This is a genomic window from Pseudomonas sp. LBUM1655, from assembly GCF_059716085.1.
Genome location: NZ_CP166801.1, coordinates 5811494 through 5867628 on the forward strand (window position 1 = coordinate 5811494; position 56135 = coordinate 5867628).

A 56135-nucleotide genomic window follows, 5' to 3' on the forward strand; every position below is an offset into this window, starting at 1 on the left:
TCGGTGGGCAACACCACACCGTCGGCCAGCCCGCGCACCTTGTCGAGGCGACGCTGCTTCTCGTCACGCCGCCGCGTCCAGCGCGAGTCGGGGGAAATTGTTGTTGTCATGCTCACTCCACGGGGTTCGCTGTCGTGGAGCTAAGTTAGGCGTGTGGGGTGGGGGCATCAATCAAGCGCGGTGGTGATTCATTACGCTCAGCGTAATGGTTCAGGCCCTCTTCGCGAGCAGGCTCGCTCCCACAGGGGATCTGTGTCGTACACCTGATCTGTGTTCACTGGTGATCCAATGTGGGAGCGAGCCTGCTCGCGAAGAGGCCAGTCAGACCACTAAAAACTCTGGATCAGTGGACCAGGCCCGCCTCCACCAACAACTGCTCAAGTGCCAACAAATCCGGCACTTTCGCCACTTGCTCCCCCACCTGCACCGCCGCCTGTTCCAGCGCACACAACGGCACATCGACATAGCTCAATTGGCTATCGAGCTTGTAAGACCGAGGAATCCCCTGCACCAGCAACGCAATGAATTTCAGCTGCGGCAAGCCACCCAGCGCATTGAGAATCACAATCCGCGCTCGCTCGCCAATCACCACTTTCTGCCCACACGCCGACTCGAAACTCAGCAACGGAATCTGCCGCTCGCGCCACATGACGCGCCCCAGATACCACGGCGGTGTATCCAGATCGAAGGCGCTGGCCTGATAGTCGATCAGCTCGGCCACCGCGACGTTGGGCAAGATCAGGTTACGATCCGCCAGCGGCAGCAGCAGCCCGGTGAGTTGGCTGGTACGCGCGTTGTGGCGGCGCTCATGCATGTTTCTTGCTCCAGTGGGCAATGCTTTCGAGCAGCACCGATTCCTGATACGGCTTGCCGAGGTAGTCGTTGACGCCGATGGCCATGGCGCGGTCGCGGTGTTTTTGCCCGGTGCGCGAGGTGATCATGATGATCGGCAGGTGTTGCAGGCGCTCGTCGTTGCGCACCTGGGTGGCGACTTCGAAGCCGTCCATGCGCGGCATTTCGATGTCGAGCAGCATCAGGTCGGGCATGTGTTCTTCGAGCAGGAGCATGGCGTCGACACCGTCCTTGGCGGTCAGCACGTTCATGCCGTGGCGTTCGAGTAAACGACTGGTGACCTTGCGCACGGTGACCGAGTCGTCGACCACCATCACCAGCAGCGGTTTCTGCGGTTCGCTGTCGATATCCGGTTGAATCGGATACTGCGCAACCGGTGCCTGCATGGCGCGGATCGGCGCCAGCAGATCAAGAATCAGCACCACCCGGCCATCGCCCAGAATCGTCGCGCCGGACACGCCCTGCACCGCCGCGAATTGCGCGCCGAGGCTTTTGACCACGATCTCGCGAGTCCCGGCCATGGTGTCGACCTGCACCGCGATGCGCCGGTCGTTGTACTGCACCAGCAGCACTGGCAACGGCAGGCTCTGGCCCAGCAGTTTCGGGCGTGGCGCGGTTTTCAGCAGCTCGCCCAAGTAGCACAGCTCATAGCGTTGGCCGCCGTATTGATAGCTCGGTGGATCGAGTCGGAAATGCCCATCCAGATCATTCGGCAACACGCGGACGATGCCGTCGATGGTGTTCAGCGGAATCGCGTATTGATCCTCACCACACTGCACCATCAACGCACGGTTGACCGACACGGTGAACGGCAGGCGAATGCGGAAATGCACGCCCTGCCCCGGCACCGAATCAATGCTCATGCTGCCGCCCAACTGGCGGACTTCTTCATGCACCACGTCCATGCCGACGCCACGCCCGGAGATCTGGGTGATTTTTTCGGCGGTGGAAAACCCCGGTTGGAGGATGAACTGCAACACATCGCGGTCGCTGATTTCGGCGTCCGGCGCCAGCAAGCCACGTTTGATTGCCTTGTTCCGCACCGCTTCCAGCGGCACACCGGCACCGTCGTCGCGGATGTCGAAAACGATGTCGCCGCCCTCGCGGGACAGCTCGAGGCTGATCTGCCCTTGCGCCGGTTTCCCCGCCGCCAGCCGCACCTCGGTGGACTCCAGACCATGGTCGACGGCGTTGCGCAGCATGTGCTCCAACGGTGCGGCCATGCGCTCAAGCACGTTGCGATCCATCTCGCCTTCGGCGTTGCCGACGACGAAAGCGACGTCTTTGTTCAGCTCTTCGGCAACCTGGCGGACGATGCGTTTGAGGCGCGGCAACATCCGTTCGAACGGCACCATGCGCGAGCGCATCAGGCCTTCCTGCAATTCGGTGTTGATCCGCCCTTGTTGTTGCAGCAGGTTCTCGGCGTCGTGGTTGCGGCGGTCGAGGGTTTCCTTGAGGTCGAGCAAGTCGGAGGCGGATTCGAACAGCGCCCGCGACAGTTGCTGCAACTGGGAATGGCGATCCATTTCCAGCGGATCGAATTCTTCGTAACCGAGGCGTTCGCCGTCGACTTGCTGACGGCTGAGGATGCGCCCCTGAGTTTCCGTATCGAGGCGGCGCAACTGATCACGCATGCGCTCGATGGTGGTTTCCATCTCGTTGAGCGCGACTTGCGCGTCGTTGACTTGCTGTTCAATGCGTCCACGGAAAATCGAGGTTTCACCGGCCAGATTGACCAGTTCGTCGAGCAGTTCGGCGGAGACCTTGACCATGTCCGCGCCGGCGTCGGCGGCCGGTGCTGCGGTCTCGGTTTTAACCGGCAGCGGCAGCAACGGCGGCGCTTCAGGCGTCACGGGATGACTGAAGTTCTGGATCGCATTGATCAACCGATCCGCTGGCGGACACGGTTGCCCGGCGCGCACGCCATCGAGCATTTGCGCCAGTCGGTCATGGCCGCGCTGCACCAGCGCGAACAATTCGCCAGACGCTTGCAACGAGCCGGCGGAGAGACTTTCGTAAAGGTATTCCAGCTCATGGGCGAGGTCGCCGATCGGGCCGATCTCGACCATCCGCGCGCCGCCCTTGAGGGTGTGCAGGTCGCGCAGCAGGGTTTCGACTTCCTGACGGTTGCCCGGCTCAGCCTGCCAGCGCAGCAGCGCGGCTCCGGAGTTCTCGATGATGTCGAAACCTTCTTCGAGGAAGATCTCCAGCAACTCGGGATCGTGCCCGGCACCTTCGTGATCGACGGCAGGTTGCGTCGTTTCGGCAGGGGTCGGCGAGCCTTGGCGTACCTGGCGAAGCGCTTCGATCAGATCCTCTGCCGGCTCCAGCGGCTGATGGTTTTGCAGTTGCTCAAGCAGCCGGGTGAAACGCTCATGGCTTTTGTGCAACAAGCGACCAAGGTCTTCGCTGTGGCTGTAGCGACGATCGACCAGACCTTCGTAAAGGCTTTCCAGCTCCTGGGCCAGATCGCCGACGGCATCGACTTCGGCCATGCGCGCACCACCCTTGAGGGTGTGCAAATCACGCTGCAACGAGGACAGCGGCGCGGCGTTGTCCGGGTCGCTCAGCCAGCGCTGCAAGGCTTGCTCGGCGCTGTCGAGAATGTCCACTGCCTCTTCGAGGAAGATCTCGACGATTTCGTCGTCCGGCTCCTGGGCAGCGCTGGTTTGCGAAAGCTCGGCGGTGGCCGCGCCCAGTTCGCGGATGCTCAAGGTGCGGCTGCCGTCGCTGCGAATCAGGCCCATGGACGAGGGGTCGAGGCTTTCGTCGAGCAGATCATGCAAGGCGCGAATGCGCTCCGGCTGCGGCGTGACTTCCTGGCCGGCGGCCAGTTCGTCGAGCATGTTGATCAGCGCTTCGTGGGCGTACTGCGCTTCCTGGAAAAACCGGTCGCTGACCGCCAGGCTGCTTTCTTCCACGGCGCCATAGAGATCGAGCAAGGCTTCGCACAGAACATCCACCGGCAGCAGATCCGCCAAGTGCGCGCCTTCACCGAGGGTGGTCAGCTCATCCAGCAACGCGCTGAGTTCCTGGCGTTCGCCGGGGTGTTGCTGCCAGCGCTGCAAAAGGTTTTCGGCGTCGAACAGGATGTCCATGCCTTGGGCAAGGAAGTTGTTGATCAGTTGCGGATCGTGCTTGATCCGCAGGCCAGTGTTCGGCGCATTGAGGATCGCTTCCAGACGCTCGCCGAGCAGCGCATCGGTGCGTTTGATCAGCGACTGCGCGCCGACAATCGGCGCCAGCGGATCATGCTTGAGCTGGCGCAAGCCGACACGGAACAGCCCTTCGGCTTCGAGCAGCAACTCGACTTCATCGAGATCGAGCGGCAACTGATGGGCCTTGAACTCTCGGGCCAATTGATCAAGCGATGCCGCCAGTTCGGCAATCGGCAACACACCGGCCATCGACGCGCTGCCCTTGAGGGTGTGCAAAGCGCGCTGCAACTCGTCGCTGGCCGGCAGCGGAACATGCTCGGCCGCTTGATCGAGGAAACGATTGAGGCTGGCGAGGTGGGTTTCGGCTTCGTTGCGGAAGATCTCCAGCAACAGCGGATCGAGCGCCGCAACGTCATCGACGTCTTCGGCAGCCAGCGGTTCGTCCCCCTTGGCCAAGGCATGGGCGCGCGCCGCCAATTGATCGACATCGCTGCGCTGACGCTGGCTGTTGGTGGCGAATTCGCTGACCAGTTCCGGCAGCAGCAACACCGTGTCGGTGAGTAATTGCGGCACCACGGCGCCGGGTTCGACGCTGTGTTCCAGCACGCGATTGAGCAGGTTTTCCACCGCCCAGGCCAGTTCACCGAGGATCAGCGCACGCACCATGCGTCCGCTGCCTTTCAAGGTGTGGAAGGCGCGGCGCAGCTCTGTCAGCGCGGCGCGATCCTGCGGATTGACTGTCCAGCGCGGCAGGTATTCGTGGAGAACCTCAAGTACCTCATCGGTCTCTTCGAGGAACACTTCGCGCAGTTCGTCGTCCACCGGTTCTTCATCGGCCGGTGGCGGCATCAGGCTGCCGGGTGTGACCACGGCGGGCGGATTGATCGCCGGCACCGGGCTGGCCAACACATCGGCCAGCGACTGCACGATGTCCGGGTCGTCCAGCGCCTGCAGGTCCTGCATCACCAGTGCTTCGCTTGGGCTGAGCACGTCATCGAGCACTGGCACACGCTGTTCGCCGGGCTGCTCATTGGACTCTTCGTTTGCAAAATAACCGAGACTGGCGAGGCTCTTCTGCGCGACATCCAGCAGTTGTTCGCTTGGCGCCAGCGGGTCATCGCTCAAGCGTTCAAGGTAATACTCGAGGCTGGTGATGACGTCGGCGAGGTTGTCCAGTTGCTGCCAGCCTGGTTCGTGCGGATCGAGCAGCAGATGTTCGCGGATGAAACCGTTGCAGGCCTCGACCAGATTCGCCGCACGACTCAGCGGAATCATCGCCAGCGCCCCGCGCACCTGAGTCAGCAGTTCCGGCAGCGGTTGCAGTTGCTGGCGATCCCAATCGGCGTCGATGTAGTCGACGATCATGTCCTTGGCCTGTTGCAAGCAGATGCGCGCTTCCTTGATCACGATCTGATGAATCTGCGTCAGGTCGGTGGTGGGCAGGCGCGAGTCTTCGGGGCTTTCCGGCTCGACGGTGCCGACCATCCCGGCGAGTGTCGCTTCGACGTAGAGCAAGGCGCCGGCAACGTCCATCAGGATCGCGTCGTTGGGTTCACGCTGGCCCTGGACAAGGCTGAGCACCACCGCCAGTTGATCGATGATGACCTTGCGCGGCTGGCCGAAACCGAGCACCGCGAGGGTGTCGGCGATCTGCCGCAACGGCGCCAGCAGGCTTTCCAGGTCCGACGTATGTTGGCGGTCGCTGCGCACGAACAGGTCGAGGCGTTCCTTGACCCGCACCAGTTCTTCGCACAACGCCGCCAGCACCGAGCGCATCGCATCGCGGTCGGGGCCGGCCAGGCGCGCGCGTTCTTCATCGACCATCGCGCTGTCGGGTAAGGCGTCGTCCAGGGAGTAGCGATCTTTCATGGTCAGCATCTGCCTGGTGGGATGTTCGGCTTTGGCAATATAGAACAACAGGCTTTTGAGAAGCTCTGGCGGGGGCGGCTGATTGAGGCCCGCCATGCCTTGCTCGAGCAAGCGTTTGAGCTCCTTGTCGGCGTCCTTGAACAGGCTGCGCAGTGCCGGGCTGTTGGCGATCACGCCTTCGCGCATACCTTCGACCAAGGCGGATGCGACCTGCCACAACGGACTTAACGGGGCGTCACCGCTCAGCGCTTCGAGACGGGTGAAGACTTTCGCCAGATAAGCCAAGTGCGTCTGGTCATCCTGCTCACGCAGCAAACCGACCAGCGCCATTTGCAGCATCTGGCGTAACTTGCGCAGCACATTCGGCAGCTCTGCCGGTTCCAGCAGCGCCAGCGCCTCTTCGCCAAGCGGCGGCAGCTCGGGCAGTTGCGGGCTGAACAGACTGGTTTCCGACAGCAGGCTTTCGCCGCGAGCGCTGCGCAAATCATTGAGCAGCGGCAGCACGACCAGAGGAAGATCACGGCGGGCGCTCTGTACGCGGTCGAGGTAGATCGGTAATTGCCCCAAGGCTTGCAACAGCAAGTGCAGGGCTTCGTCGCGATGGCTGACCCGACCCTGCTGCAAGGCTTCGACAAGATGTTCCATTTCTTCGGCGAGCAGCGCGGCGCCGTAGAACTCGACCATCTGCAAGCTGCCGTGAACCTGATGGATGTACGCCAGGCACTCGTCCAGCCCGCCGGATGCGTGCGGATCATCGAGCACGGTTTCAATCGCCTGATGCGCCAGTTTCAGCGTTTCGGCAATTTCGCCTTTGACCCACTCGAGGGCCACGTAGTCGTGGCGATCACCCATAACCGCTCCAATCACACTTTATCCGTCGCCGACGCGGATGCCGCCGGCAAGGTGAAACCTGACACCGAACGACGCAACTGACTGGCCATTTTCGTCAGGTTGCCGATGCTCTCGGCGGTGGCTGTGGAGCCCGACGACGTTTGCGTGGTGATCTGCTGGATCACGTTCATCGTCAGCGAGATCTGCCCGGCCGACGTCGTCTGCTGCTGCGCCGCGTTGGAGATGCTCTGAATCAGCGCCGCAAGGGTCTTCGACACGCCTTCGATTTCTTCCAGAGCCACCCCGGCATCCTGCGCCAGCCGCGCGCCGCGCACCACTTCAGTGGTGGTCTGTTCCATGGAGATGACCGCTTCGTTGGTGTCGGTCTGGATCGCCCGCACCAGCGTTTCGATCTGCCGAGTGGCGGCGGACGAGCGCTCGGCCAGCCGTTGTACTTCGTCGGCGACCACGGCAAAACCACGCCCGGCATCGCCGGCCATCGACGCCTGAATCGCGGCGTTGAGGGCGAGGATGTTGGTCTGGTCGGCAATGTCGTCGATCAGGCTGACGATATCGCCGATTTCCTGCGACGACTCGCCAAGACGCTTGATGCGTTTGGCGGTGTCCTGAATCTGTTCGCGAATGTTGTCCATGCCGTGGATGGTGTTGTGCACCACCTCGTTGCCTTTGTTGGCGATTTCCACGGAACGCTCCGCTACCGCCGAAGACTCGGCGGCGTTGGCCGAGACCTGATCGATGGACTGGGCCATATCGTTGATCGCGGTCGAGGCTTCGGAAATCTGCTGGGCCTGATGCTCCGAGGCCTGGGCCAGGTGCATGGCGGTGGCCTGGGTTTCCTGCACGGCCGCCGCGACCTGGCCGGCGGTGAGGTTGATGGTCGCCACCAGATCGCGCAATTGATCGACGGAATAGTTGATCGAGTCGGCGATGGTGCCAGTGAAGTCTTCAGTCACCGAGGCGGTCACGGTGAGGTCGCCGTCGGCCAGATCCTCGATTTCATCGAGCAGACGCATGATCGCGTTCTGATTGCGTTCGTTCTTCTCGGCGGTCTCGCGCAACTGGCGATTGGTTTCGCGGACCATGACCAGACCGATCAGGATGATCGACGCAAGCGCCAGCAAGCCGAGCACGTAGCCACCGATGGTGTCGGTGTTGCGCCCACCCGCGAGGTTTTCGAAACGGTTAGCCAGGTGCGAGGCTTCGTCGAGCAGGGTTTGCGAGAGGTTGAAGATGTTGCTGGCCGACTCGCGAACCTTGAACAGCTCCGGCGAGGTTTCGAGGATTTCATCGACAGAGCCGGAAACGAACTGGAACAGCTCGGAAATCTCACTCAGGCGCGCGCGGGCATCACGGTCTTCGACCTGACTGATCTTCAGCGCCGGGTTGCCCTGAAGCATGCCGTTGAGGACTTGGCCGAAGCGAGTGGCATCGCGGCCAAACGCATCGGCAGCCTGCTGCGAGTTTTCATCGCCGGCCAGCACGGTGTTCACCGCACCGAGAATGCGTTCGGCCAGCAACGATTGGCGCTGGGCCATCGCCACTTGTGCCGCCGGAGCACCGCGCTGGAGCAGGATCTCGACGACTTTTTCGTATTCGATCTGCAACTGCGGCACGGTTTCGGCCAGGGTCGCGGCGACCTGATGCAGCGACAGCACGGTCTGTTCGCTGGAGAGAATGGCGTCGGTGTTTTTCAGCAGGCGTTCCCAGTCGAGCTGCACGGCGCGCATTTCCGGGCGCACGGTCGACGGCGCCGGGGGCAGGCCGGTGGCCGGGTCGCCCTTCTTCAGGTAACTCCAGCGCCGGGCGAAATCGTTGCGCGCATCGCTGAGCAACTTGAACGCGGCAGCCTTGCCGGCGGCGGCTTCAGTGGCGTTCTTGGCAATGCGTTGCGACAGCACGCGCAGCTCACCGGCGTGACCGATGTACTGCTTGTCGTAGTTCGCCTGGGTGTTGAGGTAAGCGAAGTTGGCAAACAGCAGCATGATGAACACGATCAGTGCGATGAACAGCACGATGATCTGCGAGCGACTGCGCGATCCTTCCGCCGGCTTGCCTGTTTTTGCTTTTGTCATCGGTCCTCGCCTATGAAACCTGCAACGGCCCACTGTGGGAACGAGCTCTGTGGCGAGGGGATTTATCCCCGATGGTTGGCGAAGCCGACCCAAAACCTGCACCCGCGATGTCCCAGATTCAATTCAGGTTTTGGGGCCGCTGCGCGACCCATCGGGGATAAATCCCCTCACCACAAATCCCGCTCCCACAGGTTTGGGTGGTGTTTCGACTAAATTGCGACGCTCATGAACACCGGGGATTTGGCCAGCGCAAACAGGCTGAACACCCGCCAGTTCTGCTCACGCCGGAAGTACCCTTTGACGAACTCGGCCTTGGAGCCCTGGCGCTTGCTGATCGACAGCGGTTCAAAGCTGTCTTGCTCGAAATGCTGCAGGCCGAAGACCTCATCGACCATCAGCCCGGCAAACACGTCGCCATGCTCCACCACCAATACCCGCCGCTGCTTACGAAGCGGTGAAAGCTCATGCCCGAAGAAACCGCACAGGTCCATGATCGGCAGCAACCGCCCACGCAGGTTAGCCACCCCTTTGACCCAAGGTTTGACCCCAGGCAACTGAGTGCAGCGCGGCTCGTGCAGCACTTCGCTGACTTCGCCCATCGGCGCGACATACCAGTGTTCGCCGAGGCGAAAACCGATACCGCTCCAGCGATCCCGACGCGCCGGTTGCGATGGCAGGTCGGCCGCGAGCAAGCGGCAGCGCTGGTCAATCTGCCAGAGCAGTTCGAACGCGGTCAGCGATTCGCTCATGGCCGCGCGATCAACCGGCCAGCACGTTGTTCAGGGTCTTGATCAGAGTCTCTTCATCGACCGGTTTGGTCAGGTAGTCCTTGGCGCCTTGGCGGGTGCCCCAGACCTTGTCGGTTTCCTGATCCTTGGTGGTGATGATGATCACCGGGATATGCCCGGTGTCCGGGTCCTTGGTCAACTGACGGGTCGCCTGAAAGCCGTTGAGGCCGGGCATGACAATGTCCATCAGCACCGCGTCGGGTTTTTCCTGACGGGCCAGGGCAACGCCGTCGGCGCCATTTTCGGCTTTGAGCACTTCATGGCCATGCTTTTCCAGCATGCCGGTCAGTTTGTACATTTCAGTCGGCGAATCATCGACGATCAGGATACGTGCCATGGTTTTCCCCATTTTTCTTGTCGACATCCGGCCCGCTGGCCGAGCGTCACTGTACGTGTCTTACTGCGGCAAAGCGGCGGCAAAGCCCGGAACATGGGCCTGGATCGCGCTGAGCAGTTCTTCCTTGCTGAAAGGCTTGGTCAAAAATTGATCGGAACCGACAATCCGCCCCTTGGCCTTGTCGAACAGCCCGTCACGGGACGACAGCATGATCACCGGCGTGGCCTTGAACGCGCTGTTGTTCTTGATTAAAGCGCAGGTCTGATAACCATCCAGACGCGGCATCATGATGTCGACAAAGATGATGCCGGGATGGTTGTCGGCGATCTTCGCCAATGCGTCGAAACCGTCGATCGCCGTGATGACTTCGCACCCCACATTTTTCAACAAGGTTTCAGCGGTGCGGCGAATCGTTTTCGAGTCGTCGATCACCATGACCTTCAAGGCGCTGGACTGCTGTTCCATAAGGGGGCTCTACCGTCGCCTTTGCGAATCAAATTGTCCGTTTTGCGATGAGTAATGGCTGGAAACCCTTGATGTTCAAGGGCCAGCACTGCATGGCAGCCTTTTTAGCACAGTCTCCAGATGCAATCTATCGACGGGTTTTCCCTTGACCGCAAACCCGCCCGGCGCCACTCTGGCGGCACTTTTTTCATACCGATCCGGTAGCCAATTTTCGAGGAAAACCCAATGAGCGTTCGCGTCGGGATTGTCATGGACCCTATCGCCAGCATTTCCTATAAAAAGGATAGCTCGCTGGCCATGCTGCTGGCTGCGCAGAAGCGCGGCTGGGAACTGTTCTATATGGAACAGCGCGACCTGTATCAGGCCGAAGGTCAGGCACGGGCGCGGATGAAGCCGCTGCAAGTCTTCGCCAATCCGGAAAAATGGTTCGAACTGGACGCCGAGCAGGACAACCTGCTGAGCGATCTGGACGTGATCCTGATGCGCAAGGATCCGCCGTTCGACATGGAGTTCGTCTACTCCACCTACCTGCTCGAGCAGGCAGAAACCGCTGGCGTGCTAGTGGTCAACAAACCGCAGAGCCTGCGCGACTGCAATGAAAAGCTGTTCGCCACGCTGTTCCCGCAGTGCACGCCACCGACCATCGTCAGCCGCCGCGCCGATGTCCTGCGCGAATTCGCTGCCAAGCACGGCGACGTGATCCTCAAGCCGCTGGACGGCATGGGCGGCACCTCGATCTTCCGTCACCGTGCCGGCGATCCGAACCTGTCGGTGATTCTCGAAACCCTGACTGCCCTCGGCGGCCAGCAGATCATGGGCCAGGCCTACCTGCCGGCGATCAAGGACGGCGACAAACGCATCCTGATGATCGACGGCGAGCCGGTGGATTACTGCCTGGCGCGGATTCCGGCCCAGGGCGAAACCCGTGGCAACCTCGCGGCCGGTGGTCGTGGTGAAGCGCGTCCGCTGACTGAAAAGGATCGCTGGATTGCCGCTCAGGTCGGCCCGACGTTGCGCGAGAAGGGCCTGCTGTTCGTCGGTCTGGACGTGATCGGCGAAAGCCTCACCGAAATCAACGTCACCAGCCCGACCTGCATCCGCGAAATCGACAACGCTTTCGGCACCGACATCGGCGGCATGCTGATGGATGCCATCGACAAGAAGCTGCAAGCCGCCGGCAAAAAGCCGCAAGTTTGATGTGTGTCACATGCAGTCTGTCGCTTGAAGCGTGAAGCCCAAGGCGTGAAACCAACATTGCGTTATCATGCGCAGCCTCTGAAAAGCGCGATGTTGGTTTTCTTGTCATGACCCTCCCGTCCGATCTGCCCGCAGAACTCGCCCATCGTGGCGTGCGCCCGGCCGATCGCCTCGGATTTACCCTGTTTCTCGCAGCGCTGATTCACTTGGCGCTGCTGCTGGGCGTCGGCTTCACCATGGTCGAGCCCAAGCAGATCAGCAAAACCCTGGAAATCACCCTCGCCACCTTCAAGAGCGAAAAGAAGCCCGAGAAGGCTGATTTCCTCGCGCAGGAACACCAGGAAGGCAGCGGCACGCTGGACAAGAAGGCGATTCCGAAGACCACCGAGGTCGCGCCGTTCCAAGACAATCAGGTCAAAAAGGTCACGCCCCCGCCCGCCGCCAAGCCTGAAGTACAGGAAGCCGCGCCCAAGGCTGCGGTGACGACTGTCGCGCCTAAGCCGAAAAAAGCCCCGACCAAAAAAGAAGAAACCAAGACCGAGGTCAAACCGACCGTCGACGCGCCGGAGTTCGACAGCTCGCAGTTGTCCAGCGACATCGCCAGCCTCGAAGCGGAACTGGCCAAGGAACAACAGCTGTACGCCAAGCGCCCGCGAATTCACCGCTTGAGCGCGGCGTCGACCATGCGTGACAAAGGCGCTTGGTATAAGGACGACTGGCGCAAGAAGGTCGAGCGCATCGGCAACCTGAATTATCCGGAAGAAGCACGGCGCAAGCAGATCTATGGCAATTTGCGCCTGATGGTCTCGATCAACCGCGACGGCTCGCTGTATGAGGTGCTGGTGCTGGAATCGTCGGGGCAGCCGCTGCTGGATCAGGCGGCACAGCGCATTGTCCGACTGGCGGCACCATTTGCACCGTTTACCGGTGATCTGTCGGATATCGACCGACTGGAAATCATCCGCACCTGGAAATTCGCAAGGGGCGACAAGCTCTCCAGCAATTAAGAGAAAGATCAAAAGATCGCAGCCTTCGGCAGCTCCTACAATTGCCCCGCATTCCCATGCAGGAGCTGCCGAAGGCTGCGATCTTTTGGCGGCTTCAGCTTGTCAGTTCGCCCCTTGAACGCCACACTAGCGCACATGAAAAACGTCAGCCCCAGCTACCTCAAGCATCACTTCCTGATCGCCATGCCGCACATGGCCGACCCGAACTTTGCCCACACCTTGACCTACATCGTCGAGCACACGGCCAATGGCGCCATGGGGATTGTGGTCAACAGGCCGCAAGAGTTGAATCTGGCTGACATCCTCGAGCAACTGCGACCGGACATCGATCCGCCGGGCCTCTGCCAGCATGTACCGATCTTCATTGGCGGCCCGGTGCAAACCGATCGCGGTTTTGTCCTGCACCCGGCGGGCAAGACCTTCCAGGCCACCGCCCAGCTCGACGGCGACCTGGCACTGTCCACTTCGCAGGACGTGCTGTTCGCCATCGCTGACGGCGTGGGCCCGGCGAAAAGCCTGATCGCCCTCGGTTACGCCGGTTGGGAAGCCGGGCAACTGGAAGCCGAAATGGCCGACAACGCTTGGCTGACCTGCCCGTATGACACCGACATTCTGTTTAACACCAGCAGCGAACTGCGTCTGGACGCGGCAGCCAGGCACTTGGGGATCGACCTCAACCTGCTGACCAGCCAGGCAGGTCACGCCTGATGGCCCTGCGCTTGATTCTCGGCTTTGACTACGGCACCAAACAGATCGGCGTTGCCGTCGGCCAGGTGATCACCGGTCAGGCCCGCGAGCTGTGCACCTTGAAAGCACAAAACGGCGTGCCCGACTGGAATCAGGTCGAAGCCCTTATAAAGGAATGGAAACCCGACGCCGTCGTCGTTGGCCTGCCGCTGAACATGGACGGCACGCCCAGCGAGATGTGTCTGCGCGCCGAGAAGTTCGCCCGCCGCCTCAACGGCCGCTTCAATGTGCCCTTCTATACCCACGACGAACGCCTGACCACTTTCGAGGCCAAGGGCGAACGCCTGGTGCGTGGCGGCCAGAAGGGCAGTTACCGCGACAACCCGGTGGATGCCATCGCCGCCGCTCTGCTGTTGCAGGGCTGGCTCGATGAAAACACCGCACTGTTTGAATCCTGACTGCATTTAATTCTGAAAAGCGCTACGGCGCTTTTCTTTTGGCTAAACCCCCAGCCACGTCCGGCAGGACGCGGCTCGGGTCGAAGAAGGAGCAACCATGAGCCTGCCCAATCCCGCCGATCTGATCAGCCAGATGGCGACACGCCTCAAGGCGCACCTTGCACAGCGCGACATCAGCGAACCGCGTTACATCGGCATCCGCACTGGCGGCATCTGGGTCGCGCAAGCCTTGCTCAAGGAATTGGGCAGCGACGCGCCGCTGGGCACGCTGGATGTTTCCTTCTACCGCGACGACTTCAGCCAGAACGGCCTGCACCCGCAAGTGCGCCCGTCCGCCCTGCCCTTCGAGATCGAAGGCCAGCATCTGGTGCTGATCGACGACGTACTGATGAGCGGCCGCACCATCCGCGCCGCCATGAACGAACTGTTCGACTACGGCCGCCCGGCCAGCGTGACGCTGGTCTGCCTGCTTGACCTGGACGCCGGCGAGCTACCGATCCGCCCGAACGTGGTGGGCGCGACCCTGTCGCTGGCCACCCACGAGCGCGTGAAGCTGTCCGGCCCCGAGCCGCTGACGCTCGAACTGCAAGACTTTGCCCTTTAATCCGCCCTATTGAGAGTCCCCCTCGCGATGACGCCTCTAGATACCAAGCGCCCGCTGCAGCTCAATGATCAGGGCCAGCTGCGCCACTTCCTCTCGCTCGACGGCCTGCGCCGCGAGTTGCTGACGGAAATCCTCGACACTGCCGACTCGTTCCTCGAAGTCGGTGCCCGGGCCGTGAAAAAAGTCCCGTTGCTGCGCGGCAAGACCGTGTGCAACGTGTTCTTCGAAAACTCCACGCGCACCCGCACCACCTTCGAACTGGCGGCCCAGCGGCTGTCGGCGGACGTGATCACCCTGAACGTGTCGACCTCGTCGGCGAGTAAAGGTGAAACCCTGCTCGACACCCTGCGCAACCTCGAAGCCATGGCCGCCGACATGTTCGTCGTGCGTCACGGGGATTCCGGCGCCGCGCACTTCATCGCCGAGCATGTCTGCCCACAAGTGGCGATCATCAACGGCGGCGACGGCCGTCACGCTCACCCGACGCAGGGCATGCTCGACATGCTGACAATCCGTCGGCACAAGGGCGGTTTCGAAAACCTCTCGGTGGCCATCGTCGGCGACATCCTGCACTCGCGGGTCGCGCGTTCGAACATGCTTGCCCTGAAAACCCTCGGCTGCCCGGACATCCGCGTGATCGCGCCGAAAACCCTGCTGCCGATCGGCATCGAGCAATACGGCGTGAAGGTTTACACCGACATGACCGAAGGCCTGAAAGACGTCGACGTGGTGATCATGCTGCGCCTGCAGCGTGAACGCATGACCGGCGGCCTGCTGCCAAGCGAAGGCGAGTTCTACCGCCTGTTCGGCCTGACCACCGCGCGCCTGGCCGGGGCCAAGCCCGATTGCATCGTCATGCACCCGGGGCCGATCAACCGTGGCGTGGAGATCGAGTCGGCAGTGGCCGACGGCCCGCACTCGGTGATCCTCAATCAGGTCACTTACGGCATCGCGATTCGTATGGCTGTGTTGTCCATGGCCATGAGCGGGCAAACAGCCCAGCGCCAATTCGAGCAGGAGAACGCCCAGTGAAGCTCAGCATTCTCGGCGCCCGCGTCATCGATCCAAGCAGCGGCCTGGATCAAATCACCGACATTCACGTTGAAGCCTGCAAGATCGTCGCCCTCGGCGCGGCACCGGTCGGTTTCACCGCTGTAGAAACTATCGACGCCACAGGTCTGGTGGCCGCTCCGGGGCTGGTCGATCTAAACGTCGCCCTGCGCGAGCCGGGCTATAGCCGCAAAGGTTCGATCGCCAGCGAAACCCGCGCGGCAGCGGCCGGCGGCGTGACCAGCCTGTGCTGCCCACCAAAAACCAAACCGGTGCTCGACACCTCCGCCGTGGCCGAACTGATCCTCGACCGCGCCCGCGAGGCCGGCAACACCAAGGTGTTCCCGATTGGCGCGCTGAGCAAAGGTCTGGACGGTGAGCAACTGGCAGAACTGGTTGCGTTGCGCGACGCCGGTTGTGTGGCGTTCGGCAACGGTCTGGAGAGTTTCCGCAACACCCGCACCCTGTGCCGGGCGCTGGATTACGCGGCGACGTTCGACCTGACGGTGATCTTCAACTCGCAGGATCACGATCTCGCAGAAGGCGGCCTGGCCCATGAAGGCGCGGTCGCCAGTTTCCTCGGCCTGCCGGGCATTCCGGAAACCGCTGAAACCGTGGCGCTGGCCCGTGATCTGCTGCTGGTGGAGCAAACCGGCGTGCGCGCGCACTTCAGCCAGTTGACCAGCGCTCGCGGCGTGGCCCTGATCGCTCAGGCGCAGGCCCGTGGCCTGAAGGTGACGGCGGATGTCGCGCTGTACCAACTGATCCTGACCGACGAAGCGCTGATCGATTTCAGCAGCCTCTATCACGTCCAGCCGCCGCTGCGCACCCGCGCGGATCGCGATGCCCTGCGTGAAGCAGTGAAGTCCGGTGTGGTCTCGGCGATTTCCAGCCATCACCAACCCCACGAGCGTGATGCCAAACTGGCACCGTTCGGCGCGACCGAGCCAGGCATCAGCAGCGTTGAATTGCTGCTGCCGCTGGCGATGACGCTGGTTGAGGATGGCTTGCTCGATCTGCCGACACTGCTGGCGCGCCTGAGTGCAGGCCCGGCCGAGGCGCTACGCCTGCCGGCGGGCAAACTGGCGGTGGGGGGTGCGGCGGATATCGTGCTGTTCGATCCGAAAGCGTCGACTGTGGCTGGCGAAGGCTGGTTGTCGAAGGGTGAGAACTGCCCGTTCCTTGGGCACAGTCTGCCGGGTGTGGTTCGTTACACCCTGGTGGATGGGCGGATCAGCCACCAGGCTTAATACCGGGTTGCCCCATTCGCGAGCAGGCTCGCTCCCACATTGGATCTGTGAACGACACAAATCCCCTGTGGGAGCGAGCTTGCTCGCGAAGACTTACTGAAAGGCGCCGCGATTCTGCATGTTGCGCACCGACACTTGGTCATTCAGCGTCCAGAAGTCATACAGCACGCCAATAAAGAACAACCCGCCCGTCAGCAGGTAGATCAACCCGCTGATCCACTTCCCCTGATACATCCGGTGCACACCGAACACCCCAAGGAACGTCAGCAGAATCCACGCTACGTTGTACTCGATCGGCCCCTCGGCAAACCGCAAATCTGCCTCGCGATCCATCGCCGGGATCAGAAACAAGTCGATCAGCCAGCCAATGCCCAGCAAACCGAAGGTGAAGAACCAGATCGTTCCGGTCACTGGCTTGCCGTAATAAAAGCGGTGAGCGCCGGTAAATCCGAAGATCCACAGCAGGTAACCGATGAGTTTGCTGTGGGTGTCTTTTTCCTTCACACGGGGTAGCTGATAGCTGTTCATGAAGACCTCGTTTCACTCGATAGATAAATATTCTTGAATTCTTTGTGACTTTTTTACAGGTAGCCGACGTATGGCAAATGTTACCGTTGCAACCGTCAAAGCCTTATAGCACCGGACTTCTGTCAGACAATCGCGTCAATTTGCCGCTTATTTGGTTCCGTTGCCTGCCGATTGAATCGACCAACGGACTCGGAAGGGACAAAAAAGCTGTTATAAAGTTGCGCGCTACCACTTAAGAGCCACGCCTAATGCGACCATTTTTCAAGACATGGCTAACTATTTGCCTATTAATGCCACTGGCCGCCCACGCCACCAATCGTGAGCAACGTCTTCCCAACGTTAACGGCTTTACCCCTAAATCCCATGCTTCTGCCCCTTCGAGCAAAAGCAAGCAAAGCAAAGTCACCACGCTGAGCAGCAAGGGCAACAGCAAGCTGGTGCCACCGATGGCGAGCAAGGAAAGCAGCAATGTCCTTAGCCGCGCGGTGAACGTCCTTGGTACTCCTTATCGTTGGGGCGGCAGTAGCCCAAGTAAAGGCTTCGACTGCAGCGGTCTGGTGAAATACGCGTTCAACGACGCCACGTTCGACCTGCCACGCACCTCCAACGCCATGGCCAGCGGCCACGGCGAGAAAGTCGAGCGCAAGGATCTGAAACCGGGCGACCTGATCTTCTTCAACATCAAGAGCCGTCAGGTCAACCACGTTGCCATCTACCTGGGCAACGACCGCTTCATCCACGCCCCGCGCCGTGGCAAATCGGTGAGCATCGATACGCTGAACAAGCCGTATTGGCAAAAGCATTACGTGGTTGCCAAGCGGGTATTACCGAAAGAACCTGCCAGCAAGCAGCTGCGTGTAGTTCAACGCTAACACCGCGGATCGTCCCCACGCTCTGCGTGGGAACGATCACGCCTCTCTCAGAAGTTATCCGGCGTACGCGCCTTCTCCCGCGCATGCTCCCGGCTGATCAAGCCCTTGGTCACCAGATCCTTCAGGCACATGTCCAGTGTCTGCATCCCCAACGACCCACCCGTCTGAATAGACGAATACATCTGCGCCACCTTGTCCTCGCGGATCAGGTTACGGATCGCCGACGTGCCGAGCATGATCTCGTGCGCTGCCACGCGCCCGCCGCCGATCTTCTTGATCAGCGTCTGCGACACCACCGCCAGCAACGACTCCGACAGCATCGAGCGCACCATCGACTTCTCGTCACCGGGGAATACGTCCACAACCCGGTCGATGGTCTTGGCTGCCGAAGTGGTGTGCAGCGTGCCGAACACCAGATGCCCGGTCTCCGCGGCGGTCAGTGCGAGGCGAATGGTTTCCAGATCGCGCATCTCGCCCACCAGAATCACATCCGGGTCTTCCCGCAGCGCTGAACGCAAAGCGGTGGCGAAACTGCGGGTATCGCGGTGGACTTCGCGCTGATTGATCAGACATTTACGCGATTCGTGAACGAATTCGATCGGATCTTCGATGGTGAGGATGTGGTGATGGCGATGGGTGTTGAGGTAATCGATCATCGCCGCCAGCGTGGTCGACTTGCCGGAACCGGTCGGCCCGGTGACCAGCACCAGTCCACGCGGGGCGTCGGTGATCTTGCGGAAGACATCACCCATGGCGAGGTCTTCCATGCTCAGCACTTTCGACGGGATGGTGCGAAATACCGCGCCGGCACCACGGTTCTGATTGAAAGCGTTGACCCGGAACCGCGCGACACCGGGGACTTCGAAGGAAAAGTCGGTTTCCAGATGTTTCTCGAAGTCGACGCGCTGGGTGTCGTTCATGATGTCGTAGATCAATTCGTGCACTTGCTTGTGATCCAGCGCCGGCAGATTGATCCGCCGCACATCACCATCGACGCGGATCATCGGCGGCAGACCGGCCGACAGGTGCAGGTCGGAAGCTCCCTGTTTGGCGCTGAAGGCCAGTAGTTCAGTGATATCCATAGCGCTCCTCAATTCCAGTAGAATGCCGCGAACCTTCAGACCGCTGGCGCCTCTTGATGTCCACGATAGCAGACAACATTCAACTGGTTAGTTCGCGCATCCAGGCTGCCACCGCAGCGGCCGGGCGCACTGAAAACAGCGTGCAGTTGCTCGCGGTCAGCAAGACCAAACCCGCCGAAGCCCTGCGTGAAGCGTATGCCGCCGGCCTGCGCGACTTTGGCGAGAACTATCTGCAGGAAGCCTTGAGCAAACAGCTCGAACTGGCCGACCTGCCCTTGATCTGGCACTTCATCGGCCCCATTCAATCGAACAAGACTCGCGCCATCGCCGAGCATTTCGAGTGGGTGCATTCCGTGGATCGTCTGAAAATTGCCCAGCGTCTGTCCGAACAGCGCCCGGCGGATCTGCCGCCACTGAACATCTGCATTCAGGTCAACGTCAGCGGTGAAGCCAGCAAGTCCGGCTGCACCCCGGACGACCTGCCGGCCCTGGCCAACGCCATCAGCGCCCTGCCGCGCTTGAAACTGCGCGGTTTGATGGCGATCCCCGAGCCGACCGAAGATCGCGCCGAACAGGATGCCGCTTTTGCTGCAGTGCAACGTTTGCAGGACAGCCTGAATCTACCGCTCGACACACTTTCCATGGGCATGAGCCACGACCTCGAGTCGGCCATTGCCCAGGGCGCCACCTGGGTTCGTATCGGTACGGCCCTTTTCGGCGCCCGCGACTATTCCCAATCTTGAACATTTCTGGATAAGGACTGACATGAGCGACACACGTATTGCCTTTATCGGTGCCGGCAACATGGCCGCCAGCCTCATCGGCGGCCTGCGGGCCAAGGGTCTGGAAGCCGCGCACATCCGCGCCAGCGACCCGGGTGAAGAAACCCGCGCCAAAGTCAGCGCCGAACACGGCATCGAAACCTTTGCCGACAACGCCCAGGCCATCGATGGCGTCGACGTCGTCGTCCTGGCGGTCAAACCTCAGGCAATGAAAGCCGTGTGCGAAGCGATTCGCCCGAGCCTGAAACCGAATCAACTGGTGGTCTCGATTGCCGCCGGCATCACTTGCGCCAGCATGACCGCATGGCTGGGCGAGCAGCCGATCGTGCGTTGCATGCCCAACACCCCGGCGCTGCTGCGTCAGGGCGTCAGCGGCTTGTACGCCACCAGCGAAGTCACCGCCCAACAGCGCCAGCAAGCCGAAGAGCTACTGTCCGCCGTCGGCATCGCTTTGTGGCTGAACGAAGAACAGCAACTGGACGCGGTGACTGCCGTGTCCGGATCCGGCCCTGCGTATTTCTTCCTGCTGATCGAAGCCATGACCGCCGCTGGCGTCAAACTCGGTCTGCCGAAAGAAACTGCCGAACAACTGACGTTGCAAACCGCTCTGGGCGCCGCGCACATGGCGGTTTCCAGTGACGTCGATGCCGCCGAACTGCGCCGCCGCGTGACCTCGCCGGCCGGCACTACTGAAGCTGCAATCAAATCGTTCCAGGCCGGTGGTTTCGAAGCCCTGGTGGAAAAAGCACTCGGCGCCGCCGCGCACCGCTCGGCCGAAATGGCCGAACAACTGGGCAAATAAGGAGCCTTACATGATTGGATTGAACACCGCAGCGGTTTACGTGCTGCAAACCCTCGGCAGTCTGTACCTGCTGATCGTGTTGTTGCGCTTCGTCCTGCAACTGGTACGGGCGAATTTCTACAACCCGCTTTGCCAGTTCATCGTCAAAGCGACTCAGCCGCTGCTCAAGCCACTGCGCCGGATCATCCCGAGTATGTTTGGCCTCGACATGTCGTCGCTGGTACTGGCAATTCTGGTTCAACTGGCGTTGATGGCGCTGACCCTGCTGCTGACTTACGGCACCACCGGTAACCCGCTGCAACTGTTTATCTGGTCGCTGATCGGCGTGACCGCGCTGTTCCTGAAGATATTCTTCTTCGCCCTGATCATCAGCGTGATCCTGTCGTGGGTCGCACCGGGCAGCCACAACCCGGGCGCTGAGCTGGTCAACCAGATCTGCGAACCGGCCCTGGCGCCGTTCCGCAAGTTCCTGCCGAGCCTCGGCGGGCTCGACCTGTCGCCGATCTTCGCGTTCCTGGCGCTGAAGCTGATCGACATGCTGGTGATCAACAACCTCGCGGCGATGACGATGATGCCGGAAATCCTGCGCCTGCTGATGTGAGCTGGTTTCGCTGGGACGGTGACGACCTGATTCTGGAATGTCACCTGCAACCTGCGGCCCGTAGCGATGACTTCGCCGGGCTGCATGGTGATCGGCTGAAGATCCGCCTGACCGCGCCGCCGGTCGAGGGCAAGGCCAATGCGTATCTGATGGGCTTTCTGGCCAAGGCGTTTGGGGTATCCAAGAGCCAGGTCAGCTTACTCAGCGGTGAGTTGAACCGGCAGAAGCGGGTGAAGATTTGCTCGCCGAAGAAGTTGCCGGAATTGCCTGACCTGATGCGCTCCTGATCACCCTGTGGCGAGGGGATTTATCCCCGATGGGTCGCGGAGCGGCCGCCTGGTTGTTGCCAACCCCAATCACTTGGCACTGCCAAGTGATTACAGGGCTGCTACGCAGCCCATCGGGGATAAATCCCCTCACCACAGGGGACTTCGCTCAATGAACGATCATGCCCGATCGTTGCTTGCCGCTAACCCCCCCGGTCTTTAGACTTACGCCTCATTTCAACGAGAGCAGGGTCGATGCCAACTGCCTTTCCCCCCGATTCTGTTGGTCTGGTAACGCCGCAAACGGCGCACTTCAGCGAACCGCTGGCCCTGGCCTGTGGCCGTTCGCTGGCCGCTTATGACCTGATCTACGAAACCTACGGCACGCTGAACGCGCAGGCGAGCAACGCCGTGCTGATCTGCCACGCCTTGTCCGGCCATCACCACGCCGCTGGCTATCACAGCCCCGACGACCGCAAGCCCGGTTGGTGGGACAGCTGCATCGGCCCCGGCAAACCGATCGACACCAGCAAATTCTTCGTGGTTAGCCTGAATAATCTGGGCGGCTGCAACGGTTCCACCGGCCCGAGCAGTATTAACCCGGAGACCGGCAAACCGTTCGGTGCCGACTTCCCGGTACTCACCGTGGAAGACTGGGTACACAGCCAGGCGCGTCTGGCCGACCTGCTCGGCATCGGCCAATGGGCAGCGGTGATCGGCGGCAGCCTCGGCGGCATGCAGGCGCTGCAATGGACCATCACTTACCCGGATCGCGTGCGCCATTGTCTGGCGATCGCCTCGGCCCCCAAGTTGTCGGCGCAGAACATCGCCTTCAACGAAGTGGCGCGCCAGGCGATTCTTACAGACCCGGAATTCCACGGCGGTTCGTTCCAGGAAGCGGGCGTGATCCCCAAACGCGGCCTGATGCTGGCGCGGATGGTCGGGCACATCACCTACCTGTCCGACGATTCCATGGGCGAGAAATTCGGCCGAGGCCTGAAGAGCGAAAAGCTCAACTACGACTTCCACAGTGTCGAGTTCCAGGTCGAAAGCTACCTGCGTTACCAGGGCGAAGAGTTCTCCGGACGCTTCGACGCCAACACCTATCTATTGATGACCAAGGCGCTGGATTACTTCGATCCGGCAGCGAACTTCGACGATAACCTTGCGAAAACCTTCGAGAACGCCACGGCCAAGTTCTGCGTGATGTCGTTCACCACCGACTGGCGTTTTTCCCCGGCTCGTTCACGCGAACTGGTGGACGCGCTGATGGCAGCACGTAAAGACGTCAGCTACCTGGAAATCGACGCGCCGCAGGGCCACGACGCCTTCCTGATTCCGATCCCGCGCTATTTGCAGGCGTTCGGCAATTACATGAACCGCATTTCGTTGTGAGAAAGCCATGAGAGCTGATCTGGAAATCATCCAGGAATGGATCCCCGCCGGCAGCCGCGTCCTCGACCTCGGTTGCGGTGACGGCGAACTGCTGACCTGGCTGCGCGACCACAAGCAGGTCACCGGTTATGGCCTGGAAAACGACGCCGACAACATCGCTCAATGCGTGGCCAAAGGCGTCAACGTCATCGAGCAGGATCTGGATAAAGGCCTGGGCAACTTCGCCAGCAACAGTTTCGACATCGTGGTGATGACCCAGGCGCTGCAAGCCGTGCATTACCCGGACAAGATCCTCGACGAAATGCTGCGGGTCGGCCGTCAGTGCATCATCACCTTCCCCAACTTCGGTCACTGGCGCTGCCGCTGGTATCTGGCGAGCAAGGGGCGGATGCCGGTCTCCGAGTTTCTGCCGTACACCTGGTACAACACGCCGAACATCCACTTCTGCACCTTCGAAGACTTTGAAGAACTTTGTCGCGAACGTGATGCGAAGGTCATTGATCGGCTTGCCGTGGATCAACAGCACCGCCACGGGTGGGCCAGTAAGCTATGGCCTAATCTGTTAGGTGAAATTGGTATCTACCGCGTCAGCAGCCCGGTGCTTGCAGATCATCGGGTCGCGGTCTGAGCCAAGACATTTCGAGGAGGATGATCATGGGTCGTTTAGCGTTGTTGTTAATCACTGCCTGCCTGAGCGTCGGCGCCATGGCTGCCGATGCCATCAAGGGCGAGCGCAAGGAAGTGTTCGGTGATGTCACCGTGCACTACAACACCTTCAACTCCACCTTCCTGACGCCGGACATCGCCAAGGCTGCCGAGCTGATCCGCAGCAAGAATCAGGGCGTGATCAACGTCTCGGTGATCAAGGGCGGCAAACCGTTGATCGCCAACGTTACCGGCACGGTCAAAGACCTGACCAGCCAGAGCGTGCCGCTGAACTTCAAGCAAGTCACCGAGCAGGGTGCGATCTATTACATCGCCCAATACCCGGTGCCTCAGCAGGAAACCCGCACCTTCGAAATCAAGGTGCAGACCGGTGACAAGATCGACACCATCAACTTCAACCAAGAACTTTTCCCCGGCGAATGATGAATCTCAAGCAGCTCGTACTGGCCAGCCATAACGCCGGCAAACTCAAAGAACTCCAGGCCATGCTCGGCGACTCGGTGCAACTGCGCTCGATCGGCGAGTGGAGCAAGGTCGAGCCGGAGGAAACCGGTCTGTCGTTCGTCGAGAACGCGATCCTCAAGGCGCGTAACGCCGCACGTATTTCCGGGCTGCCGGCGCTGGCCGACGACTCCGGTCTGGCAGTGGATTTCCTCGGCGGTGCACCGGGCATCTATTCGGCGCGTTATGCCGACGGCAAGGGCGATGCGGCGAACAACGCCAAGCTGCTCGACGCCCTCAAAGACGTGCCTGAAGCCGAACGCGGCGCGCAGTTCGTCTGCGTGCTGGCGCTGGTGCGTCACGCCGACGATCCGTTGCCGATCCTCTTCGAAGGCCTGTGGCACGGACGCATCCTGACTGCCGCCAGCGGCGAACACGGTTTTGGTTACGACCCGCTGTTCTGGGTGCCGGAGCGCGATGTATCCAGCGCTGAACTGAGCCCGGCCGACAAGAATCAGATCAGCCACCGCGCCCGCGCAATGGATCTGCTGCGCCAGCGTCTGGGCCTGAAATGACCGACACCCCCTCTGCGTCGTCGCTGATCATCGGCGGCGCCGCTTCTTCGCCTCGGGCGCCACTGCCAACGCTGCCGCCCCTGGCGCTGTACATCCACATCCCTTGGTGTGTGCGCAAATGCCCGTATTGCGATTTCAACTCGCACACCGCCAGCCCGGTGCTGCCGGAGCAGGAATACGTCGACGCGTTGCTGGCCGATCTCGATCAGGACCTGCATGCGGTTTATGGCCGTGAAATCAGCTCGATTTTCTTCGGTGGCGGTACACCGAGCCTGTTCAGTGCCGAAGCCCTTGGGCGTTTGCTGAAAGGCGTCGAGCACCGCATTCCGTTTGCCAAAGACATTGAGATCACTCTGGAAGCCAACCCCGGCACCTTCGAACAAGAGAAGTTTGTCGCGTACCGCAAGCTGGGGATCAATCGCCTGTCGATCGGTATCCAGAGTTTCCAGCAGGAAAAGCTCAAGGCGCTCGGCCGTATTCATAACGGCGACGAAGCAGTACGCGCGGCAGGCATGGCGCGGCAGGCCGGGTTCGATAACTTCAACCTCGACTTGATGCACGGCTTGCCCGATCAGTCGCTGGACGACGCCTTGAGCGATCTGCGCCAGGCCATCGAACTACAGCCGACGCACATTTCCTGGTATCAGCTGACGCTTGAGCCGAACACGGTGTTCTGGAACCAGCCGCCGGTGCTGCCGGAAGACGACACGCTGTGGGACATTCAAGAGGCCGGGCAAGCGCTACTGGCCGAGCACGGTTACGCGCAATACGAAGTGTCGGCTTACGCCCAACCCGGTCGCCCGGCGCGGCATAACCTCAATTATTGGAGTTTCGGCGACTTCATCGGCATCGGTGCCGGCGCTCACGGCAAACTCAGCCATCCGGACGGGCGCATCGTGCGTACCTGGAAGACGCGCCTGCCGAAGGACTATCTCAACCCGGCGAAAAGCTTCCAGGCCGGCGAGAAAGCCCTGGCCAACGATGAGATGCCGTTCGAGTTCCTGATGAACGCCTTGCGCCTGACCGAAGGCGTCGAATCGCGCCTGTATCCGGAACGCACCGGCCTGTCGCTGGAAAGCCTCGCCGAAGGCCGGGCAGCGGCAGAACAAAGCGGTCTGTTGCAGGTCGAACCGTCACGTCTGGCGGCCACCGAGCGCGGACAGCTGTTCCTCAACGACTTGCTGCAACAATTCCTGAACTGAGCCCAACCCTCAACTTCTGTCCCAAGGGAAAACGCATGGATTTGATACTCGACCTGCTCGCTACCGTCTCCCGCTGGAGCCGCAGCAACCTCTCGGAAATCGCATTGGCGCTGGTCGGCTGCCTGCTGGTGCTGTTCGGCGCCGACTTCAAAGGCTGGGTCGAACAACGCTTGGGCAGCATCGCCGGCGCCCTGCGCGTACCGCTCATGGCCCTGCTGTGCTTGATCGGCAGCGGTGCAGCACTGATCTACGCCACGCCTTGGGTAATCAAGGGATTGAGCCAGTTCAACAATTACAGCTTGGCACCGGTGCTGTTGGTGGTGCTGGTGTTGATCGGCGTAGTCGCAGACCGCCGCTGATCTTTCAGCACACCAGAAACAACTGTGGGAGCGAGCTTGCTCGCGAAGGCGGCTAAACATTCAACATCATCGTTGACCGTCAGACCGCTTTCGCGAGCAAGCTCGCTCCCACAGATTTTACGCTAGTTTTTCGAACTTCAGGTCCCATACGCCGTGGCCAAGTCGTTCGCCGCGGCGTTCGAACTTGGTGATCGGGCGTTCGGCCGGGCGTGGCACGCACTTGCCGTCTTCGGCGAGGTTGCGGTAGCCCGGGGCGACGCTCATCACTTCCAGCATGTATTCGGCATACGGTTCCCAGTCGGTGGCCATGTGCAGAATACCGCCGACCTTCAACTTGCTGCGCACCAGTTCAGCGAACGACGCCTGAACGATACGACGCTTGTGGTGACGGCTCTTGTGCCACGGATCCGGGAAGAACAGCATCAGGCGATCAAGGCTGTTGTCGGCGATGCAGCGGTTGAGCACTTCGATCGCGTCGCAGTCGTAAACGCGCAGGTTGGTCAGGCCCTGAGTCAGCACGCCATTGAGCAGCGCGCCGACACCCGGACGGTGAACCTCAACGCCGATGAAATCCTGCTCCGGTGCCGCTGCAGCCATTTCCAGCAACGAGTGGCCCATGCCGAAACCGATCTCCAGCGAGCGCGGTGCCGAGCGGCCGAACACCTGATCGTAATCCACCGGCGCGTCAGCCAATGGCAGCACGAACAGCGGCGTGCCTTGATCCAGGCCTTTCTGCTGGCCTTCGGTCATGCGCCCGGCGCGCATCACGAAACTCTTGATGCGGCGGTGTTGGCGCTCGTCGCCCTCTTCCGTCTGGATAGGCGTGTCGTTCGATTCAGTCATCAATGGCTCTTACTTGATCAGACCATCCAGCGGCGAAGAGGCGCTGGCATAGAGTTTTTTCGGCATGCGGCCGGCGAGGTAGGCCAGACGGCCCGCGACGATCGCGTGTTGCATGGCTTGGGCCATCATCACCGGTTGACCGGCGTGGGCGATGGCCGAATTCATCAGCACCGCGTCACAGCCCAGCTCCATGGCAATGGTAGCGTCGGAAGCGGTACCGACACCGGCATCCACCAACACCGGGATCTTGGCTTCTTCGAGGATGATCTGCAGGTTGTACGGGTTGCAGATCCCCAGACCCGAACCGATCAGACCGGCCAGCGGCATCACCGCGATGCAGCCGATTTCCGCGAGTTGACGGGCGATGATCGGGTCATCGCTGGTGTAGACCATCACGTCGAAACCTTCCTTGACCAGCGTTTCGGCGGCCTTGAGGGTTTCGATCACGTTGGGGAACAGGGTTTTCTGGTCGGCCAGCACTTCCAGCTTCACCAGGTTGTGGCCGTCGAGCAGTTCGCGGGCCAGGCGGCAGGTGCGCACGGCTTCGATGGCGTCGTAGCAACCAGCGGTATTCGGCAGGAAGGTGTAGCGATCCGGCGACAGCACGTCGAGCAGGTTCGGCTCGCCTTCGATCTGGCCGAGGTTGGTGCGGCGCACGGCGAAGGTGACGATTTCGGCACCCGAGGCTTCGATCGCCTGGCGGGTTTCTTCCATGTCACGGTACTTGCCGGTACCGACCAGCAAACGCGACTGGTAAGTACGACCGGCCAGCACAAAAGGCTTGTCGCTACGAACGATGCTCATGGGGAATCCTCTTTAGGGGTGAGGGTCTTGCAGAATTCTGTGCCCTTGCGGGCGGAACGACTAGCCGCCGCCGATGGCGTGCACCACTTCGACATTGTCGCCGTCGTTGAGCGTGGTGTCGGCATGCTGGCTGCGCGGGACGATATCCAGATTGAGTTCGACTGCTACCCGGCGTCCGGTCAGATCCAGACGGGTCAGCAGGGCCGCAACGGTTTCACCGTCGGGCAGTTCAAGGGATTCGCCGTTCAACTGAATGCGCATGCGCAAGGCCGCCATCATTTTTAGGGGCTGGCATTCTAGCCCGATCAGACGGGGCGACCCAAGCCATTCATCGTGAAATGGACTACCCGGTCAGCTCAACCGCCAGGCGGCCAGCCCCAGGCACAGCCAGCCGATCAGAAACGCCAGGCCGCCGAACGGGGTGATGATGCCAAGCTTGCTGATGCCGGTGATGGTCAGTAGGTACAGACTGCCGGAGAACAACAAAATGCCGATGGAGAACGAAACGCCAGCCCAGGTCAACAGCCGACCCTGAATCTGTGTGGCCAGCAGCGCCACGCCGAACAGCGCCAAAGTGTGCACCAGTTGATAGGTGACGCCGGTGTGGAAAATCGCCAGATACTCGGGCGTCAGGCGGTTTTTCAGGCCGTGGGCGGCGAATGCACCCAATGCAACCCCGGTAAAACCAAAGAAAGCGGCCAGCATCAGAAAGCCACGCAGCATGTGGAACTCCAGTCAGACTCGATCGGCAGGGTCTGTATAATGGCCCGCTCCACGGGTTCGGCCAAGCCATCTCTATGCTGCGTTCAATTTTCCGTCGTCTCACGAAGGCCCTGCTCTGGTTCGCGGGCGGCAGCGTATTGCTGGTCCTGTTGTTTCGTTTCGTGCCGCCGCCCGGCACGGCGCTGATGGTCGAGCGCAAGGTCGAATCCTGGGTCGACGGCGAGCCGATCGACCTGCAACGCACCTGGAAACCGTGGGATGAGATCTCCGATGATCTTAAGGTGGCGGTCATGGCCGGCGAGGATCAGAAGTTTCCCGAGCATTGGGGCTTTGATTTCAGCGCCATCCAGGCCGCGCTGGCCCATAACGAACTCGGAGGCTCGATTCGCGGCGCCAGTACGTTGAGCCAGCAAGTGTCGAAGAACCTGTTTCTGTGGGCCGGCCGTAGTTATCTGCGAAAAGGTCTGGAAGCTTGGTTTACCGCGCTGATCGAGGTGTTCTGGCCCAAGCAGCGGATTCTTGAGGTGTATCTGAACAGCGTCGAGTGGGATGACGGGGTATTTGGCGCTGAAGCGGCGGCCCGGCATCACTTTGGCGTAAGCGCCAAGTCGCTGTCCCGGCAGCAGGCAAGCTATTTGGCAGCTGTCCTGCCGAACCCACGGGTCTGGAGTGCGAGCCATCCGACAGCGTATGTTTCGCGCCGAGCCGGGTGGATTCGCCAGCAGATGAGTCAGTTGGGCGGGACGAGCTATCTGCTCGGTCTCAATGATTCGCGCCGGGCGCCCTGGGCGCAGTAGTGCCATAAAGCAAAAGATCGCAGCCTTCGGCAGCTCCTACACAGGATTGCATTTCACCTGTAGAAGCTGCCGAAGGCTGCGATCTTTTGATCTGCTGAACGAAAACGCCCCGATCATTGCTGATCGGGGCGTTTTTATTTGCCGAGGCGCCGGTTACGCGGCAATCGACAACTTGAGCTTGTTCATCGCGCTCTTTTCGAGCTGACGGATACGCTCGGCCGACACGTTGTACTTCTGCGCAAGGTCGTGCAGCGTGGCTTTTTCTTCTGCCAGCCAACGCTGGTAAAGGATGTCACGGCTGCGTTCGTCCAGCACTTCCAGCGCTTCGTGCAGATTGCTGTTGGAGTTGTCGCTCCAGTCGGCATCTTCCAGTTGACGCGCCGGGTCGTACCGGTGGTCTTCCAGATAGTTGGCCGGCGACTGGAAAGCGCTGTCGTCGTCCGCTTCCGCGGCCGGGTCGAAGGCCATGTCGTGGCCGGTCAGGCGACTTTCCATCTCGCGCACTTCCCGCGGCTCGACGCCGAGGCTTTCCGCCACACGGTGGACTTCCTCGTTGTTCAGCCACGCCAGACGTTTCTTCTGGCTGCGCAGGTTGAAGAACAGCTTGCGCTGGGCCTTGGTGGTCGCGACTTTCACAATGCGCCAGTTGCGCAGGATGAACTCGTGAATTTCCGCCTTGATCCAGTGCACGGCGAACGACACCAGACGCACACCCATTTCCGGGTTGAAGCGCTTCACAGCCTTCATCAGGCCGACGTTACCTTCCTGGATCAGGTCAGCCTGAGCCAGACCGTAGCCGGAATAGCTACGGGCAATGTGTACGACAAAACGCAGGTGGGCGAGCACCATCTGCCGAGCCGCCCCCAAATCCTGCTCATAGTAGAGACTCTCGGCCAGTTCACGCTCCTGCTCCGGCGTCAGCAGTGGAATGCTGTTCACGGTGTGCACATAGGCTTCCAGGTTCGCACCTGGAACCAACGCGTACGCAGGTTGCAAAGAATTGGTCATACGAAAAAACCTCCGACTTACATAACTCGCGCCTTTCGGCACTGCGAAAAATTGACCGGGAACTCAAGTACAAGTTCCCAAAAAAACCGCAAGGCCAATCACGCGCAAAAAAGATTCTACTTCGGCGCCAGCTCCCTGAGATGACGTGCGACTGCAATCCATGCACCGATATAACCCAACAGCACCGCGCCAAGCAAGAGCGACAGACCGTCGGCAACTGGCACTCCGGCCAGTGCGAAATCACTGCCGTACAAGCCGGCCAGTCCAACCACCGCATCATTCAACCAGTTCAGGCCGAACGCCAATACGCCCCAGGACAGCAGTCCCGCACCGAAGCCATACAACGCGCCCATATAAAGGAAGGGACGACGTACATAGCTGTCGGTGCCGCCGACGAGTTTAATCACTTCTATCTCGGTGCGGCGGTTTTCAATATGAAGACGAATGGTATTGCCTATCACCAAAAGTAATGCAGAAACCAACAACACCGTCAGACCGAAGACAAAACGATCGCCGAGCTTGAGGATGGCGGCCAGACGCTCGACCCAGACTAGATCAAGTTGTGCCTGTTGTACCTTGGGCAGCTCGGAAAGTTTTTGTCTTAATGCTTCCAGGGTCGGCTTGTCGACCTCGTTCGGGGTCACCAGCACCACACCCGGCAACGGGTTTTCCGGCAGCTCGCGCAGGGCTTCGCCCAATCCGGACTGCTGCTGGAACTCTTCCAGCGCCTGATCGCGGCCGACATATTCAGCATCAGCTACGCCGGGCATGCCTTTGATCTGCTCGCGCAACGATTCGCCCTGCTCCGGGCTGGCGTCGAGTTGCAGGTACAGCGAAATCTGCGCCGCCCGCTGCCACGAACCGCCGAGACGCTCGACGTTGTTGAGCAGCAGCGACAACCCCATCGGCAGGCTCAGCGCCACGGCCATCACCATGCAGGTGAAGAAGCTGCCGATCGGCTGCTTGCCGAGACGACGCAGGCTGTCGAGCAAACTGGCACGATGGCTTTCGACCCAGGCGCGGAACAGCGTGGCGAAATCCGGGCTGTCGTCATCGTCGTGCTTTTTCTTCTTTTGCGGCTGCGGATCGGCGGCCTTGGGGGCCACGCGCTCGGAAACCTTGGGGCTACGAGTCGCACTCATTCGCCAGCCTCCCCGTCGCCGATCAATCGGCCACGTTGCAGGGTCAGCATACGGTGACGCATGCGCGCAATCAGTGCCAGGTCGTGACTCGCGATCAGCACGCTGGTGCCCAGCCGGTTGATGTCTTCGAACACGCCCATGATTTCGGCTGCCAGACGCGGATCGAGGTTACCGGTCGGTTCATCCGCCAGCAGCAAGGCCGGGCGATGGACGATGGCGCGGGCAATGCCGACGCGCTGTTGCTGACCGGTGGACAGGTCGCCGGGGTACAGATCGGTTTTATCCGACAGCGCCACGCGCTCCAGCGCCGAGTCGACACGCTTGGCGATCTCGGCCTTGGACAGCCCGAGAATCTGCAGCGGCAACGCGACGTTGTTGAACACCGTGCGATCGAACAGCAACTGGTGATTCTGGAACACCACGCCGATCTGCCGGCGCAGGAACGGAATCTGTGCATTGCTGATGGTGCTCAGGTCTTGCCCGGCCAGCAGCAATTTGCCGCTGGTCGGACGTTCCATCGCCAGCAACAGGCGCAACAGCGTTGATTTGCCGGCGCCAGAATGGCCGGTGACAAACAAGAACTCGCCACGACGGACTCGAAAGCTCAGCTCATGCAAGCCGACGTGACCGTTCGGATACCGTTTACCGACCTGTTCGAAACGAATCATGAACGCTCCCGCTCGGCAAACAGTGCCTGGACAAAGGGTTCGGCTTCAAAAGTACGCAAATCGTCGATGCCTTCACCGACGCCGATGTAGCGGATCGGCAAGCCAAACTGCTTGGCCAGGGCGAAAATCACCCCGCCCTTGGCGGTGCCGTCGAGCTTGGTCAGCGCCAGGCCGGTCAGTTCGACGGTCTGGTTGAATTGCTTGGCCTGGTTGATGGCGTTCTGGCCGGTGCCGGCATCGAGCACCAGCAGCACTTCGTGCGGCGCGTCGGCGTCGAGCTTGCCGATTACCCGGCGAACTTTTTTCAGTTCTTCCATCAGGTTGTCTTTGGTGTGCAGACGACCAGCGGTGTCGGCGATCAGCACGTCGATGCCACGAGCCTTGGCGGCTTGCACGGCGTCGAAGATCACCGAAGCCGAATCAGCGCCGGTGTGCTGGGCGATCACCGGGATCTTGTTGCGTTCACCCCAGACCTGCAATTGCTCCACAGCGGCGGCGCGGAAGGTGTCACCGGCGGCGAGCATGACTTTCTTGCCTTCCAGTTGCAGCTTCTTCGCCAGTTTGCCAATGGTCGTGGTCTTGCCGGCGCCGTTGACGCCAACGACGAGGATCACGAATGGCTTGTTCTGCGAAACAATCTTCAGCGGCTGCTCGACCGGTTTGAGCATCGCAGCCAGCTCGGCCTGCAGGGATTTGTACAACGCGTCGGCGTCGGCCAGTTCCTTGCGAGCGACCTTCTGGGTCAGGCGCTGGATGATCTGCGTAGTGGCTTCGACGCCGACGTCGGCAGTCAGCAGACGGGTTTCGAGGTCGTCGAGCAAGTCGTCGTCGATGGTTTTTCGGCCTAGAAACAGGCTGGCCATGCCCTCGCCGATGCTGGCGCTGGTTTTCGACAGACCTTGCTTGAGGCGGGCGAAGAAACCGGCTTTGGCCTCCTCGGTACGCGGGGCTTCGGCCGGAACTTCGACGGGCGCAGCTTCGACCGCAACGATTGGCGCAGCGACAACCGGCGCGGGTGCTGGCTCTGGCTCTGGTTGCTGGATGATTGGCGCAACTGGAGCAACCGGCTCGGCAAACACTGGCGCAGCAGGCGCTGCCACAACCGGCGCAGGCTCGACAACCGGCTCAACCAAAGGCGCCGGAGCAACCTCGGCAACGAACGCGGCAGGCGCAGGAATTGGCGGTGTCACATGGGACGCGGCCTCTTCCACCAGCGCCACCGGCTCTTCCGCCACTGGCAAAGTCAGCCACGGTTCGGCGGCCGGGGTCAGCGGCAATTCGGCGGCCACCGGGATTTCAGTCTCAGGCTCGGCCGCCGGTTGCAGCACCGGCTCGGCAATCGGCAGAACGATCGGCGTCGGTTCTTCTTCTATTACGGGAGCAGGCGCAGGGGCTGGCTCAGGAATCGCGGGCGGCTGTTCGACGACGGGTTCCTGCGGTTTTTTACGCAGCCATCCGAACAGGCTTTTCTTCTCGCCAGCCGCAGCTGGGGTCTTCTTGTCGTCGTTGGAACCAAACATGGAGGACGGCTATCTCACGGTAGCGACGCGCCATAAGGGCGCCCCGGCAAATAAATATTCGATGCAGAACAGACTGTGTTTCACCCAGCTTGTTCACGCGCAACATTTTGTCGAGGCGCCAAAGGCACCTCAAAGGTCGATTATTACGAAGGACTGGAACGGCATCGTCGGCGAAAACGCAGAGTTTAGCTGACAAACTCAAAGCTTCTGCCGGAAACCCATACAACCTATCGACTGATCAAAGGCCTGATAGGCGTGGCCGCCAGTAAAACGGATCAGTATCCTAGCACCTCCTCGCCCGCCTAGGCTAAGACCAAGCGGGCAGCCCAACAGGTTAAAAAACGAATGAATGCTCTAGCCCGCCGCGCTGCAGGCCTGCTGCTCAGCACAGTCTGCCTGCCCCTTTCGGCCCTGGCGGCCGACCCGCAACCGACCCACGAATTCACCCTCGACAACGGCCTGAAGGTCGTCGTGCGCGAAGACCATCGCGCGCCGGTGGTGGTGTCGCAGGTCTGGTACAAGGTCGGCTCCAGCTACGAAACCCCGGGCCAGACCGGTCTGTCCCACGCCCTTGAGCACATGATGTTCAAGGGCAGCGAGAAAGTCGGCCCCGGCGAAGCCTCGCTGATCCTGCGCGACCTCGGCGCCGAAGAGAACGCCTTCACCAGCGACGACTTCACCGCTTATTACCAGGTACTGGCCCGCGACCGTCTGGGTGTGGCCTTCGAACTGGAAGCCGACCGCATGGCCAATCTGCGCCTGCCGGCCGACGAGTTCGCCAAGGAAATCGAAGTCATCAAGGAAGAGCGCCGCCTGCGCACTGACGACAAGCCGATGTCCAAGGCCTACGAGCGTTACAAGGCAATGGCTTACCCGGCCAGCGGCTACCACACGCCGACCATCGGCTGGATGGCTGACCTGGACCGGATGAAGGTCGAAGAGCTACGCCACTGGTATCAATCCTGGTATGTGCCGAACAACGCCACACTGGTGGTGGTTGGCGACGTCACGCCGGATGAAGTTAAAACCCTTGCCCAGCGTTACTTCGGACCGATCGCCAAACGCGACGTGCCACCGGCAAAACAACCGCTGGAACTGGCCGAACCCGGCGAACGGCAGATCACCCTGCATGTGCAGACGCAACTGCCTAGCCTGATGCTCGGCTTCAACGTGCCAAGCATCGCCACTGCTGAAGACAAACGTTCGGTCAACGCCCTGCGCCTGATTTCGGCACTGCTCGACGGCGGTTACAGCGGTCGCATCCCGACCCAACTGGAGCGCGGCGAAGAGCTGGTGTCCGGCGGTTCGTCGAGCTACGACGCCTACACCCGTGGCGACAGTCTGTTTACCCTGTCGGCGACGCCGAACACCCAGAAGAAAAAGACCATGGCGCAAGCCGAGGCCGGTCTCTGGAAGCTGCTGGAACAACTGAAAACCACCGCACCGTCCGCCGAAGAGCTGGAACGCGTACGGGCTCAAGTGATTGCCGGCCTGGTCTACGAGCGTGACTCGATCACCAGCCAGGCCACTGCCATCGGCCAATTGGAGACGGTCGGTCTGTCATGGAAACTGATGGACACCGAACTCGCCGATCTGGAAAGCGTAACCCCGCAAGACATCCAGAACGCCGCCAAGCTGTATTTCACCCGCGAACGTCTCAGCGTCGCCCACGTCCTGCCACTGGAGACGACTCATGAGTAAGCGCAAGACCCCACGCCTGTTGCTCGGCCTGATCGCCGTAGCGATCATCGGTTCCGCCGCGTTTTATCTGACTCCCGGCGCGAAAACCGACGCCAGCGAAGCGCTGGACAGCGCCAAGTCCAGCCAGAAACTGCAATCGCTGGCCGAACTCGACGGCAAGGCTCCGGCCAGCCGCAAGCTTGACGTGCAGACCTGGAACACCGCCGAAGGCGCCAAGGTGCTGTTCGTCGAGGCCCACGAGTTGCCAATGTTCGACATGCGCCTGATTTTCGCTGCCGGCAGCAGTCAGGACGGCAATGCGCCGGGTCTGGCAGTACTGACCAACGCGATGCTCAACGAAGGCGTTGCGGGCAAGGACGTCGGCGCCATCGCGCAGGGTTTCGAAGGTCTTGGTGCAGATTTCGGCAACGGTGCCTTCAAGGACATGGCGCTGGCTTCGCTGCGCAGCCTGAGTGCCACCGAACAACGTGAACCCGCGCTGAAACTGTTCTCGGAAGTGATCGGCAAACCGACCTTCCCGACCGACTCATTCGCACGCATCAAGAATCAGATGCTCGCCGGTTTCGAATACCAGAAACAGAACCCCGGCAAACTCGCCAGCCTGGAACTGATGAAGCGCTTGTACGGCGATCACCCCTACGCGCACTCGAGTGATGGCAGTGCGCAAAGTGTGCCGAAAATCACCGTGGCACAGCTGCGCGAGTTCCACGCCAAGGCCTACGCGGCGGGCAATGTAGTGATCGCGCTGGTGGGTGACTTGTCCCGCGCCGATGCCGAGTCGATTGCCAATCAGGTGTCTGCCGCCCTGCCGAAGGGTCCGGCGCTGGCGAAGATCGCTCAGCCGCAAGAGCCGAAAGCCAGCGTTGGCCACATCGAGTTTCCGTCCAAGCAAACCAACCTGATGCTCGCGCAACTGGGCATCGATCGCGACGACCCGGATTACGCTGCACTGTCGATGGGCAACCAGATCCTCGGCGGCGGCGGTTTCGGTACGCGCCTGATGAGCGAAGTGCGCGAGAAGCGTGGCCTGGCCTACGGCGTGTACTCCGGCTTCAGCCCGATGCAGGCCCGTGGCCCGTTCATGATCAACCTGCAAACCCGCGCGGAAATGAGCGAGGGCACCCTGAAACTGGTGCAGGACGTTCTCGCCGATTACCTGAAAACCGGCCCGACCCAGAAAGAACTCGACGACGCCAAACGCGAACTGGCCGGCAGCTTCCCGCTGTCCACCGCGAGCAACGCCGACATCGTCGGCCAACTCGGCGCCATGGGCTTCTACAATCTGCCGCTGAGTTATCTGGATGACTTCATGCGTGAGTCCCAGAGCCTGACCGTGGAACAAGTCCGCGACGCGCTGAACAAACACTTGAGCACGGACAAAATGGTCATCGTCACCGCTGGCCCGACCGTGCCGCAAAAGCCGTTACCGGCCCCATCTGATAAACCTGCCGAGCAACCGCTCGGGGTTCCGGAGCATTAATGGCTACTCGAGCACCGAAAAAACCTGCGCAAAACGTGCATAACGGCGTGAATCAGTTACGCATCATTGGTGGCGAATGGCGCAGCCGCAAGCTGAGCTTCCCCGACGCCCCGGGCCTGCGCCCGACGCCGGATCGCGTGCGTGAAACCCTGTTCAACTGGCTCGCACCCTACGTGGCCGGCGCCAAGGTCCTTGACCCGTTCGCCGGCAGCGGCGCGCTGTTTCTCGAGGCTTTGTCCCGTGGCGCGGCCATGGGGCAGGCGCTGGACGCCAGCAATATCGCGGTTTCCAGCCTTAAAGAGCACCTCGGCACGCTGCGCTGCACCAACGGTCAGGTGCAGACTGCCGACGCCCTGCGCTACCTGGAAACCCAGACCGCTACGCCGTTCGACCTGGTATTCCTCGACCCGCCGTTCAACCAGAACCTGCTGCCAGCCGTGTGCACGTTGCTCGAAGAGCGTCAGTGGCTGGCCGACGACGCCTGGGTGTATACCGAAAGCGAAACGGCACCATCGACCCTCGGCTTCCCGGCCAACTGGCGCTTGCACCGCGAACAGAAATCCGGGCGCGTGTATTACGCGTTGTGGCAACGCAGCGCCTGATCCCGGGTTTGATGTGCGCTCAATGCATCAGCAATAAATAGATACCGCACATCGCTCCTCGCATCTCGCCAAAGTGGTTACCGCAATCTGCGTTAACCACTTCGGACGATTCATGTATGGATACGTTATGCAGCAGGATGCTGCTCATTCTTGGCCTGGCGCCATTGATGTCCCTGGCCGCCCCACCCCCACCGACTCATCAATTCACCCTGGACAATGGTCTGAACGTGCTTGTGCGTGAAGACCATCGTGCACCGCTGGTGACCTCACAACTCTGGTTCAAGGTTGGCTCTGCCGACGAGGCGCCCGGCCAGAGCGGAATCTCCCACGCACTCGAACACATGCTCTACAAAGGCAGCAGCAAAACCTGCGCCGGCGAGGCCTCGGCCATTTTGCAAACACTCGGTGCCCGGGAAAACGCCTTCACCAGCAAAGATGCCACCGCCTATTACCAAACCCTGGCACCCAGGTATCTGGGCGTGGCATTCGAGTTGATGGCCGATCTGATGTCGACCGCCCACTTGCGCACCTCGGACTTGACCCCGGAAATGGCGGTGATACGCGAAGAACGGCGCTTGCGCACCGACGATGACCCCCATGATCTGGCACTGGAGCGTCTGACCGGTGTGGCGCATTTGGCCAATAGCTATCGCACCCCGATTCTTGGCTGGATGCATGACCTGCACCGTTTGAATGCCGACGATCTGCGCCACTGGTATGCGCTCCGCTACTCACCTGGCAACGCCACGCTAGTGGTTGTCGGTGATGTGACGCTCGATCAGGTCAAACGGTTGGCGCAGCGCCACTTTGGCCCCTTGCCAGCGCACCCTGCTCCTCGCCTGCTACGGCCCACTGAGCTGGCACAGGCAGGTGAGCGCAAACTGACGCTGTCTCTGGCCGTCCCGACCCCCCAACTGATCATGGCCTTTAACGTGCCGGGGCTTGCCACCGCCGAAAATCGGCGATCTGTACACGCCCTGCGCCTGATCGACGCATTACTGGGAGGGACACAAAGTGCACGCCTGAAAAAACGCCTGGAATTCACCGAACAGTTGTTCAGCGACGTCAGTACTTCTTATGACGCGCTCACACGCGGCGACAGTCTTCTATTCATGACGGCCGAACTCGCCAGCGCCCACGCTGACGATCTGGACGCGGCCGAGGCACGGGTCTGGCAACTGATTGAAGAACTGCATGCCCACCCGCCGACAGCCGAAGAATTGGAGCGCGCACGCACTCAATTGATTGCCCGACAGATCTATACACAAGACTCCATCGTCGAGCAGGCCCACGAGCTGGCCACATTGGCGAGTATCGACCTGCCCTGGCAGTTGATGGATAAGGACTCAGACGAGCTAGCACAGGTGACACCGGCTGACATCCAGCAGGCGGCGTCAACGTTTTTGACCCGCGAACGCCTGACGGTTGCGCATGTATTGGCGGAGGCGGCTCATGAATAATGGCCTTCGGAAGGCAAGGGGCGTTTTGCTCGGGCTGGGAATCGTAGCAGGCCTGACGGGCTTTCAAACGCTGGCAGATACCGTGACGGTCGCGCCGGCAAATTACCCCGCGCCACGTCTGCAATCGCTACTGGGGCCGGTTCCTGTCGCCGGCACTGCGCGAGCACTGTCGATCAAAGGCTGGAAAACCCTGACCGGCACCAAAGTGTTGTTCATCCGCACCACAGAGCTGCCGATGTTCGATCTGCATGTCAGCTTCGCCGCAGGCAGCGCGCGAGATGGCAACACGCCGGGCCTCGCCGCCGCCACGTTCAGCATGCTCAATGAAGGCATACCGGGCAAAGACCTGTCCGCCATCGTTGAAGTCTTTGACGGTCTGGGCGCGCAACTCGACATGAACATCGATCATGACCGCGCCACATTGGCTTTGCGCAGCTTGAGCGATGAACAGAAACGTGCTCCGGCGTTGCAGCTGTTTTCGCAGATTCTCGGCGCGCCGACACTGACCGACGATGCGCTGAAGAGGGTGAAAATCGAGCTGCGCGACAGCCTCACTGCCGCCGCGCAGGATGCAGGAAATTCGCCAGAGCATCTGGTCAAGACACTGCTCGCGCCGTACGGCCCCTACTCGCTGCCGTTCTATGGCACGGTTCAAGGGTTGCAGGCGCTGACCGGGACGGAGGTAAAAGATTTCCACCAGCGTTTCTACAGCGCCAGTCAGGCGCAAATCACCTTGGTCGGTGACCTGACGCTGGCGCAGGCAAAGGCGATCAGTCTGCAAATCAGCAACGCCTTACCGGTCATGCCTGCAGGCACCGCGGTCATGCCAATGCCCGGGCACAAACCCGTTGGCACCGAACGAACCCTGCACGAGGAACAGCCACTGACCCAAATCAACCTGATACTCGCCCAGCCCAGCGTGTCGCGAAGCCATGCGGACTATGCCGCGCTGTACACCGCCAACCTGATTTTTGGCGGCACGATCAACAGCCGACTGATGAGCGAACTACGGGAAAAGCGCGGGCTGGTGTACGACGTCTATTCAGAAAACGCCCCTTGGGCCACGGCGGGTTTGCTGACCATTTCCCTGCAGGTCAATCCAGCATTCAGCCAGGCTACGCTGGCGTTGACCCGGTCGCTGTTCAGTGACTACCTGCGCGACGGGCCGACACAACAGGAGCTCGATCAGGTCAAGCTTCAAGTCGCCAACAGGAGTGCACTGAACAGCTCCAGCAACAGGCAGATTCTCAAGCAACTGGTGACAATCAATCGCCATGATCTGCCACTCGACCTCGACTACACCGTGCAACAGGTGCAACGCCTGACACTCAAACAAATCCATGAGGCGCTGAATCGGCATTTGGCCGCCGACCGCTGGCGCGTGGTGACAGTCGGGGCCACCGTCGAGCAGCAGGCGCTACCCGCCCCCGCGCCGACACCGCCTGGCACGTCATCCCAGAGCATGTGTCGCGCCGAAGCAGGCTTTGTGGCAAGTTAGGTTCTTTCACACAAAAGCGGCAGATGCCTGAAGCACCTGCCGCTTTGCGCAAGACCTGTCGAGATTTGCCGTGCAGTCACTGAACCCTATTCCCAGCCCCCGCTTTGCACCGGCCTTCGGCCTGGGTAACCCACACCTGCAAACCTTGTGGGGGCCGCTGTGGCGCAAAACCGTTCACCTTGATCGTCAGCGCGAACGTCTGTGGCTTGATGATGGCGATTTCCTCGACCTCGACTGGCATGGCCCGCACAGCGCCCAGACTCCGCTGGTGTTGGTGCTGCATGGACTGACCGGTTCTTCTAACTCACCTTACGTTGCCGGCATCCAATCCGCGCTCGCCGCGCAAGGCTGGGCCAGTGTTGCATTGAACTGGCGCGGCTGCTCGGGCGAACCGAACCTGCTGCCGCGCAGTTATCACTCCGGCGCCAGCGAAGACCTCGCCGAAGCCATCCGCCACCTGCGTGCGAAGCGTCCGTTGGCACCGCTGTATGCCGTCGGATATTCCCTTGGCGGCAATGTGTTGCTCAAGCATCTGGGCGAGACCGGGAGTGCCAGCGGCGTGCGCGGTGCGGTGGCAGTGTCGGTGCCGTTTCGCCTCGACCAGTGCGCGGATCGGATTGGTCAGGGATTTTCCAGGGTCTATCAAGCGCATTTCATGCGCGAGATGGTCGCTTACATCAAGAACAAGCAACGCCAGTTCCAGCACGACGGCCGCGATGATGGTGTAGCCGCACTGGCAGCGCTCGGCTCATTGGAGAACATGCGTACGTTCTGGGATTTCGATGGCCGGGTCACCGCGCCACTGCACGGCTTTACCGATGCCGAGGATTACTATCGTCGCGCCTCGAGCCGGTATTTTCTCGGTGAGATCCGCACGCCGACCCTGATCATTCAAGCGGCGGACGATCCTTTCGTGTTTCCGCACAGCCTGCCCCAGGCCAGCGAGCTGTCAGACCTCACCGAATTCGAACTGCAGGCTCGCGGCGGCCACGTCGGCTTCGTCGATGGCTCGCTGCGCCAGCCGGGTTATTACCTGGAAAGGCGCATCCCGCAGTGGCTGGCAGGCCTGACGTCATGATTGATCAGGCTCGCTCCCACAAGGGTGTGGTGATTACTCGCCGGTAGCGACTCCGCGCGACGGCTCGTTGATCCACTCACTCCACGACCCCGCATACAGCGAACCCAACGGATACCCCGCCAGGCATAGTGCAAACAGGTTGTGGCACGCCGTCACGCCCGAGCCGCAATACGCGACCAGTTCTGACGGCGAGCGCTCGCCCAGCTTCGCGGCAAAGCGCTGTTTGAGCTGATCGACCGGCAAGAATCGCCCGTCACTGCCAAGGTTGTCGGTAAACGCCGCACATTGCGCGCCGGGAATGTGCCCGGCAATCGGGTCGATCGGCTCCACTTCCCCTTTGAAGCGCGGCAAGGCCCGGGCGTCGATCAGGGTCAGTTCGGGTTGGCCGAGACGTTGCTGCAATTGTTCGGCGCTGAGCAACAGGCTCATGTCTGACTGGCCGCTGAAATGGCCACGGGTGACGGTCGGCGCATCCAGACTCAGCGGCAGGCCAGCTGCATGCCACGCCTTGAGTCCGCCGTCGAGAATGAACACACCGTCGCGCTTGCCCAGCCACGCCAGCAGCCACCATGCTCGGGCCGCATAGGCTCCCGGGCCGTCGTCGTACAAAACCACGTCGCTGTCGGCATTGATGCCCCAGGCTTGCAGACGCTCGATCAGCTCTGCCGGCTCAGGCAACGGATGACGCCCGGTCACGCCCTTGACCACTTTGCCACTGAGGTCACGCTCCAGATCGGCAAAACTCGCCCCGGCAATGTGCCCTTCGGCATAGCTGCGCTGACCGTAGTCCGGGTCTTCGAGGGCAAAACGACAATCCAGAATCACCAGCCCGGGCTGCTCCTTGCGGGCATCCAGTGCGTTGGGGCTGATCAGTTGCGCAATCGGCATAACGGGCTCCTGTGGGATTTCAACGGAACGGTTTACTTCACATCTTCGAGGGCCTGGGCCAGTGGCACGTAGAACTCCTCGAACAGCGCATTGACCTGCTCACGCGCCTGCTCGGTGACAAACCCGGCTTCCAGCACCAGCACCTGATACACGCCACGTTTAATGGCTTGCTCGCTGAGGTGGTTGGAGTTTTCCCGGGTGGTGCACAGAAAGCGCACCCAGGAGGTCAGGATGATCCAGGCGTTGAGGGTCAGTGATTCGATCTGCACGCGATCCATGTCGAGGATCCCGGCCGCCACGAAACCTTCGTAGATCGCCGCGCCCTGGATCACACAACGCTGGGAAAAGCGCCGATAACGCGCGGCCAGTTCCGGATCGCTGTCGAGCAAATGCTCGAGATCGCGGTGCAGGAAGCGGTAGCGCCACATCGCCGAAAGCAGCTCCTTGAGGTAGAAGCGCTTGTCTTCAACGGTCGCGGCGCGCCCCTGCGGCGGGCGCAGGAAGCTGTCGACAAGGCTTTCGTACTCACTGAACAACACGGCGATGATCGCCTGCTTGTTGGGGAAGTGGTAGTACAGGTTGCCCGGAGAAATCTCCATGTGGGCAGCAATGTGATTGGTACTGATGCTGCGCTCGCCCTGCTGATTGAACAGCTCGAGGCTGTTCAGCACGATACGCTCGCTGGTTTTTATTCGTGGGGCCATGGCTTGGGCTTTAATTCAGAGTGCGTTGACGGGCATCTTACGACCTAACCGGAAATGGATAAAACACTGCTGTGCATGGATGTTGATTGACTTTCTAGAGCATAGACTCTAAAAAGTTCCTCACTACAATAAATACGGAGCCGACCATGACTGCCGACATTGCCTACCTGCAGACGCTGCAATTGCCCCTGGAAGCGCTTGATCGGCAGTTCGCGGCGCAACGGGCTGCGTATGCCGCCAACCCGATGCCACCCGCCGCCCAGCGCCAGCAATGGCTCAAGGCACTGCGCGATTTGCTGAGCAACGAGCGTCAGGCTTTGATCGAGGCGATCAGCGCCGACTTCAGCCATCGCAGCGCCGACGAAACCCTGCTCGCTGAACTGATGCCAAGCCTGCACGGCATTCACTACGCCAGCCGTCATCTCAAGGGCTGGATGAAAGCTTCGCGGCGTAAGGTCGGCATGGCATTCCAGCCGGCTTCAGCGAAAGTGGTTTATCAGCCATTGGGTGTGGTCGGCGTCATCGTGCCGTGGAATTACCCGCTTTATCTGGCCATCGGCCCGCTGGTCGGCGCCTTGGCGGCGGGCAATCGGGTGATGCTCAAACTCAGCGAATCGACCCCGGCCACCGGCCTGCTGCTCAAGGAGTTGCTGGCGCGAATCTTCCCCGAAGATCTGGTTTGCGTGGTGCTCGGCGAAGCCGATATCGGAGTCGCGTTTTCCCGTTTGCGCTTCGATCATCTGTTGTTCACCGGCGCCACCAGCATCGGCAAACACGTAATGCGCGCAGCGGCGGAGAACCTGACCCCGGTCACTCTTGAGCTGGGCGGCAAGTCCCCGGCCATCGTCTCCCGCGACGTGCCATTGAAGGATGCCGCCGAACGCATCGCCTTCGGCAAAACACTCAATGCCGGGCAGACCTGCGTTGCCCCCGATTACGTGCTGGTCCCGGAAGACCGCATCGGTGGTTTCGTCGAAGCCTATCGCCAGGCCGTGCAGGGCTTCTATCCGACCCTCACCGACAACCCCGACTACACCGCAATCATCAACGAACGCCAGTTGGCGCGGCTCAACGGCTACGTCAGCGATGCCACCAGCAAAGGCGCGCTGTTGATTCCGCTGTTCGATCAGGGTCAGGGCCGACGCATGCCTCACAGCGTGCTGCTGAATGTCAGCGACGACATGACCGTCATGCAGGACGAAATCTTCGGCCCGCTGCTGCCGATCGTGCCGTACCAGGATCTGGAGCAAGCATTTGCTTACATCAATCAGCGGCCACGTCCTCTGGCTCTTTACTACTTTGGCTACGACAAACGCGAACAGAACCGCGTGCTGCACGAAACCCATTCCGGCGGCGTGTGCCTGAACGACACGCTGCTGCATGTGGCGCAAGACGACATGCCCTTCGGCGGCATCGGCGCGTCGGGGATGGGTCATTACCACGGTCACGAAGGCTTTCTGACGTTCAGCAAAGCCAAAGGCGTGCTGGTTAAACAGCGCTTCAACGCGGCCAGATTGATTTACCCGCCGTACGGAAAATCGATTCAGAAACTGATCCAGAAGCTGTTCATCCGCTAAATATTCGTCATCGCCGCCGGGTAATAAAAACAATGCACCCAAGCCTGACCGATACACCTGCACTGTCACGTCGTGGCCTGCTGAAATTCAGCCTCGGCGCCACGGCTTTCCTCGCCACCGCCGGTCTCGGCGCCAGCCTCAGCGGCTGTTCGTCGAGCGTCGCGGCCAATGGTTTCGTGACTTTGCGCGACGGCGATTTGCTGTTTCTGCGCGCGCTGATTCCGGTGATGCTTGATGGCGCCGTGGTCGCCGAGAAGATGCCGGACGCGGTGGCTGGCACCCTCAAGTCGCTGGACTACAGCCTCGATCACCTGTCGCCGGAAATGCTCAAACTCACCCGACAACTGTTCGACGTGCTAGGCATGGCCGTGACCCGTGGCCCGCTCACCGGGATCTGGGGCAGTTGGGAAAACGCCAGTCCCGAAGCGATGCGTCACTTCCTCGACCGCTGGCAAAACAGTTCGTTGAACCTGCTGCGCATGGGCCATAGCTCCTTGCAGCAAATGGTGATGATGGCCTGGTACACCCGCGCCGAGTCCTGGGCGCACTGCGGCTATCCCGGCCCGCCTGCGGTCTGAGACCGAGTCGCGCCTATCGCGAGCAGGCTCACTCCTACAGGGATTGCATTTCAAATGTGGGAGCGAGCCTGCTCGCGAAGAGGCCCGCAAGAACAACAAAAACAAGAGAGCCTGAACATGGCCGTACCCGACCCGTTCCGCGAAGGCCTCGCCCGAGGCTGGAAAACCTACAACGGCGCCCAGCTGACCGACGACCTGACCCTCGAAGCCGACGTCGCCATCATCGGCAGCGGCGCCGGCGGCGGCACTACGGCAGAAATCCTCAGCGCCGCCGGCTATAAAGTGCTGCTGGTCGAAGAAGGCCCGCTGAAAACCAGCTCCGACTTCAAAATGCTCGAAGACCAGGCCTACAGCAGCCTCTATCAGGAAGGCATCGGCCGCATGAGCAAGGATGGCGCGATCACCATCCTGCAGGGCCGCGCCGTCGGCGGCACGACGCTGATCAACTGGACATCAAGCTTCCGCACGCCGCAACCGACCCTGGAACATTGGGCCAAAGAGCACAACGTGAAAGGCCACAGCGCCGAAGATATGGCCCCGTGGTTCGAAAAGATGGAGCAGAGCCTCGGCGTCGCGCCGTGGATGGTTCCGCCCAACGCCAACAACGACGTGATCCGCAAAGGCTGCGAGCAACTCGGTTATAGCTGGCACGTGATCCCCCGCAACGTGCGCGGTTGCTGGAACCTCGGCTACTGCGGCATGGGCTGCCCGACCAACGCCAAGCAATCGATGCTGGTCACGACCATTCCGGCGACGCTGGAAAAGGGTGGCGAGTTGCTCTATCTGGCCCGAGCGGAAAAGCTGCTGATCAGCGGCGATAGAATCACCGGCCTGCAATGCGTGGCCATGGACGAGCGCTGCGTCGAACCGACCGGCCGCAAAATCACCGTCAATGCGCGGCATTACGTGCTGGCCGGCGGCGGCATCAACAGCCCGGCATTATTGCTGCGTTCGGATGCGCCGGATCCGCATAAAACCCTCGGAAAACGCACGTTTCTGCATCTGGTGAACATGTCCGCCGGACGCTTCGACGAGGTGATCAACCCGTTCTACGGCGCACCACAGTCGATCTACTCGGACTATTTCCAGTGGAAGGACGGGGCGACCGGGCCGATGGGCTACAAGCTCGAAGTGCCACCGCTGCACCCGGCGCTGGCGGCGACTTTACTCGGTGGTTTTGGCCAGCAGAACGCCGAGCACATGGCCGATCTGCCGCACACCCACGCGATGCTGGCGTTGTTGCGCGACGGCTTTCACCCCGACAGCCAGGGCGGCAGCGTCGAATTGCGCGGCGACGGCTCGCCGGTGCTCGATTACCAGGTTTCGCCTTACGCTTGGGAAGGCCTGCGCCGCGCCTTCCACAGCATGGCCGAGATCCAGTTCGCCGGCGGCGCCAAAGCGGTGATGCCAATGCATGCCGACGCCCGCTACGTGAAAACCCTGGCCGAGGCGCGCACGCTGATCGATGGCTTGAGCTTGGAGCTGTATCGCACACGACTGGGCAGCGCCCACGTCATGGGCGGCTGTGCGATGGGTGAAGAGCCGAAAACCGCCGTCACCGACAGCCTCGGCCGCCATCATCAACTGCGCAATCTGTCGATTCACGATGGCTCGCTGTTCCCCACCAGCATCGGCGCCAACCCGCAGTTGTCGGTGTATGGTCTCACCGCACAATTGGCGACGTCCCTCGCCGATCGGCTGAAAAACCCATGAAAAAGCGGATTATTCCTATCGTCTATAGTGCTTTCTTACCCAAAAGGCGACTTGGCCGACCGGGACGGCTGCGATACCATCCGACTCCCCAACGGACTCCCGCCAGGACGACGCGATGAACCGAGTGTTGTACCCAGGTACCTTCGACCCTATTACCAAGGGCCATGGCGATCTGGTCGAACGCGCCTCGCGCCTGTTCGATCACGTGATCATTGCGGTCGCCGCCAGCCCGAAGAAAAATCCGCTGTTCCCGCTGGAACAACGGGTTGAACTGGCTCGCGAGGTCACCAAACACCTGCCGAACGTGGAAGTGGTCGGCTTCTCGACGCTGCTGGCGCATTTCGCCAAAGAGCAGAACGCCAATGTGTTCCTGCGTGGTTTGCGTGCGGTGTCGGACTTCGAATACGAATTCCAGTTGGCCAACATGAACCGCCAGTTGGCCCCGGATGTGGAGAGTCTGTTTCTCACCCCTTCGGAGCGTTATTCGTTCATTTCGTCGACGTTGGTCCGCGAAATCGCCGCACTGGGCGGCGATATCAGCAAGTTCGTCCACCCGGCCGTGGCCGACGCGTTGACCTTGCGCTTCAAGAAGTAACGACCGTTCAAACGGCGCCCGCGTGCACTGCGGGCGCCAATGCGGCACAATTGCGCGCATTGATTTATAGCGCCCGGGCCTGCCGCCCCGGCTGGAGTTAGCATGTCCCTGATCATCACCGACGATTGCATCAACTGCGACGTCTGCGAACCCGAGTGCCCGAACGCCGCCATCTCCCAGGGCGAAGAGATCTATGTGATCGACCCGAACCTGTGCACCCAATGCGTTGGCCACTACGACGAACCGCAGTGCCAGCAGGTTTGCCCGGTGGATTGCATCCCGCTGGACGAAGCCCATCCGGAGACTGAAGAACAGTTGATGGAGAAGTACCGCAAAATCACCGGCAAGGCCTGAGTCCTTCAGCGCCTGTTCGGGCCCTATCGCCAGCAGGCTGGCTCCTGCATTGGATCTGTGCCAATCACAAATCCCCTGTGGGAGCCAGCCTGCTGGCGATAAGGCCATCAGCAATACTGCAATATCCGGATCAGCTCACTCCCGCTGCTCAAACCCTTCCCCGATACATCCCAGACACCGCACAAACGCCGCTTTCGCCGGATCGACCACCAACGCCTGCCCCGCATCACCAATCCCGCCACCTAGCGCGGTAAACGGCAGCGACACCACAAACGCCCCTGCACCGATCACCGTCGCCACAACCAGCAAAGGTCGGGCAATCAGCAAGTCGCCTATCATCGCGTAGGCCGGTGGGTTCTGGATGGTGTAGCGCGGATCACCGCTGCCGCTTTCCGTGGCTTGAACAGCCAGGCTGGAACACAGCAGCAGGGTGAAGAAGAGGATTTGCAAGGATTTCATGGCACGATCCTTCGGGCTGAACAGTGAGACAACTCACTATAGACCGTAGGACTTTTTCGGCGCTTTGCCTCAGGTCTGACAGCGCGGGCAGAACACACTGGCACGCTGGCCGAGCTTCACTTCGCGCAGACCGGTGCCGCAGACCTTGCAATGTTCACCGCCTCGGCCATAAACAAACAGTTCCTGCTGGAAATACCCCGGCTGCCCGTCGCCGCCAATGAAATCACGCAACGTAGTGCCGCCACGCTCGATGGCAGCGGCGAGGATGCGTTTGATCTCGATCGCCAGTTTCAGATAACGCCCACGGGAAATGCCCCCGGCCTCACGACGCGGATCGATGCCGGCGGCGAACAGCGCCTCGGTCGCATAAATATTGCCGACCCCGACCACCACCGCGTTGTCCATGATGAACGGCTTGACCGCCATCGAACGCCCGCGCGACAGCTGAAACAAGCGCTCGCCGTCGAACAGATCGGTCAACGGTTCCGGCCCGAGACGAATCAGCAATTCGTGATTGAGCGGATCGGTGCTCCACAACATCGCGCCGAACCGCCGTGGATCGGTGTAACGCAGGGCCAGGCCCGACTCCAGTTCGATATCGACATGCTCATGCTTGAGCGCCGGCAGACCGGCCTCAACCAGACGCAGATTGCCCGACATACCCAAGTGGCTGATCAACGTACCGACCTCGGCGTTGATCAACAGATACTTGGCCCGTCGCTCGACCAACACGATGCGCTGCCCGGACAGGCGCACATCAAGGTCTTCGGGGATCGGCCAGCGCAGCCGACGGTCACGCACGATTACCCGGCTGACGCGCTGGCCTTCCAGGTGCGGGGCGATGCCCCGGCGAGTGGTTTCGACTTCCGGCAGTTCAGGCATGGTGTCCTCGAATCAATGCGCGCCGAGGTCGCGGATCGTTTGTTTGAGGGTTTCGAAGTCGTAGTCCGACAACCCCACGTAATCGAGAATCAGCGGGCCGATGCTGCTCCATTCGTAGTCTTCGGTCTGATTGCCCAGCACGCGATACGAGGCGCAAATGTGCTCGGCCATCTTGAGGATCGCCAACAGGTTTTTCATTTGACTGTTGCGCGACGACTCGTCGCTGAAAATCGCCAGGGCATTGTGGTGATTGGCAATGGCCGTGCTGACATGCTCCGGCAGACGCCAGGACTTGGCGGTGTAATAACCGACCACCGCGTGGTTGGTGTTGAACTCGGCGTTTTCGGTGTCGACCACTCGACATTCAGCGCTGGCATTGGCGTAGGCCGTTTCCAGCACCGACATGTAATTGGGGAAACGCTGCAACATCAACGGCACGCCGCAATCGTGAAACAGCCCCAACGCATAGGCTTCATCGCCTGCCTGAGTGCCGATACGTTTGGCCAGGGTCAGGCAAGTCATCGCCACGTCCTGGGCGGTGTCCCAGAAACGATTGAGGGTGACGATGGTGTCGTCGTTCATCTCGCCCTTGATCGACTGCGCGTTGATCAGGTTGATGATCGAACGGCTGCCCAGCAGATTCACCGCACGCTGGATCGAAGTGATCTTGTTGCTCAAGCCGTAATACGGCGAGTTGACGATTTTCAGCAGCGCGCCGGACAGGCCGGGATCCTGAGCGATCAGCTTGGCGATCACCTCCAGGTCCGGGTCGGGCATGTACTGCTCCATTTGCAGATCCACCATGATCTGCGGCTGCGCGGGCACGCTGATGCCTTGCAGGGATTGTTGAATCTGTTCGGTGGTCAGCTCTTGGGACATAAGTACACACTCTGGGACAGGCGGCGATTCTAACCCCTAAAAACCGCAGGACGACACACCAGTGGGCAATTGTCAGGAACTTTCATTCAAGCCAAGGCTTCGGACTCTGTAATACCCAACGGATGATTTCGGTCCCACGGGGCAGCAAATTCCCGCAGACTCAGGAGCTTATTGATGGCCACTTCCCTCAACGGCAAGCGCGTCGCTTTTTTGGTAACCGATGGTTTCGAACAGGTTGAATTGACCGGCCCCAAACAGGCCCTGGAAGAGGCCGGTGCCCAGGTCGATATCCTTTCGGCGGAGGCAGGCAAGGTCAAAGGCTGGAACCACGACAAACCGGCGGATGACTTCACAGTCGACCAGACTTTCCAGGCTGCCAGCAGCGAGCAATACGACGCGATCGTCCTGCCCGGCGGCGTGCAGAATTCCGACACCATCCGCATCGATCAGGACGCCCAGCACCTGGTCAAGACCGGCACCTCCGCCGGCAAGCCGATTGCGGTGATCTGCCATGGCAGTTGGCTGCTGATTTCGGCGGGGCTGGTCAATGGCAAGACCATGACCAGTTATAAAACGGTCAAGGATGATCTGGTGAATGCGGGCGCCCACTGGGTCGATCAGGAAGTGGTCAGAGACGGTCACTTGATCAGCAGCCGTGAGCCGGATGATATTCCGGCGTTCAGTCGTGAGTTGATCGACGCCTTGTCGGCCTGATCCAAATCCACCATGAACCATTGTGGCGAGGGGATTCATCCCCGTTCGGCTGCGCAGCAGTCGCAAACCAGACAGCACGGTCTCCCTGAACACCCCTGCTGACTGATTTGGGACGGCTACGCCGTCCAACGGGGATAAATCCCCTCGCCACAGGACTTCTCTCCTTCAGCCATATGTCCATTCGCGGGCCAATCACCGGGCCCAACACGCTATACTCCCGCTCTTTTTTCCGGAGCGACGTCATGTCCCTGCCTAGCTTGCGCCTCAAAGCCAACGCCGACCGTCGCCTGCGCGCCGGTCACCTGTGGGTCTACAGCAACGAAATCGACGTGGCCGCCACGCCACTGCACGGTTTTAACGCTGGCGATCAGGCAATCCTCGAAGCTGCCGGCGGCAAACCGCTGGGCATCGTGGCCATGAGCCCGAACAATCTGATCTGCGCCCGCCTGCTGTCGCGCGACACTAAAGTTGCGCTGGACAAATCGCTGCTGGTGCATCGCCTGAACGTCGCCCTGTCGCTGCGCGAGCGTCTGTTCGACAAGCCTTTCTATCGCCTGGTCTACGGCGATTCCGATCTGCTGCCAGGTCTGGTGGTCGACCGTTTCGGCGACATCCTCGTGGTGCAGATTGCCTCGGCAACCATGGAAGCGCACAAAGACGACGTGATCGCCGCGTTGACCCAAGTGCTCAAGCCAAGCGGCATTCTGTTCAAGAACGACTCCGCCGCGCGTGACGCCGAAGGCCTCAACCGCTACGTCGAAACCGTGTTCGGTCTAGTGCCGGAGTGGGTCGCACTGGAAGAGAACGGCGTGAAATTCGAAGCCCCGGTCATTCAGGGTCAGAAAACCGGCTGGTTCTACGATCACCGCATGAACCGCGCGCGCCTGGCCCCTTACGCCAAGGGCAAACGCGTACTCGACCTCTATAGCTACATCGGTGGTTGGGGCGTACAGGCGGCCGCGTTCGGCGCCAGCGAAGTGTTCTGCGTCGATGCCTCGGCCTTCGCCCTTGACGGTGTCGAGCGCAACGCCGCGCTGAACGGTTTTGCCGACAAGATGACCTGCATCGAAGGCGACGTCTTTGAAGCCTTGAAAGAGCTGAAAGCCAGCGAAGAGCGCTTCGACGTGATCGTGGCCGACCCGCCAGCGTTCATCAAACGCAAGAAAGACATGAAAAACGGTGAAGGCGCCTACCGTCGTCTGAACGAGCAAGCCATGCGCCTGCTCAACAAGGACGGCATCCTGGTCAGCGCTTCGTGCTCGATGCACCTGCCGGAAGACGATCTGCAGAACATCCTGCTGACCAGTGCCCGTCACCTGGATCGCAACATCCAGTTGCTGGAGCGCGGCGGTCAGGGCCCGGATCACCCTGTCCACCCGGCCATTGCCGAAACTCGCTACATCAAGAGCATCACCTGCCGCCTGCTGCCTAACAGCTGATCAATGCGGATAACGGGGAGCCTGCAGGCTCCCCGTTTGCGCCTGGCCCTGGCATTCATTCGGCGCCTTTTACTCCTTCCGACGCTTACGACTTCCTACACTTGCCTTCCCATGGACGTGCAGGATATTTCCTTACGTCTTTTAATTATTGAAACTTGCCCTACAAAGTCCATCTCCAGCTAAAGATTATTCCGACAAAATTACTGGAGCATTCCTACTTAATATCCACTTGCCAATAATCCATTACAAACTATTATGAAGTTGTCGCCACGAGGCGACTTAAACTTTCAACGAACAAGGAGTTCACATCATGAAAAAAATTTCTCTGGAAACCAACAAAATCGCAAACCTGGCTTTTCTGGTTGCTGCTAAAACCCGTTAAGTAAGTCAGGACGCTGGGGAGTGCCGGCAACTCAGCGTCCTTCCGACTTCAGCCAGAGTGAATAACCCCATGCACATCAATCCTTACCTGTTTATATTGCCGCGCTCGCCAAATCAAATAGTATGGAATTACAAAGAACATACTCAATATGAACTGGATATTAACTATTCATCGCGCCTTGCCCAACTAATAAACAATCCAGACTTGTTCGACACACACAACATAATAGACACACAATTACTCAGCGCGGGCATTCTAACCATTTCAAAAATCGACACCCCGCAATGGGGCTGGGATGAATTATCAAAGATCTATCATATCGGCACCCAAAACATTCCCTGCGAACACGCCCCTCAGAATATTCATGAGTGGTCCAGACAATATCTGGCGCACTGCAACGAAGTATTGGCTAGCCCGGCTCCCGCGACAGAACGCCCGCAGCATGAATCTGCACCGCGCATCGCCCTGCCCGTTCCCTGCGCACTGAGCAACGATAGCCTGAATAACGCGCTGCTCCAGCGAAAGACCTGTCGTTCCTTTACCGATGCAGCAATGACGCTCAGCGACGTCGGCACCCTGCTTTATCTTTCACTCGGTTATCTCCTCGAGCGCGACATTGATCGCGACGACACCATCGCCCAAGACCTCGGCGCACGTCGCAGCAGTCCCTCCGGTGGCGGTCTGAACGCATGCGAAGGCTTTCTGCTGGTGCAGAATGTCGAGGATCTGGAGCCCGGCATCTACACCTATCACCCGGCGGAACACACCCTGAGCCGGGTTAATCCATTGCCACAAACGGCACCGGGCGATTTGCTCGGCGGCCAGCATTTCATCAACAACCTGCCGCTGGGGTTGTTCATAACGGCCCGATTTGACCGGCTCTGGTGGAAGTACGAGCACTCACGGGCCTACCGCATGGCATTCGTCGAGGCCGGCCATCTGTCACAAACCTTTCAACTGGTCGCTACAGCGCTTGGCTTCAATACCTGGTTGACCGGCGCGTTTGCCGACAGGCAGGTCGAAACACTGCTCAAACTTGAGGAGAGTGCGGAACAGCCACTGTTCTTTGTCGGCTGCGGGAAAAGCGATGGACAGGCAATGTGCCAGGAAATGCGCGATCTGTTGCGTGAGGTCCAGACATGACCCTGCTGATCCCGGATCCGCACGAAGTACCCGTGTCATGGGCGCTCAAGTTCACCTTGGGGGACTGGGACAGTCGAGCCTCGGTACGCAGCAGCACCCACGACTATCAATTGCCGGACGACGTGCAGCAACAACTGCAAAGCCGCTACTGGTTCCCACCCGCCTTCCTGCCCTATCTGGCTCACCCAGCGATTCAGGCCGCGGGGCGCGAGGTATTGCATCGGCTGACGGCCAATCACCTGGTGAATTTTCTCGACTACACCACGCTGCTCGAACACCGCATCGTCAATCGTGCGGTTGAAGTCATCGCGCATCGGGAGCTGCCCATTTACGTGCCGCTGCCAATGAAACACGCAGCGCTGCAGCTCTACACCGACGAGGGTTACCACGCGCTGTTCTCCAATCGTCTCGCTGAGCAGATCGCCGGGCTTTACGGAATCACCGGACGGCCGACGATCCCCAAGCGCATCACCCGCATGAACGCACTGATCGCCCGTACCCCGGAGAAGAACCGTGCACTGGCATGGTTTCTGCTCGGCTTCGTCTCGGAGACCATCATTGCCCGAGAGCTGCTGGACATCTGCCGCGACACTCTGGTGTCCAGCGTGAACGACATGCTGCGCGACCATCTGGCCGACGAAGCCCGCCACAGTCGCTACTTTGCCGAAGTGTTCCACTACTGCTGGCTGTCCATGAACAGCCGCCAGCGCACGTTCGTGAGCAGAACACTGCTGGAGATCATCGGGATTTTCTTCGAGGTCGACGAACGCTGGCTGCAACAGAGCCTGCGTGGCGCGGGCATCGCGGACAGTGACGTGATGGAGATTGTCGGCAGCATGGCGACGGTGCAAGCCAACCGCGCGCGTGCACGATCAGGTTGCGTCGCTACGCTGGATGCATTGCGCAAGGCGGGATTTTTCGCCACGCCCCATAACCAGACACTTTTTGCCAAGGCAGGACTGATCGATGGATAAAGGAAAATCCGTGGCAACCGCCCGTCAACGTCGCGGGGCTGTCAGCCTGTTGCTCGCAATGGTGCTGCTCGGCGTGTTTCCACTGGATGTCCTGCTGCCTTCGTTTCCGGCACTGGCGGCGCACTTTCGCAGCACACCGGCGGACATCGCGCTGTCGATCAGTCTGTTCGCCGTAGGTATCGCGTTTGCCCAGGTGTTGATCGGCCCGCTGTCCGACGTGATCGGGCGCAAGGGCTTGTTGCTCGCCGGCATGAGCGTATCGATGCTCGGTGCCGTCGGTTGCGTGATAACCAGTGATTACACGCTGTTCCTGATGTTCCGGGTGGTACAGGCCGTGGGGTGCGGCTGCTTCGTGCTGTCCCAGGCACTGGTGCAGGATCTGTTCGAGGGTGAGGAGCGTGATCGCCTGCGTATCCTGATGGTCACGGCTACCGGGATTTTCATCTCGGTATCGCCGCTGGCCGGCACTTTTCTGCAAGCCACCCTCGGCTGGCGCGGCAGCTTCTGGGTGTTCACTGCGCTGGCTGCCGCGGTGTTGCTCAAGGCCTGGGTTTTCCTGGAGAACACCCGTCCCGCGGCCAGTGGCCCTCCCCTGAGTTTCCTCAGGGCCTATCGACGGGTGTTGGGAGATTTCGACTTCGTCGGCTACTGGCTGATTTCAGCCTTTGCGTTCGCCTGCCATTTCTCGTTTATCGTCATTTCACCGCTGATATTCATGGACCAGCTGCAATTGTCGGCCTATGACTTTTCGCTGATCCTGCTGGCGTATGGCGCCGCGTATGTCGTGGGGGGCATCATCGCCACCTTACTGAATCGACGTATCACGCCGGGCCGACAAATCATCACCGGGCTAAGCCTGATCCTGCTGTCGGGACTGGCGATGCTGTATCTGGCGGCCAACCATGTACTGGCCCCCGCGACGGTGCTGATTCCGATGCTGATCTGCACCGCCGGCACCACCATTGCGCGCCCGGCTGCCACCTCACGGGCCATGGGTCTGTTTCCCGAAAATGCCGGCACTTCAGCCTCGGCCGGCAGCACGATCATCTTCATCTGCGGCGGACTGATCAGTGCGTTGATCAGCCTCAGCCCGACCAATCTGCAATCGACGCTGGGCTACAGCTTCGTGCTGCTCAGCGGCATCGCGCTGATGCTCAACAGCCGGATCAGCCAGCGCGCCAGGAACCTGCGGGTCAATGCGATCGCGCAGACCGGTAGCGATTAAACCTGCCGGTCGTCATCCCACACGCACCGTCGGCACTGGAACAACGCTTTGCGCCATTCCCTCCAGACGCCAGCGGTGTAGAATCGCC

At 60.7% G+C, this 56135-nt stretch carries 58 protein-coding genes (1 of these 58 cut by a window edge); 36 read left to right on the top strand and 22 right to left on the bottom strand.

What is annotated here, in order from left to right; translation table 11 throughout:
* The 7 genes from mdcA to pilG form a co-directional block, all read right to left on the bottom strand.
* Window positions 1-110: the 5' portion of a malonate decarboxylase subunit alpha gene (mdcA, locus tag ACA074_RS26150; RefSeq protein ID WP_401269338.1), read on the bottom strand. The gene continues 1561 nt to the left of window position 1, outside the view; 110 of the gene's 1671 nt are visible here — the first part of the coding sequence; the start codon lies at window positions 108-110; its stop codon lies beyond the left edge, outside the window.
* Between the two features lie 233 nt (window positions 111-343).
* Window positions 344-814: a chemotaxis protein CheW gene (locus ACA074_RS26155; protein WP_489879327.1), complete on the bottom strand. Its 471-nt coding sequence runs from the start codon at window positions 812-814 to the stop codon at window positions 344-346.
* Entirely contained in the window at window positions 807-6731 is a 5925-nt protein-coding gene (locus ACA074_RS26160; protein WP_497678038.1) for a hybrid sensor histidine kinase/response regulator, read from the bottom strand. Before ACA074_RS26160 ends, ACA074_RS26155 begins: the two co-directional genes overlap by 8 nt.
* 11 nt (window positions 6732-6742) lie before the next feature.
* Window positions 6743-8803 (bottom strand): methyl-accepting chemotaxis protein, encoded by a 2061-nt coding sequence (locus ACA074_RS26165; protein WP_497678039.1) that lies wholly within the window; start codon window positions 8801-8803, stop codon window positions 6743-6745.
* Between the two features lie 209 nt (window positions 8804-9012).
* Complete coding sequence (locus tag ACA074_RS26170; RefSeq protein ID WP_497678040.1) at window positions 9013-9552, bottom strand: chemotaxis protein CheW; 540 nt, start codon at window positions 9550-9552, stop codon at window positions 9013-9015.
* Between the two features lie 10 nt (window positions 9553-9562).
* The gene (pilH, locus tag ACA074_RS26175) at window positions 9563-9928 is read right to left on the bottom strand and encodes a twitching motility response regulator PilH (RefSeq protein ID WP_027926574.1); all 366 of its coding nucleotides are present in this window, start codon (window positions 9926-9928) and stop codon (window positions 9563-9565) included.
* 60 nt (window positions 9929-9988) lie between these two features.
* Window positions 9989-10393, bottom strand: coding sequence for a twitching motility response regulator PilG (pilG, locus tag ACA074_RS26180; protein WP_187679026.1), 405 nt, complete (start codon window positions 10391-10393; stop codon window positions 9989-9991).
* A 225-nt stretch (window positions 10394-10618) separates the two neighbouring features.
* On the opposite strand from pilG, the gene gshB reads away from it, so the two are divergent.
* The 7 genes from gshB (at window position 10619) to ACA074_RS26215 (ending at window position 16646) form a co-directional block, all read left to right on the top strand.
* A complete protein-coding gene (gshB, locus tag ACA074_RS26185) occupies window positions 10619-11590 on the top strand; it encodes a glutathione synthase (RefSeq protein WP_497678041.1) in 972 nt (323 codons plus the stop codon).
* 107 nt (window positions 11591-11697) lie between these two features.
* Window positions 11698-12597 (top strand): energy transducer TonB, encoded by a 900-nt coding sequence (locus tag ACA074_RS26190; protein WP_008077848.1) that lies wholly within the window; start codon window positions 11698-11700, stop codon window positions 12595-12597.
* A gap of 135 nt (window positions 12598-12732) precedes the next feature.
* Entirely contained in the window at window positions 12733-13305 is a 573-nt protein-coding gene (locus tag ACA074_RS26195; RefSeq protein ID WP_100846946.1) for a YqgE/AlgH family protein, read from the top strand.
* Window positions 13305-13742 (top strand): Holliday junction resolvase RuvX, encoded by a 438-nt coding sequence (ruvX, locus tag ACA074_RS26200; protein WP_008077844.1) that lies wholly within the window; start codon window positions 13305-13307, stop codon window positions 13740-13742. Before ACA074_RS26195 ends, ruvX begins: the two co-directional genes overlap by 1 nt.
* 97 nt (window positions 13743-13839) lie before the next feature.
* Complete coding sequence (gene pyrR, locus ACA074_RS26205; RefSeq protein ID WP_187679028.1) at window positions 13840-14346, top strand: bifunctional pyr operon transcriptional regulator/uracil phosphoribosyltransferase PyrR; 507 nt, start codon at window positions 13840-13842, stop codon at window positions 14344-14346.
* 27 nt (window positions 14347-14373) lie between these two features.
* Window positions 14374-15378: an aspartate carbamoyltransferase catalytic subunit gene (locus ACA074_RS26210; RefSeq protein WP_007913665.1), complete on the top strand. Its 1005-nt coding sequence runs from the start codon at window positions 14374-14376 to the stop codon at window positions 15376-15378.
* On the top strand, window positions 15375-16646 hold the full coding sequence (locus tag ACA074_RS26215; protein WP_497678042.1) for a dihydroorotase: 1272 nt from the start codon (window positions 15375-15377) through the stop codon (window positions 16644-16646). The genes ACA074_RS26210 and ACA074_RS26215 overlap by 4 nt, the downstream gene beginning before the upstream one ends.
* 93 nt (window positions 16647-16739) lie before the next feature.
* Here the strand turns inward: ACA074_RS26215 and ACA074_RS26220 are convergent, their stop codons facing one another.
* Entirely contained in the window at window positions 16740-17174 is a 435-nt protein-coding gene (locus ACA074_RS26220; RefSeq protein ID WP_489879323.1) for an NINE protein, read from the bottom strand.
* 248 nt (window positions 17175-17422) lie between these two features.
* Here ACA074_RS26220 and ACA074_RS26225 point away from each other — a divergent pair, with 248 nt between their 5' ends.
* On the top strand, window positions 17423-18046 hold the full coding sequence (locus tag ACA074_RS26225) for a C40 family peptidase (protein ID WP_187679031.1): 624 nt from the start codon (window positions 17423-17425) through the stop codon (window positions 18044-18046).
* A 47-nt stretch (window positions 18047-18093) separates the two neighbouring features.
* Here ACA074_RS26225 and ACA074_RS26230 read toward each other — a convergent pair whose 3' ends face one another.
* Complete coding sequence (locus ACA074_RS26230; protein WP_187679032.1) at window positions 18094-19128, bottom strand: type IV pilus twitching motility protein PilT; 1035 nt, start codon at window positions 19126-19128, stop codon at window positions 18094-18096.
* Between the two features lie 56 nt (window positions 19129-19184).
* Between ACA074_RS26230 and ACA074_RS26235 the strand changes: the two genes are divergently transcribed.
* From ACA074_RS26235 to ACA074_RS26280, 10 genes are all read left to right on the top strand, one after another.
* The gene (locus ACA074_RS26235) at window positions 19185-19871 is read left to right on the top strand and encodes a YggS family pyridoxal phosphate-dependent enzyme (protein ID WP_489879322.1); all 687 of its coding nucleotides are present in this window, start codon (window positions 19185-19187) and stop codon (window positions 19869-19871) included.
* A gap of 22 nt (window positions 19872-19893) precedes the next feature.
* Window positions 19894-20712, top strand: coding sequence for a pyrroline-5-carboxylate reductase (proC, locus tag ACA074_RS26240; protein ID WP_497678043.1), 819 nt, complete (start codon window positions 19894-19896; stop codon window positions 20710-20712).
* A 10-nt stretch (window positions 20713-20722) separates the two neighbouring features.
* Window positions 20723-21313 carry a YggT family protein gene (locus ACA074_RS26245; RefSeq protein ID WP_187679035.1) on the top strand — a complete coding sequence of 197 codons (591 nt, stop codon included), beginning with the start codon at window positions 20723-20725 and terminating at the stop codon, window positions 21311-21313.
* Entirely contained in the window at window positions 21310-21600 is a 291-nt protein-coding gene (locus tag ACA074_RS26250) for a DUF167 domain-containing protein (protein ID WP_401269367.1), read from the top strand. Before ACA074_RS26245 ends, ACA074_RS26250 begins: the two co-directional genes overlap by 4 nt.
* 234 nt (window positions 21601-21834) lie before the next feature.
* Window positions 21835-22974, top strand: coding sequence for a homoserine O-succinyltransferase MetX (gene metX / locus ACA074_RS26255; protein WP_187679037.1), 1140 nt, complete (start codon window positions 21835-21837; stop codon window positions 22972-22974).
* A gap of 7 nt (window positions 22975-22981) precedes the next feature.
* Window positions 22982-23602 (top strand): methionine biosynthesis protein MetW, encoded by a 621-nt coding sequence (gene metW, locus ACA074_RS26260; RefSeq protein WP_095186989.1) that lies wholly within the window; start codon window positions 22982-22984, stop codon window positions 23600-23602.
* 26 nt (window positions 23603-23628) lie between these two features.
* On the top strand, window positions 23629-24063 hold the full coding sequence (locus tag ACA074_RS26265) for a DUF4426 domain-containing protein (RefSeq protein WP_497678044.1): 435 nt from the start codon (window positions 23629-23631) through the stop codon (window positions 24061-24063).
* Window positions 24060-24656 (top strand): RdgB/HAM1 family non-canonical purine NTP pyrophosphatase, encoded by a 597-nt coding sequence (gene rdgB / locus ACA074_RS26270; protein WP_497678045.1) that lies wholly within the window; start codon window positions 24060-24062, stop codon window positions 24654-24656. The genes ACA074_RS26265 and rdgB overlap by 4 nt, the downstream gene beginning before the upstream one ends.
* Entirely contained in the window at window positions 24653-25858 is a 1206-nt protein-coding gene (gene hemW / locus ACA074_RS26275) for a radical SAM family heme chaperone HemW (RefSeq protein ID WP_497678046.1), read from the top strand. The genes rdgB and hemW overlap by 4 nt, the downstream gene beginning before the upstream one ends.
* Before the next feature lie 35 nt (window positions 25859-25893).
* Complete coding sequence (locus ACA074_RS26280; protein ID WP_008083808.1) at window positions 25894-26217, top strand: DUF3392 domain-containing protein; 324 nt, start codon at window positions 25894-25896, stop codon at window positions 26215-26217.
* A 117-nt stretch (window positions 26218-26334) separates the two neighbouring features.
* Here ACA074_RS26280 and trmB read toward each other — a convergent pair whose 3' ends face one another.
* The 4 genes from trmB to ACA074_RS26300 form a co-directional block, all read right to left on the bottom strand.
* A complete protein-coding gene (trmB, locus tag ACA074_RS26285; protein WP_497678047.1) occupies window positions 26335-27060 on the bottom strand; it encodes a tRNA (guanosine(46)-N7)-methyltransferase TrmB in 726 nt (241 codons plus the stop codon).
* A 9-nt stretch (window positions 27061-27069) separates the two neighbouring features.
* Entirely contained in the window at window positions 27070-27864 is a 795-nt protein-coding gene (locus tag ACA074_RS26290; protein ID WP_042561554.1) for a thiazole synthase, read from the bottom strand.
* A gap of 60 nt (window positions 27865-27924) precedes the next feature.
* Window positions 27925-28125 carry a sulfur carrier protein ThiS gene (gene thiS, locus ACA074_RS26295; RefSeq protein WP_167394879.1) on the bottom strand — a complete coding sequence of 67 codons (201 nt, stop codon included), beginning with the start codon at window positions 28123-28125 and terminating at the stop codon, window positions 27925-27927.
* Between the two features lie 90 nt (window positions 28126-28215).
* Window positions 28216-28587 carry a DUF423 domain-containing protein gene (locus ACA074_RS26300; RefSeq protein WP_497678048.1) on the bottom strand — a complete coding sequence of 124 codons (372 nt, stop codon included), beginning with the start codon at window positions 28585-28587 and terminating at the stop codon, window positions 28216-28218.
* Between the two features lie 74 nt (window positions 28588-28661).
* On the opposite strand from ACA074_RS26300, the gene mtgA reads away from it, so the two are divergent.
* Entirely contained in the window at window positions 28662-29384 is a 723-nt protein-coding gene (mtgA, locus tag ACA074_RS26305) for a monofunctional biosynthetic peptidoglycan transglycosylase (RefSeq protein ID WP_187679043.1), read from the top strand.
* A gap of 153 nt (window positions 29385-29537) precedes the next feature.
* Here mtgA and rpoH read toward each other — a convergent pair whose 3' ends face one another.
* The 4 genes from rpoH to ftsY all read right to left on the bottom strand — a co-directional run bounded on the left by rpoH (window position 29538) and on the right by ftsY (window position 33722).
* Complete coding sequence (rpoH, locus tag ACA074_RS26310; RefSeq protein WP_007913617.1) at window positions 29538-30392, bottom strand: RNA polymerase sigma factor RpoH; 855 nt, start codon at window positions 30390-30392, stop codon at window positions 29538-29540.
* Window positions 30393-30508: 116 nt separating this feature from the next.
* On the bottom strand, window positions 30509-31534 hold the full coding sequence (gene ftsX, locus ACA074_RS26315) for a permease-like cell division protein FtsX (protein ID WP_497678049.1): 1026 nt from the start codon (window positions 31532-31534) through the stop codon (window positions 30509-30511).
* Window positions 31531-32202 carry a cell division ATP-binding protein FtsE gene (ftsE, locus tag ACA074_RS26320; RefSeq protein ID WP_008065082.1) on the bottom strand — a complete coding sequence of 224 codons (672 nt, stop codon included), beginning with the start codon at window positions 32200-32202 and terminating at the stop codon, window positions 31531-31533. Before ftsE ends, ftsX begins: the two co-directional genes overlap by 4 nt.
* Window positions 32199-33722 carry a signal recognition particle-docking protein FtsY gene (ftsY, locus tag ACA074_RS26325; protein WP_497678050.1) on the bottom strand — a complete coding sequence of 508 codons (1524 nt, stop codon included), beginning with the start codon at window positions 33720-33722 and terminating at the stop codon, window positions 32199-32201. The genes ftsE and ftsY overlap by 4 nt, the downstream gene beginning before the upstream one ends.
* On the opposite strand from ftsY, the gene ACA074_RS26330 reads away from it, so the two are divergent.
* The 7 genes from ACA074_RS26330 to ACA074_RS26360 all read left to right on the top strand — a co-directional run bounded on the left by ACA074_RS26330 (window position 33721) and on the right by ACA074_RS26360 (window position 41541).
* Window positions 33721-33915: a hypothetical protein gene (locus ACA074_RS26330; RefSeq protein WP_187679046.1), complete on the top strand. Its 195-nt coding sequence runs from the start codon at window positions 33721-33723 to the stop codon at window positions 33913-33915. The two genes, ftsY and ACA074_RS26330, sit on opposite strands and share 2 nt — an antisense overlap.
* 152 nt (window positions 33916-34067) lie before the next feature.
* Window positions 34068-35423: a M16 family metallopeptidase gene (locus ACA074_RS26335; protein WP_497658260.1), complete on the top strand. Its 1356-nt coding sequence runs from the start codon at window positions 34068-34070 to the stop codon at window positions 35421-35423.
* Complete coding sequence (locus tag ACA074_RS26340; protein ID WP_497678051.1) at window positions 35416-36903, top strand: M16 family metallopeptidase; 1488 nt, start codon at window positions 35416-35418, stop codon at window positions 36901-36903. The genes ACA074_RS26335 and ACA074_RS26340 overlap by 8 nt, the downstream gene beginning before the upstream one ends.
* Complete coding sequence (gene rsmD / locus ACA074_RS26345) at window positions 36903-37505, top strand: 16S rRNA (guanine(966)-N(2))-methyltransferase RsmD (RefSeq protein WP_401270302.1); 603 nt, start codon at window positions 36903-36905, stop codon at window positions 37503-37505. Before ACA074_RS26340 ends, rsmD begins: the two co-directional genes overlap by 1 nt.
* Before the next feature lie 116 nt (window positions 37506-37621).
* Complete coding sequence (locus tag ACA074_RS26350) at window positions 37622-38965, top strand: M16 family metallopeptidase (RefSeq protein ID WP_489879314.1); 1344 nt, start codon at window positions 37622-37624, stop codon at window positions 38963-38965.
* Window positions 38958-40463 (top strand): M16 family metallopeptidase, encoded by a 1506-nt coding sequence (locus tag ACA074_RS26355; RefSeq protein ID WP_497678052.1) that lies wholly within the window; start codon window positions 38958-38960, stop codon window positions 40461-40463. Before ACA074_RS26350 ends, ACA074_RS26355 begins: the two co-directional genes overlap by 8 nt.
* Window positions 40464-40542: 79 nt before the next feature.
* Window positions 40543-41541 carry a hydrolase gene (locus ACA074_RS26360; protein WP_497679349.1) on the top strand — a complete coding sequence of 333 codons (999 nt, stop codon included), beginning with the start codon at window positions 40543-40545 and terminating at the stop codon, window positions 41539-41541.
* Window positions 41542-41574: 33 nt separating this feature from the next.
* On the opposite strand, the gene ACA074_RS26365 is transcribed toward ACA074_RS26360, so the two are convergent.
* The gene (locus ACA074_RS26365; protein ID WP_497678053.1) at window positions 41575-42429 is read right to left on the bottom strand and encodes a sulfurtransferase; all 855 of its coding nucleotides are present in this window, start codon (window positions 42427-42429) and stop codon (window positions 41575-41577) included.
* A 32-nt stretch (window positions 42430-42461) separates the two neighbouring features.
* Window positions 42462-43133: a TetR/AcrR family transcriptional regulator gene (locus tag ACA074_RS26370; protein ID WP_187679053.1), complete on the bottom strand. Its 672-nt coding sequence runs from the start codon at window positions 43131-43133 to the stop codon at window positions 42462-42464.
* Between the two features lie 146 nt (window positions 43134-43279).
* Between ACA074_RS26370 and ACA074_RS26375 the strand changes: the two genes are divergently transcribed.
* The 5 genes from ACA074_RS26375 to ACA074_RS26395 all read left to right on the top strand — a co-directional run bounded on the left by ACA074_RS26375 (window position 43280) and on the right by ACA074_RS26395 (window position 47950).
* Entirely contained in the window at window positions 43280-44710 is a 1431-nt protein-coding gene (locus ACA074_RS26375) for a coniferyl aldehyde dehydrogenase (protein WP_187679054.1), read from the top strand.
* 32 nt (window positions 44711-44742) lie between these two features.
* The gene (locus tag ACA074_RS26380; RefSeq protein WP_497678054.1) at window positions 44743-45288 is read left to right on the top strand and encodes a twin-arginine translocation pathway signal protein; all 546 of its coding nucleotides are present in this window, start codon (window positions 44743-44745) and stop codon (window positions 45286-45288) included.
* 117 nt (window positions 45289-45405) lie between these two features.
* The gene (locus tag ACA074_RS26385) at window positions 45406-47001 is read left to right on the top strand and encodes a GMC family oxidoreductase (protein WP_497678055.1); all 1596 of its coding nucleotides are present in this window, start codon (window positions 45406-45408) and stop codon (window positions 46999-47001) included.
* 115 nt (window positions 47002-47116) lie between these two features.
* Window positions 47117-47596, top strand: a complete 480-nt coding sequence (gene coaD, locus ACA074_RS26390) for a pantetheine-phosphate adenylyltransferase (RefSeq protein ID WP_003229157.1) — start codon at window positions 47117-47119, stop codon at window positions 47594-47596.
* 102 nt (window positions 47597-47698) lie between these two features.
* On the top strand, window positions 47699-47950 hold the full coding sequence (locus ACA074_RS26395; protein WP_003195146.1) for a YfhL family 4Fe-4S dicluster ferredoxin: 252 nt from the start codon (window positions 47699-47701) through the stop codon (window positions 47948-47950).
* Window positions 47951-48085: 135 nt separating this feature from the next.
* Here ACA074_RS26395 and ACA074_RS26400 read toward each other — a convergent pair whose 3' ends face one another.
* From ACA074_RS26400 to ACA074_RS26410, 3 genes are all read right to left on the bottom strand, one after another.
* On the bottom strand, window positions 48086-48409 hold the full coding sequence (locus tag ACA074_RS26400) for a multidrug transporter (protein ID WP_187679057.1): 324 nt from the start codon (window positions 48407-48409) through the stop codon (window positions 48086-48088).
* Window positions 48410-48478: 69 nt separating this feature from the next.
* Window positions 48479-49291, bottom strand: coding sequence for a bifunctional DNA-formamidopyrimidine glycosylase/DNA-(apurinic or apyrimidinic site) lyase (mutM, locus tag ACA074_RS26405; RefSeq protein ID WP_250605794.1), 813 nt, complete (start codon window positions 49289-49291; stop codon window positions 48479-48481).
* 12 nt (window positions 49292-49303) lie between these two features.
* Window positions 49304-50116: an HDOD domain-containing protein gene (locus tag ACA074_RS26410; RefSeq protein ID WP_187679091.1), complete on the bottom strand. Its 813-nt coding sequence runs from the start codon at window positions 50114-50116 to the stop codon at window positions 49304-49306.
* 228 nt (window positions 50117-50344) lie between these two features.
* On the opposite strand from ACA074_RS26410, the gene ACA074_RS26415 reads away from it, so the two are divergent.
* From ACA074_RS26415 to ACA074_RS26435, 5 genes are all read left to right on the top strand, one after another.
* A complete protein-coding gene (locus ACA074_RS26415) occupies window positions 50345-50884 on the top strand; it encodes a type 1 glutamine amidotransferase domain-containing protein (RefSeq protein ID WP_187679059.1) in 540 nt (179 codons plus the stop codon).
* Window positions 50885-51126: 242 nt separating this feature from the next.
* On the top strand, window positions 51127-52323 hold the full coding sequence (locus ACA074_RS26420; protein WP_007913577.1) for a class I SAM-dependent rRNA methyltransferase: 1197 nt from the start codon (window positions 51127-51129) through the stop codon (window positions 52321-52323).
* A gap of 451 nt (window positions 52324-52774) precedes the next feature.
* Window positions 52775-53848: a SagB family peptide dehydrogenase gene (locus tag ACA074_RS26425; RefSeq protein WP_497678056.1), complete on the top strand. Its 1074-nt coding sequence runs from the start codon at window positions 52775-52777 to the stop codon at window positions 53846-53848.
* On the top strand, window positions 53845-54822 hold the full coding sequence (locus ACA074_RS26430; RefSeq protein WP_401270323.1) for a diiron oxygenase: 978 nt from the start codon (window positions 53845-53847) through the stop codon (window positions 54820-54822). The genes ACA074_RS26425 and ACA074_RS26430 overlap by 4 nt, the downstream gene beginning before the upstream one ends.
* Entirely contained in the window at window positions 54815-56047 is a 1233-nt protein-coding gene (locus tag ACA074_RS26435) for an MFS transporter (protein WP_497678057.1), read from the top strand. Before ACA074_RS26430 ends, ACA074_RS26435 begins: the two co-directional genes overlap by 8 nt.
* Window positions 56048-56135: the final 88 nt, after the last annotated feature.

Excerpts from the sequence above, each read along its gene's own strand:
- ACA074_RS26155 (WP_489879327.1), bottom strand. The coding sequence starts at position 814 with ATGCATGAGCGCCGCCACAACGCGCGTACCAGCCAACTCACCGGGCTG.
- ACA074_RS26160 (WP_497678038.1), bottom strand. The coding sequence starts at position 6,731 with ATGGGTGATCGCCACGACTACGTGGCCCTCGAGTGGGTCAAAGGCGAA.
- ACA074_RS26165 (WP_497678039.1), bottom strand. The coding sequence starts at position 8,803 with ATGACAAAAGCAAAAACAGGCAAGCCGGCGGAAGGATCGCGCAGTCGC.
- ACA074_RS26170 (WP_497678040.1), bottom strand. The coding sequence starts at position 9,552 with ATGAGCGAATCGCTGACCGCGTTCGAACTGCTCTGGCAGATTGACCAG.
- pilH (WP_027926574.1), bottom strand. The coding sequence starts at position 9,928 with ATGGCACGTATCCTGATCGTCGATGATTCGCCGACTGAAATGTACAAA.
- pilG (WP_187679026.1), bottom strand. The coding sequence starts at position 10,393 with ATGGAACAGCAGTCCAGCGCCTTGAAGGTCATGGTGATCGACGACTCG.
- gshB (WP_497678041.1), top strand. The coding sequence starts at position 10,619 with ATGAGCGTTCGCGTCGGGATTGTCATGGACCCTATCGCCAGCATTTCC.
- ACA074_RS26190 (WP_008077848.1), top strand. The coding sequence starts at position 11,698 with ATGACCCTCCCGTCCGATCTGCCCGCAGAACTCGCCCATCGTGGCGTG.
- ACA074_RS26195 (WP_100846946.1), top strand. The coding sequence starts at position 12,733 with ATGAAAAACGTCAGCCCCAGCTACCTCAAGCATCACTTCCTGATCGCC.
- ruvX (WP_008077844.1), top strand. The coding sequence starts at position 13,305 with ATGGCCCTGCGCTTGATTCTCGGCTTTGACTACGGCACCAAACAGATC.
- pyrR (WP_187679028.1), top strand. The coding sequence starts at position 13,840 with ATGAGCCTGCCCAATCCCGCCGATCTGATCAGCCAGATGGCGACACGC.
- ACA074_RS26210 (WP_007913665.1), top strand. The coding sequence starts at position 14,374 with ATGACGCCTCTAGATACCAAGCGCCCGCTGCAGCTCAATGATCAGGGC.
- ACA074_RS26220 (WP_489879323.1), bottom strand. The coding sequence starts at position 17,174 with ATGAACAGCTATCAGCTACCCCGTGTGAAGGAAAAAGACACCCACAGC.
- ACA074_RS26225 (WP_187679031.1), top strand. The coding sequence starts at position 17,423 with ATGCGACCATTTTTCAAGACATGGCTAACTATTTGCCTATTAATGCCA.
- ACA074_RS26230 (WP_187679032.1), bottom strand. The coding sequence starts at position 19,128 with ATGGATATCACTGAACTACTGGCCTTCAGCGCCAAACAGGGAGCTTCC.
- ACA074_RS26235 (WP_489879322.1), top strand. The coding sequence starts at position 19,185 with ATGTCCACGATAGCAGACAACATTCAACTGGTTAGTTCGCGCATCCAG.
- proC (WP_497678043.1), top strand. The coding sequence starts at position 19,894 with ATGAGCGACACACGTATTGCCTTTATCGGTGCCGGCAACATGGCCGCC.
- ACA074_RS26245 (WP_187679035.1), top strand. The coding sequence starts at position 20,723 with ATGATTGGATTGAACACCGCAGCGGTTTACGTGCTGCAAACCCTCGGC.
- metX (WP_187679037.1), top strand. The coding sequence starts at position 21,835 with ATGCCAACTGCCTTTCCCCCCGATTCTGTTGGTCTGGTAACGCCGCAA.
- metW (WP_095186989.1), top strand. The coding sequence starts at position 22,982 with ATGAGAGCTGATCTGGAAATCATCCAGGAATGGATCCCCGCCGGCAGC.
- ACA074_RS26265 (WP_497678044.1), top strand. The coding sequence starts at position 23,629 with ATGGGTCGTTTAGCGTTGTTGTTAATCACTGCCTGCCTGAGCGTCGGC.
- rdgB (WP_497678045.1), top strand. The coding sequence starts at position 24,060 with ATGATGAATCTCAAGCAGCTCGTACTGGCCAGCCATAACGCCGGCAAA.
- hemW (WP_497678046.1), top strand. The coding sequence starts at position 24,653 with ATGACCGACACCCCCTCTGCGTCGTCGCTGATCATCGGCGGCGCCGCT.
- ACA074_RS26280 (WP_008083808.1), top strand. The coding sequence starts at position 25,894 with ATGGATTTGATACTCGACCTGCTCGCTACCGTCTCCCGCTGGAGCCGC.
- trmB (WP_497678047.1), bottom strand. The coding sequence starts at position 27,060 with ATGACTGAATCGAACGACACGCCTATCCAGACGGAAGAGGGCGACGAG.
- ACA074_RS26290 (WP_042561554.1), bottom strand. The coding sequence starts at position 27,864 with ATGAGCATCGTTCGTAGCGACAAGCCTTTTGTGCTGGCCGGTCGTACT.
- thiS (WP_167394879.1), bottom strand. The coding sequence starts at position 28,125 with ATGCGCATTCAGTTGAACGGCGAATCCCTTGAACTGCCCGACGGTGAA.
- ACA074_RS26300 (WP_497678048.1), bottom strand. The coding sequence starts at position 28,587 with ATGCTGCGTGGCTTTCTGATGCTGGCCGCTTTCTTTGGTTTTACCGGG.
- mtgA (WP_187679043.1), top strand. The coding sequence starts at position 28,662 with ATGCTGCGTTCAATTTTCCGTCGTCTCACGAAGGCCCTGCTCTGGTTC.
- rpoH (WP_007913617.1), bottom strand. The coding sequence starts at position 30,392 with ATGACCAATTCTTTGCAACCTGCGTACGCGTTGGTTCCAGGTGCGAAC.
- ftsX (WP_497678049.1), bottom strand. The coding sequence starts at position 31,534 with ATGAGTGCGACTCGTAGCCCCAAGGTTTCCGAGCGCGTGGCCCCCAAG.
- ftsE (WP_008065082.1), bottom strand. The coding sequence starts at position 32,202 with ATGATTCGTTTCGAACAGGTCGGTAAACGGTATCCGAACGGTCACGTC.
- ACA074_RS26330 (WP_187679046.1), top strand. The coding sequence starts at position 33,721 with ATGGAGGACGGCTATCTCACGGTAGCGACGCGCCATAAGGGCGCCCCG.
- ftsY (WP_497678050.1), bottom strand. The coding sequence starts at position 33,722 with ATGTTTGGTTCCAACGACGACAAGAAGACCCCAGCTGCGGCTGGCGAG.
- ACA074_RS26335 (WP_497658260.1), top strand. The coding sequence starts at position 34,068 with ATGAATGCTCTAGCCCGCCGCGCTGCAGGCCTGCTGCTCAGCACAGTC.
- ACA074_RS26340 (WP_497678051.1), top strand. The coding sequence starts at position 35,416 with ATGAGTAAGCGCAAGACCCCACGCCTGTTGCTCGGCCTGATCGCCGTA.
- rsmD (WP_401270302.1), top strand. The coding sequence starts at position 36,903 with ATGGCTACTCGAGCACCGAAAAAACCTGCGCAAAACGTGCATAACGGC.
- ACA074_RS26350 (WP_489879314.1), top strand. The coding sequence starts at position 37,622 with ATGGATACGTTATGCAGCAGGATGCTGCTCATTCTTGGCCTGGCGCCA.
- ACA074_RS26355 (WP_497678052.1), top strand. The coding sequence starts at position 38,958 with ATGAATAATGGCCTTCGGAAGGCAAGGGGCGTTTTGCTCGGGCTGGGA.
- ACA074_RS26365 (WP_497678053.1), bottom strand. The coding sequence starts at position 42,429 with ATGCCGATTGCGCAACTGATCAGCCCCAACGCACTGGATGCCCGCAAG.
- ACA074_RS26370 (WP_187679053.1), bottom strand. The coding sequence starts at position 43,133 with ATGGCCCCACGAATAAAAACCAGCGAGCGTATCGTGCTGAACAGCCTC.
- ACA074_RS26375 (WP_187679054.1), top strand. The coding sequence starts at position 43,280 with ATGACTGCCGACATTGCCTACCTGCAGACGCTGCAATTGCCCCTGGAA.
- ACA074_RS26380 (WP_497678054.1), top strand. The coding sequence starts at position 44,743 with ATGCACCCAAGCCTGACCGATACACCTGCACTGTCACGTCGTGGCCTG.
- ACA074_RS26385 (WP_497678055.1), top strand. The coding sequence starts at position 45,406 with ATGGCCGTACCCGACCCGTTCCGCGAAGGCCTCGCCCGAGGCTGGAAA.
- coaD (WP_003229157.1), top strand. The coding sequence starts at position 47,117 with ATGAACCGAGTGTTGTACCCAGGTACCTTCGACCCTATTACCAAGGGC.
- ACA074_RS26395 (WP_003195146.1), top strand. The coding sequence starts at position 47,699 with ATGTCCCTGATCATCACCGACGATTGCATCAACTGCGACGTCTGCGAA.
- ACA074_RS26400 (WP_187679057.1), bottom strand. The coding sequence starts at position 48,409 with ATGAAATCCTTGCAAATCCTCTTCTTCACCCTGCTGCTGTGTTCCAGC.
- mutM (WP_250605794.1), bottom strand. The coding sequence starts at position 49,291 with ATGCCTGAACTGCCGGAAGTCGAAACCACTCGCCGGGGCATCGCCCCG.
- ACA074_RS26415 (WP_187679059.1), top strand. The coding sequence starts at position 50,345 with ATGGCCACTTCCCTCAACGGCAAGCGCGTCGCTTTTTTGGTAACCGAT.
- ACA074_RS26420 (WP_007913577.1), top strand. The coding sequence starts at position 51,127 with ATGTCCCTGCCTAGCTTGCGCCTCAAAGCCAACGCCGACCGTCGCCTG.
- ACA074_RS26425 (WP_497678056.1), top strand. The coding sequence starts at position 52,775 with ATGCACATCAATCCTTACCTGTTTATATTGCCGCGCTCGCCAAATCAA.
- ACA074_RS26430 (WP_401270323.1), top strand. The coding sequence starts at position 53,845 with ATGACCCTGCTGATCCCGGATCCGCACGAAGTACCCGTGTCATGGGCG.
- ACA074_RS26435 (WP_497678057.1), top strand. The coding sequence starts at position 54,815 with ATGGATAAAGGAAAATCCGTGGCAACCGCCCGTCAACGTCGCGGGGCT.